Below are 55,623 nucleotides of genomic sequence, written 5' to 3' on the forward strand. Positions count from 1 at the left end.
TCGCAGATGCGCTCGAGCACCGCGGCATCGGCGTACTGCGGGTTCTTGGTGAGGACGGGCGCGAGGGACTCGAACACCTCACGGACGGCCTGGTGGAACTCCGCCTCGCCGGGGTTGCGGCGGAGCACCTGCTCGAATGCAGGGGCGAGCTGGCCTTCCATCGGGGTTCTCCTTCGTCGCGCGAGACCGCGCCCTGCGTTCTGGGACGGTCGTGCCAATTGCACCGGGGCAGCGTACCTCCGTGTGCTGGAGGTACCCGCGACGGTTCTCACGTCGTGAACAGCCCTCAGGAACGGGCAGGAAGCTTGCGGGTCGGACGGACCCGGCGAAACACGGTGAAACGAACGCCCGAATGATGAGCCCACCCTGAACGGTCGGCGCCCACGGGGGGAGGATGACGGCATGCGACACGACGAGACGACCGGGGCGGCCAGCCCCGCAGCGCGCCACAGCGGAGCACCCGTGCTCACCTGTCGCCGCGCCGTCGACCTCGTCCGGACGGCCAGCCTGCTCTGTCGGTAGACCTGTCCCGGTCCCGGGCGCTGCGCGCCTGACCCCGCACCCGTCGGGCGACACCGCTCGACGGGGCCACCCCGTCACGTGCCGGTGCCACGGCACCCGTGCACCGCACAACGCGCCCGTGGCACCGCGCTCACCGGAGCGCCCACCCCGCGACGACCCCCAGACCGGTCGTCCGGGCTCTGCGTCACGCACCACTCTCCGCGGCGACCCTCGGCGTGCTCCGGCGCCCGGTCGTCGCCCGCTCCCTACCCGTGGAGGCACCATGACCAAGCTGAGGTTCGACCATGTCCGCAAGGACTTCCTCGTCCGGGACGACCGGGGACGACGTGGGTCCACGACGCGCTTCACCGCCCTCGACGACTTCACGCTCGACGTCCCCGAGGGGCAGTTCCTCACCGTCGTCGGGCCGTCCGGCTGCGGCAAGTCGACGTTGCTGGACCTCCTCGGAGGGCTGACAGAGCCGTCGTCGGGCCGCATCCTCCTCGACGGGACGCCGATCACCGGACCCGGCCTCGACCGCGGCGTCGTCTTCCAGCAGTACGCGCTGCTGCCCTGGCGGACCGCACGCTCGAACATCGAGTTCGGTCTCGAGGCCAAAGGGCTCGACCGACGACGTCGGACGGAGATCGCCGGGACCTACCTCGACCTCGTCGGGCTCACCGGCTTCGAGAACCGCTACCCGCACGAGCTCTCCGGGGGGATGAAGCAGCGCGTGGCCATCGCGCGCAGCCTCGCGTTCGACCCCGACGTCCTGCTCATGGACGAGCCGTTCGCGGCGCTCGACGCCCAGACCCGGGAGTCGCTCCAGGACGAGCTGCTGCGCATCTGGCGCACGACGGGCAAGACGATCGTGTTCATCACCCACAGCATCGAAGAAGCCATCTACCTCGGGCAGCGGGTGGCGGTCATGACGCCGCGGCCCGGCCGGCTGAAGTCGGTGATCGATGTCGACCTCGACCCGGCCACCTCGGACGACATCCGGTCGGACCCACGCTTCGGCCGCCTGCGGCACCGCATCTGGACGGAGCTGCACGACGCCGAGCGCACCCGCCCCGCACCGGGGGGCACCACTCCTGCCGGCGCACCGTCCAGCCCCTCGCCCGTCCCCGACCCGTCCGACCTGGAGCCCGCCCATGTCTAGCACCCTCACCCCCGCACCGCGCGGAACCGCCCGTTCCGCGACCGTGCCCCCGGCGACGGACACGGTGGCCTTCGCGGACCCGCCCACCCTGGGGCGCAAGCAGGTGCTCCCCGAGCAGGGCAGGGCGGGGCGGCACCGCGTGCGAGCCGCGACAGCGAGGTCGCTGCGCGCATCCGCGGTGATCGCGCTGTTCCTCGTCGTGTGGGAGGTCGCACCACGGCTCGGGCTCGCCGACCCCGTGTTCCTGCCGCCGTTCAGCAGGGTGGTCGTCGCCCTCGGGGACCTCGTGGCGAGCGGCGAGCTCGTCACGCACCTCGACGCGAGCCTCACGCGCGCGGCCGCCGGGTTCGCGATCGCTCTCGTCGTCGCGATCCCGCTGGGGATCGCCATCGGCTGGTACACGAAGGTCTCGGAGCTGCTCAACCCGTTCTTCGAGCTCTTCCGCAACACCGCGTCCCTCGCGCTGCTCCCGGTCTTCATCCTCATCCTCGGCATCGGGGAGACCTCGAAGATCGCGCTCGTCGTCTACGCCTGCACCTTCCCCATCCTCCTCACGACGATCTCGGGGGTCCGGACGGTCGACCCGTTGCTCGTGAAGTCCGCACGGTCCCTCGGCCTGCCGCCGGTGCGCCTCTTCCAGAAGGTCGTGCTGCCGGCCGCGGTGCCGACGATCTTCACCGGCATCCGCATGGCCGGGTCGTCCTCGATCCTCGTGCTCATCGCCGCCGAGATGGTCGGCGCGAAGGCCGGGCTCGGCTACCTCATCACCTACGCCCAGTTCAACTTCCAGATCGAGAAGATGTACGCCGGGATCATCGCGATCGCCGTCGTCGGGGTCGTCATCAACGGCGGGCTCCTCGCGCTCGAGCGCCACTTCTCGCGCTGGCGCGTGTCCTCCACCTGATCCGGCCCGGCACCGCCGGCCCGGCCACCCCACCTCCCCCAACCCGTCACCCGCATCCCTGGAGCTCCCATGCCCGCAGCACCCCGGCACGCGCCGTCCCGACTCCCCAGACTCCTCGCCGCCCTCACCTCCGCGGCTCTCGTCGCCACCCTGTCCGCGTGCTCCGGAGCGGAGGCCGAGGAGGCCGTCGTCAACGAGGACGGGCGCACCGTGCTCCGGTACGACGGCTCCGTCGGCCAGGTGACGTTCCCCGAGCTCGCCGCAGACCTCGGCTACTTCGAGGAGGTCGAGCTCGAGTGGGTCGGTGACTCCACCGGCGGCCCGCAGAGCATCCAGGCCGCCGCGACCGGCGCCACCGACTTCGGTGGCGCGTTCAACGGCGCCATCGTCAAGCTCCGCTCGTCGGGCGCGAAGGTCACCTCCGTCATCTCCTACTACGGCTCCGACGAGCAGTCCTTCGGTGGGTACTACACCGTCGAGGGCAGTCCCATCACGGAGGCGAAGGACCTCATCGGCAAGAAGGTCGGCGTCAACACGCTCGGCGCGCAGTCCGAGTTCGTCATCCGCGAGTGGCTGGCGCGCGAGGGCCTGACGAACGACGAGATCACGCAGGTCGAGCTCACCGTCGTGCCACCCGTCAACGCCGAGCAGGCGCTGCGCGAGGGGCAGGTCGACGTCGCCAACCTCAGCCGGGTGTTCCAGGACAAGGCGCTGGAGCGCGGCGGGATCACCCAGCTGTTCTCCGAGGTGAGCCTCTTCGGCACCTTCAGCTATGGCACGTACATCTTCCGCGACGAGTACATCGCCGCGAACCCCGAGGTCGTCGAGGACTTCGTCCAGGGCACCGCCCGGGCCATCCGCTGGGCGCAGGTCACCCCCGTCGAGGAGGTCCGGGCGCGGTTCGAGGACATCATCACCGAGCGGGGCCGCAACGAGACGCTCGAGCTCGTCCCGTACTGGAAGTCCACCGGTGTCGCCGGGCCGGGCGGCGTCGTCGACGAGCTCGAGATCAGCACCTGGATCGACTGGCTGGAGCGCAACGAGGAGCTCGAGGAGGGCCTGCTGACCCCCGAGGACATCTACACCAACGAGTACAACCCCTACGCCAACGGCACGTACGAGCCGACCGCGGGACCCGACGGCGAGGCCGTCGCCGCCCCGTGACCGCCCCACCCATCCCTCCCTCACAGATCGCGAGACACACCATGACCACCACCCCGCCCCGCCAGCTCGCCCTCAACCTCTTCAGCAACGGCGTCGGCCATCACGAGGCTGCCTGGCGCCACCCCTCCACCGACGTCACCCGCCTGTTCACCGCCGGCTACCACCAGGAGCTCGCCCAGCAGGCTGAGGCGGCAGCGTTCGACGCGATCTTCTTCGCCGACGGCCCCGGGCTGCACGACGGCGTCGAGTTCAACAGCACCGGTCGTCTCGAGCCGTTGCTCACGCTCGCCTCGGTGGCTGCCGTCACCAGCCGCATCGGGCTCATCGCCACGGCGTCCACGACGTTCTACGACCCGTACAACCTCGCCCGTCTCTTCGCGACGCTCGACCACCTGAGCAACGGCCGGGCGGGGTGGAACATCGTCACCACCGCGGCGGGGAACGTCGCCGGGAACTTCGGCCTCGACACCCACCCGCCCGCGGCGGAGCGCTACGCCCGTGCCGCGGAGTTCGTCGAGATCGCGACCCGGCTGTGGGACTCGTGGGCCGACGACGCGGTCCTCGCCGACAAGGCGTCAGGGCGCTACGCGGACCCCACCAAGATCCACCCGGCCGCGTTCGCCGGCGAGCACCTGCGGGTGTCCGGCGCGTTCAACGCCGCCCGCCCACCCCAGGGGCACCCCGTACTCGTGCAGGCGGGATCCTCGAACGACGGCCGTGCGTTCGCGGCCCGCTACGCCGAGGCGATCTTCACCGCGCACCAGCAGCTGAGCGACGCGCAGGCGTTCTACGCAGACATCAAGAGCCGCGCGGTGTCGCTCGGGCGCGATGCGGACTCCGTGAAGATCCTGCCCGGGATCAGCCCCTTCATCGCGGGCACGGAGGCCGAGGCGCAGGCGCTCGAGCAGGAGTTCAACGAGCTCACCGCACCCGCGTACGGCCTGCGCCAGCTCGCGAAGCTGGGGGACGCGACCTTCACCGAGGACCAGCTCGACGAGCCCGTCCCGCTGCACCTGTTCGCCGACGCCGGGGACGTCACGGACAACAACCGCAGCCGCCGCCAGGTGGTCGCCGGGATCGTCCAGCGCGAGCACCCCACCGTGCGCCAGCTGCTGCACCGCCTCGCCGGCGCCCGCGGGCACCGCGTCGTCGCCGGGACCCCCGAGCAGGTGGCGGACACGATCACGGAATGGTTCACGAGCGGCGCGGCGGACGGCTTCAACGTCATGCCCCCGTCGCTGCCCGGCGGGCTCGAGGTGTTCGTCGAGACCGTCGTGCCGATCCTGCGGGCCCGGGGTATCTTCCGTGAGGCGTACACGGGCACGACGCTCCGCGACCACCTCGGCCTCGAGCGGCCCGCCAACCAGTTCGCAACCCTGCGCGAACCGGAGCTGGTGCGCGCGTGACGACTCTCGTGCAGGGCAGAGGAGCGGGTGGCGTGCGGGTGGACGGTCCAACGACGAGCCCGACGTTCCGCGCCCTCCTGCCCACCGTGTTCGTCCCCGCGGGCATCTACGGGCTCGGTCAGGGGGCGGCGGCTCCCGTCGTCGCGCTCCTCGCCCGTGACCTCGGCGCGTCGCTCGGCGTAGCCGGGCTCGTCGTCGCCCTCGGTGGCCTCGGGACGCTCGTCGGGGACCTGCCCGCGGGGCGGATCGTCGCCCGGTACGGCGAGCGCCTCGCGATCGGGCTCGGGAGCCTCGTCGGGGCCATCGGCGTCGCGCTGTGCGTCGTCGCGGACTCCGTCGCGGTGCTCGGCATCGGGGTGGCGCTCACCGGGATCGCCAACGCCGTGTGGGGTCTGGCCCGGCAGAGCTACCTCGCCGAGGCGGTGCCGTTCACGCGGCGGGCACGGGCCATGTCGACGCTCGCCGGGATGATGCGCCTCGGGTTCTTCCTCGGGCCGTTCATCGGCGCCGGGGCGATCGCGCTCGGGGGCACCCGCGGCGCGCTCGTCGTGCAGCTCGTCGCGGTGGTCGTCGCCGGGCTCCTCATGGCGCGGCTGCCTGACATCCCCGGGGAGGGAGCGGCCGCGGGCCGCGCCGCGGCCCGCGCGCCGGGTCGCGCGACGCTCGGGGGCATCTTCCGCGAGCACGCCCGGCTGCTCCGCACCCTCGGCGGCGGGGTGCTCCTCATGGGCCTCGCCCGTGCGTCGCGCCTCGCGATCCTCCCGTTGTGGGCGGACCACCTCGGCATCGACGCCGCGACGACGAGCCTCGTGTTCGGCGTCGGCGCCGCCGTCGACGTCCTGTGCTCCTACCCGGCCGGGCTGCTCATGGACCGGTACGGGCGGCGCTTCGTCACCGTGCCGGCGATGCTCACGCTCGGGCTCGGATACGTCCTCCTGCCGCTGTCCGGTTCGGTCGCGATGCTCACCGTCGTCGCCGTGGTGCTCGGGGTGGGCAACGGCCTGAGCAACGGCGTGATCATGACCCTCGGCGCGGACGTCGCACCCGCTGCCGTGCGGGCCCAGTTCTTCGCCGCGTGGCGCCTCATGCACGACAGCGGGATGTTCGTCGGCCCGCTCGCCGTCGCCGGGATCGCGCTCGTCGCCCCGCTGTCCGTCGCGGCCGTCGGGCTCGGCGCCGCGACCTTCGTCGGCGCCAGCATGATGTGGCGCTTCATCCCCGTCTACGTCACGTGGCCACGGCCGCTCACCGACCCCGACGCCGTGAAGCCCTCCCCCGCGTCGACCTGATCTGCCTCGTCGGCCGGTCCGCCGACCTCGCCCGATCTGCTCGGCCGACCGGACCTGCTCCGTCGGCCTGATCTGCCCGCTTCCCGGGCACCCCTTCTCCCACCCTCGTCACCACGTCCTGGAGACCGCCATGCCTCTTTCACCTGCCCCGCTCAAGGTCGTCGCCGTCAACGGCAGCCCGAGCTTCCCGTCCAAGACCGCCGCGCTCGTCACGGAGATCGTCGGGCGGCTCGGGCGCCGCGTACCGCTCGAGTCGACCGTCCTCAACGTCGGGGAGCTCGTCCCGTTCTTCGGTGACACGTACGGCGACCCGAACTCGCCCATCGCGCACGCCCTCGCCGAGATCGCGGGCGCGGACCTCGTCATCGCCGCGAGCCCCATCTACAAGGGCTCGTACACCGGGCTGTTCAAGCACGTGTTCGACCTCCTCGCGCCGTCCGCGCTGACGAACACCCCGGTGCTGCTCGTCGCCACCGGCGGCAGCGAGCGCCACACCCTCGCCCTCGAGCACCAGTTCCGGCCGCTGTTCGGGTTCTTCCAGGCCGACACCCTGCCCCTGGCGATCTACGGGCACGACTCCGAGTTCACGAGCTACGAGGTCACCGGGGACGGGCTCCATGCGCGCATCGACAAGGCGATCGCCCGGGCCCTGCCGTTCCTGTCGGCGGAGTGGCGCGAGGAGTCGCTGCACCCGGTCATCTGAACCGGTGTCGTCTGAGCCCTGTCATCTGCCACGGCCCCTGCCCATACTCGACACGTGGAACCGTCCCCGATCTCGCCAGTCGCGCCCGGTCTCGACGGGCGCGCGATCATGTCGCAGCGCTGGGAGGACCTCACCTTCCTGCACTGGCGGGTCGACCCGGCACTCGTCGCGCCGTTCCTCCCAGCCGGGACCACACCGGACCTGCACGACGGCGCGACGTACGTGGGCCTCATCCCCTTCCGCCTCGCCGACGCCGGGGTGCTGCGGGCCCGGCCCGTCCCGTGGCTCGGCACCTTCGCCGAGACGAACGTGCGCCTCTACTCGGTCGACGCAGCCGGACGGCGGGGGGTCGTCTTCCGGTCGCTCGACGCGTCGCGGCTCGCGGTCGTCCTCGCCGCGCGCGCCGGGTTCGGGCTGCCGTACATGTGGGCGCGGATGCGGATCGAGCAGACGGGCGGACGGGTGACGTACGCGTCGTCGCGGCGGGCTCCCGGGCCGCGCGGCGCCGGCGGCCGCATCGTCGTCGAGCCCGGGGCGGTGATCGCCCGGCCCGGCGCGCTCGCGCACTTCCTCACCGCCCGCTGGGGCCTGCACACCGCTCACCTCGGCCGCACCTGGTACGTGCCCAACGAGCACGAGCCGTGGCCGCTGCACGACGCGCGACTCGTGGAGCTCGACGACACGCTCGTCGCCGCTGCGGGGCTCGCGGGGACCACCGGGCGCGCCCCGGACTCGGTGCTGTGGTCGCCGGGGGTTCGGACGGCCTTCGGGAGGCCGTTCCGGGTGGCATGACCACGTTCGACGCGGGATATCGTCACGAGATGAACGAAGACGTGACCTTTCGTCCCGCCACCGTCGACGACCTGCCAGCAGTGGTCGACCTCGTCAACGCCGCCTTCCGCGCCGAGGGCGCGGCTGCTGGGTGGACGACGGAGTCCCACCTCCTCGGCGGCCCCCGGGCGACGGTCGAGATGCTGCGGCCCGACGTCGAGTCACCCGCTGGCCGGATCATCCTCGCCGAGCTGGACGTCGCGCTCCTCGGGTGCGCGCACGTCGAGCGGGTCCGGGACGAGCGTGGCTACCTCGGCATGTTCGCCGTCCGTCCCGCCCTGCAGGGCGCGGGCGTCGGCAGCCGGTTGCTCGCCGAGGCCGAGCGCATCGCCCGGGACGAGTGGCAGCTGCCGCTCATGCGCATGACGGTCCTCAACGTGCGCCGGGAACTCCTCGACTACTACGAGCGTCGCGGCTACCGCGCGACCGGCGAGGTCGTCCCGTTCCCGCCACCGGGCGTCGCGCACCTCGTCGTCGTCCGCCAGGAGGGTCTCGAACTCGTCGTCCTCACGAAGGACATTACTCAGACGCACGCCCGACACTCGCGCTGAACGTGAAGCCCGTCGCTGCCACACTAGAGAGCCTATCGAGCGGCCACGAGGGGCATTCCAATCAGTTCCTGTCGTTTTCGCAAACGTTCAACCACCGCCCATCCTTCGGCGGAACTCCCACTAACCGCCACGCGAAACAGGCGGCCCACCTCACCCGGGTCCACTTTCGCACCAGTTCCCTGGCTTAGCACCATCGCAGACAGCTCAACAATGTCATGCCCATTACTGAAACGCCTTGCCCTACAGACGGAACACGCCCCCTTCGAATGAGCGCGGCACGGTTTCGCACTCCCACTATCTGCGGTCGCGACCACAAGGGCCGACTGATCGGCTGACCAACCAAGAGTTTGCGCAAGCGCGGCGCAAAGGGTCAGCGGAGTCGGCACCCGGCACGCTGCCGACCACACTGGGGCGTCGTCGAGGTCCGCGGCTCTCACGCGCCGCTTCTTCTTCGTGATTGGGTCTGTGACGCGAATCACGTAGCGGAGGCTCCTAGCCGCGTCCAGGAGAACGCCAAGCGCAGCCGTGAAATCCAGCACGAAAGTGCGGACCCTCGCGACACGGTCGGCGATCATCCGGCCGTCATCACACTCCGGCGCCAAATAATCACGAGCGACCCTATCGAAGGCGCCCAGTTCCATCATGAGATCCGCTTCGAGGTCTCGATTTGTTGACACAATAACGGCTCCGGATTGGAACCAGTCCGGTGACACTAGTCCGTCACAATCGATTAGCAGCGTACACCTAGAGAGTTCTTCCGGCTTCATGTGTTTTCGCAATTCGAGCAATCTATCCTTGCCCCTCGCGGGCAGGACCTTCACCCCTGGATCGAGAAATGAGTCGAAGGCCTGACGATCGGCCACCCCCTCCACGATGAGGAAAGGGACCGACCGATTCGTTCCCTGCAGTCGGAGGCGGACCGATTGCGCGAAGGCGGCGGGGGAAGTGTACGTGAGCGTCACCGAAGCTCCGAACTCATTAGCGCGCGCTCAAGATCCGGATGCCCCGCAAGAATCATAGGCGAGTGCGTCGCCATCAGAAATTGAACACCTGACGCATCCCCCATGCGGTGCAGGTCCTCAATCAGCGTGTCTTGCCAGAGGACGTGCAACGAGATTTCCGGCTCATCGACGATCACCAGGGTCCCCGGTTCGGTCTTGAACAAGATTTCATAAGCCAGGACCGTTATTTGCTGCTCGCCCGAACTCAGCTGTCGGGGACGAATGATGGATTCGTCTCGCAGACCGAATCGCATCCCCTCATTCCGACTCAGTTGCAGGACTTTCGGTTCGAAACGATCGTCCAAGAACCGCTTGAAGGTGCTAAGTCTCTTCTCGAGCATTCCCAGCGATTGGAACTTAGCCAAGGTGGTCTTAAGGACTACATGCATCACGCGGCGGACATTCTCATCGTCGATCCCCCCCGCAGCGAGGTCCGGCTCGAAGAATTGATTCTCGTCGAGCAAGCCGACAGCCCTCAGCGCTTCGCGCCGCAGGTTCGTGTCGCTCACGAGAGCCGCGAGCTCCTCGGGCGAAACGTCGAGACGCGCATCCATCATTGCGTCGAGAATCGCTTTGGGCAGTTCGCGGTCTCGCTGCTGCGACGACCGCGCGTAGTCCGAATCGGCTCGACTCAATTGCTCGGCGATATCCGAGGATGCCGATTCAACGGCGAGCCGGGTCTTTCGAGCTCCTCCAGCGCCTCTCGCATGCGGTTTGGACTGAGGCTCGAGGACAAGTCGCTGGTCTGTTACGAAAAGGACCGGGAATGCCTTCGCAAACTCTGGAAGCCAATCTGGCGCAAGGAGAGTGGTACGCCGATTTTCCGCGGCGATGGCTTCACGGACTGCACGATACTCGAGGAAGGGAGCACCCGCAGATTGAGCGGCATCCGCTAGATCATCCGCGGCACCTTCGGTATCGAATCCACGTTCACTCAAGGCTTGAAAAGCCCAAGTAGGGAGATCTCGCATGCTCGCACCTAGTTCGAGTTCACCGGTGTGCGCACCCCACCGGAGAATCGCAGGGGACACGTCGGAGTCTCGCGATATCTCGAAGTCTGGAATGTCATCAAAGGACATCCTAAAGCGGCGAACCGGCGCAGACGCAAGGGTCGCGAGATCACCATTTGATGCAGCACTGACCATCCGTAGAAGCGTCGACTTCCCGGTGCCGTTCGCGCCAGTGAGGACCGTTGGTCGCTCTGAATCCAGACATATCTGGTCATCATGGGACCCAAAAAGTCCATCGAATTCGAGGGAACGCAACCTGGCCGTCGGTAGTGACATGTCGCGATCGTAACGTCTTGCCGCCGTCAACTTCGATATAGATGGGGTGATTTTGGTCGAGGTTTGAGTCGGCCACGACTTAGAGCGTGAGGCCGCAAACCTGAGTCGGTGGGACGAGCCACTTCTCGAAGGCCAGGGGGCCGTCGGCGTCCGTGTGGGTGAGCGGGTCGTACAGCTGGGTGTAGCCCGTCGCGACGTAGAGGTTCGCGGCCTCGGGCTGCCGGGAGCCCGTCGTGAGGAAGAGACGCTCGTAGCCGGCTGCCGCGGCGCGCGCCTCGAGCTCCGCGAGGACGATGCGGGCGAGCCCCCGACGGCGGTGGTCGCTGTGCGTCCAGATCCGCTTGAGCTCCGCGGTGGGGACGGCCGGAGCGCCGGTGCGGTCCCTGCCCGCGTGGGGGTGGGGGCTGCGGCTGATGTCCCCCTCCTCCGGTTCCGTCCGGCGGCGGAACGCACCGCCAGCGACGGCGACGCCGGCCTCCATGAGGAGGAGGAAGTCCCCGTCGGGCGGGAGGAACTCGTCGGCCTCGTAGTGGCTCATCTCCGCGCCGAGCAGCTCCTCACCGAGCAGCGCGGCGTACAGGCGGACGTACGTGCTGTGGAGGTCGTCGAGGAGGGGACGCACGAGAGGGTCGCTCAGGTGCACGGACCGGAGCTCGAAGCCGTTCGGGCTGGAGGTCCGGGTGGGGGTCGCGCAGGTCATCCCTCCATTCTGCGGCCGCCCCCGGCGCGCTCAGGGCCGTCCCGGGTGTGTGCCTGAGCACGTCCGTGTCGAGCGGACCGCCGCCTCCCTAGGCGCCGCGGCCCGCGAACCGCGCCAGCCGGAACCGCTCCGCCGACGCACCGACCGGGCCGTCGACCGGCTCCGTCGCCAGGTCCCGCAGCACCCGCCCGAGTGCCGGCGCGAACTTGAAGCCGTGGCCCGAGAACCCGGCTGCGACCGTCACGCGCCCGACCCGGTCGAGGACGAAGTCGTGGTCCGGCGTCGTCGTGTACGTGCAGGAGATGGGGACGGCGGTGGACGGGTCGATGCCCGGCACCCACTGCTCCACGTAGTCGAGCAGCTGTGCGAGCTGGGTGGACTCCGGCTGGAAGGTGCGGTGGTCGGGGTCCGTCCGCGGCCCGACCCCGTGGAAGCCGACCTTGATGCCCTCCCCCGGCGTCGCGAGGCCGTACGTGCCGCTCGGCCACCGGGCGCCCGGTCCGGCGAGCGCCGGGCCGAGGTCCTGGGTAAAGCTCGGCCACTGGGCCTCGGCGGGCGCACCTTCGCGCAGCGCGAAGTGCGCGGGCTGCTCCTGCGTGACGACGAGCGGCAGCGCCCTGCCGTCAGCCGCGGCACCGCGACCGAGCAGCGGCCCGACCAGACCGGCGCTCCACGCCCCGACCGCGACCACGACCCGCTCCGCAAGAAGCTCTCCGCCGTCGGTCACGACACGGACAGCACCAGCCTCGTCCTCGAGCCCGAGGACCTGCACCCCGTGCCGCACCTGCGCGCCACGTGCCCGCGCGACGGCCTGGAACGCCTCGACGGCACGGTCCGCATGCAGCCGTCCCGCCGTCTCGGACTCGTGCAGGACAGGCCCGTCGAAGCGCAGCCCCGGCCACCGCTCGGCCGCCTCGTCCGCGGAGAACCACGCGTGCGCGATCCCCCGGGCCGCGAACGCCTCGGCGATCGCGGGCCGCGCCGTGTCTCCGGTCCCGCCGCTCAGCCCGCCCGTGAGGGTGAGCAGCTCAAGACCGGAGTCCGCCTCCAGCCCGCGCCACAGTCCGAGTGCCTCCTGGGCGAGGTCGAGGTACTCCGGCTCCGGGTACGTCGTGCGGTAGATCCGCGACGCCCCGTGCGACGCGCCCCGCACGTGCCCGGGCTCGAAGCGCTCGAGGAGCACCACCTCCCGGCCCGCACCCGCGAGCGCCCACGCTGCCGCCGACCCCATGACCCCGCCGCCGACGACGACCGTTCCGACCCGCTCCACCTGCACGACCACCGTTCGTCCCGCCGCCCGGACCGTCCCGGGCGTCCCGCCGACGGTATCCCTCGAGCCACGCCGCGGAGGCCGCCGCCCGCATCCTGACGCATTCTGTCGATCCGTCGAACTATCCTCATGGGACTCAACGACGAGGAGAGAAACATGAAGACCCTGGAAGCGATCGTCCTGCGCCACGACGACGTCGAGGACACCACCATCACGCAGGTCGACACCGACGAGCCGTCGGGCAGCGAGCGTCTCCTGCGGAACGTCTCCGTCCCGACCCTCACCCCCTACCTGCCCGATCCCGACAAGGCGACCGGCACGGCCGTCATCGTCGTCCCGGGCGGTGCTTTGCACTTCCTCGCGATCACGAATGAGGGTGAGCGCATGGCGCAGCGCCTCAACGAGCAGGGCATCGCGGCGTTCGTCCTGCGCTACCGGCTCGCGCCCACCCCGGTGGAGCCCTCCGAGGTCGGCCCGTACATGGAGAAGCTCTTCGCGGACCGCGCCAACATGGGTGAGATCTCCCAGTCACGTCGGGCGCCCGCCCTCGAGGACGGCGTCGCGGCGCTGCGCACCGTCCGGGAGAACGCCGAGGAGTGGGGCATCGACCCGCAGAAGGTCGGCATGGTCGGCTTCTCCGCCGGTGGCTTCGTCACCCTCACGACACTGTTCGACAGTGCGCCCGAGGACCGGCCCGCGTTCGTCGCGCCGATCTACCCGGCGTGGTGGGACGACGTCGTCGTCCCCGAGCCCGCGCCGCCGATGTTCCTCGCCTGGGCGACGAACGACCAGCTCAACGAGTCGATCGTCCCGTCCTGCCTGCGCCTGTACACGGCGTGGCAGAAGGCCGGCGCGAAGGTCGAGGCCCACGGGTACGTCGACGGTGGGCACGGCTTCGGTGCGCGCATCCAGGGCGACGCCACGGACGCGTGGTTCGACGTGTTCGCCTCCTGGATCCGTCGCGTCGGGTTCTGACCCGGACCACCTGGTCCAGCGACCGCTGACGCTATCGGCCGCGGTTCGCCGCGACGAGCCACACCGGCCACCCCACGCTGGTCGCCACCGTCCTGACGGTGCGCTTCAGGCCCTTCTCCCGGGCTACGGGAGAAGGGCGGGCTGCTCACTCGTCGTCGCTGACCGACCTGGAGGTCCCCCACTCTCATTCCAGGCCACGGGTCTCCGACGACGACCCGTGGTCGTAGCCGCCCAGCACCGGACCGTCGCGGGGCCCGGCACTTGCTCACGCAACCTGCGAGCGACCAACAGGCTCACGTTCCCGTCCACCGAGGTTCAGGATGACGTCCGGAGCAACCGTGCTGGGTAGCTGGTGCGCAATGAGAACCACTGCCTTGGTGGTCCGCCAGCCCTCGATCTCGTCCCAGAGGACCTCGCACGCACCAGCGTCGAGCCCGTTCATCGGTTCGTCGAGCAAGACGAGGTCGAAGTCGCCCAGCGTGCACATGAGGAGCCACAGCTTCCGAGCGTTTCCCGTCGACAGCTCCTTCGCCTCGTGGTGCAGCCACGGCGAGAGCCCGTACCGCTCCGCCCGGACGCGCGACTCCTCAACGGATCGCCCTATGCAGCCTGAGGCGAATTCCAGGTGCTCGGCAACAGTCATGTTCGGATAGAGCGCCAGTTGCGTGCGACACACCCGCCGTTTCGCGCGAGCTGAGCTGGTGTGCGCGGCGTGGCCGTCCACGAGCACGCTGCCGGACCAGGGCCGCAGATAGCCGCTCCCTACCTCCAGCAGGGTTGTCTTTCCGGTCCCATTGTCGCCACCTATACGGGTGAGGGCTCCGCGGGAGAATGCGAAGCTGACGCCTTCGAGGACAGGACCGCGGTCGCTCCGGTACCCGGCTGTGACACCGCTGAACTCAAGGGCAGGCGTTGGATACGAAGGCTCAGACATTGGATACCTACTCCTAGAAGGATCGTGGCATAAGCGCATTGGGCCAGGCTCCACCACGGGCCGTTTCCCATACCCAGCGCGGGAGCCGTGAGCAACAAGATGACGAAGGGCGCGAGGGGACCCGGGGTTGACGTTCCATCAACTCGGATCCGCGGAGGGACGACCGTCTCGCCGATGGTCGCGGCACCAACCAGGGCCCACGCCATCGCCAAGGGCTTCAGAGAGACCGTCCCCGACATGACAGTCTGGGCGAGTGCCACCATGATCGCTGGTGGTGTCACGAGGACGAGGTGGAACACCAAAGCGTTCCCCGCGATGTGAATGCCGGTGAGCCCGGAGTTCTCCCACTCGAAACGGTACCGGTTGATCATGGAACTGGGGCCCACGATGCTGAATGTCAGGCCCACCATGATCAACAAGGTGATGAAGAGGTAACCCGTGGTCGCAGGGAAGACCCACTGACGGACGACGGTTGGATCAAGTCGCGCCCCGCCCACCACGAGACCGAGCAGGAACACCATCGCGGCGACTATCGTGCGTGCACTCTTGCCTAGAGTCGCCGCGGACCTGTGCGTCCCGAACTCACGCGCAGCACGATGGTATGCCGTCGTGACAACCCCATACCGGGAAAGTCGCTTGGGGTGGTGCTTCTTCGCAGGAGATCGCTGGCCCAGAAAGAATGAGTGGTGAGAAAGCACCCTCAACCGCCACAGCAGAACCCCTCCCACCAGGGGCACGAGAGCCGAGCCTGCAGTGAGCACCCATCCGGGAGGATCGTCGAGCCATGACCCACCGAGCACCTCGAGGCCGCCGACGCTGACCGTTGCGACGACGCGACCGATGCCTACGCCCGCACAGGCGACCAGTCCCAGGACAAGCACAGTCTCGCGGGGATCTACCAGCCGCGACGGGCGTGACCGAACCGCCAACGTGGCCGTGGTGCACAGCGTCACGAGCAGTCCCAGGACAGGCACCAGCAGCACCCACGAGTGGGCCGCGAAGCCTCCGCGCGTGGACTCGAGCAGCCAGAGCGCGACCACGTTCGAGGTCACGATGGCAAGGTAAATGATCAGGGTAGGCACAGCGGAGTAGGCGGCGAAGACGGCCAGCGGCGGCATGTCCAGTGCTCTGAACAGGGCCCCGTTGGGTGGATCCACGACCTGCTGGAGCTGCTGCCCAGTAGCTTGCTTCACCCAGACAGCAGCAATGAGGTAGCCGTCGGCGACCAGGACCACGAAGACTCCCAGCTCAAGCGAGTGGGGGTTGTCTTCGAATAGTCGAGGGACAGCCACCCCCAGCACCGCACCGGCCAGCACTCCGGCAACCACCAGCAAGCAACGCAATGAGAACAGGACTGCGATGAACCCACGCCACCCTATGAGTGGGCGGAACGGCGCGTACTTCTCGAGGGCCACGAACAACAGAGCACACTTCGTGTACCGCGTCCAGGCCTTGGCTGCTGGGACTGACGCAGTCATCGCATTCCCTTCGAGATGACAGCGCGATCCGCAGTCGGACGAATCAGCTGTTTGCCACGCTTCGGAGCACAGCTCCGACGACGCAGACCAGCCCCACGAGCCAAACAGCTGCGAGTATCCAGGACCCAGCGCCGCCGGCGCGAGCAACGGCATCGTAGATAAGTGCAGCAATCATCACGAGACTGACGGCGACAAAGACGCCGAGGATCGGCTTTATCATGTTCATGCTGCCTGTCTCTCTCTTGATGATCCGGTGCGATTGCTTCTTGAATGCTCAATCTTGATCTCTTCACCCCGTGCGGACGTCTTCCCGCCGGAATGCGACAAGCGCCAGGACCAACACTCCCGTCGCGAAGGCCGCGAGGACTGCCAATGCTGTGGTGAAGTCTGAGTGGACGGCCATGATGAGCGGCTCCTCGATCGACAAGCCGGCTTGAACTAGGTCGTTCGCACGGAGCGAAGGCGCCGCTATTCGTAGCGGACCATTCTCTTCATGCCATCACCTCCCTTGCGGGACCAGAAGCGGAACACCGACGACTGCTGCACGGCTATGCCCCGCCGAGACGGACAGGTATGCCTGTCAGACGCTGGCTGACTCCGCATACAACTCGTAGAGCGTGACGTCGCACTCTCGCGCGAGCACCCCACGCTCTCGAGCGACAGTCCATGAACCCGTAACCGTACCCCGTCAAACACGGGCATATCTGCACGTTCGCCCAAGAAATCGCCTCAACGGCGCATGTTGTCCGCTCGAACGAGGACATGACGTCCTCCGTGGGCGTCGAGAAAACCTGCGAGCGAGTCATGGGCGAGGAGTCCCCCACCGCCGATCACGACGACCTCGTCGACGAACTCCTGGAGTTCCGAGAGGATATGGGACGACAGCAACAGAGTGTTGCCCTGGTCGGTGTACTCGCGCAGGAATCGTTTGAGCCACGCCATTCCTTGAGGGTCCAGCCCGTTGGCCGGCTCGTCGGATCCGTCGCGTCGGGTTCTAGCCTCGGACGGTGGCGGGCCGGGCCGCGGTGCTCACGGCGCGGGTGACTCGCGAGCGACGAGCTCCACGGCCAGCTCCATGCACCGCAGGCGGGCCGAGGAGAAGTCGTAGGGCATCTTTCCGATGGCGTCGAAGACGCTCGCGGCCCCCCGCCCCGCGCCCGGACCTCGGCGGACCTCGTCCTCGCCCTCGTACGCGGTCGCGGGGTGCTCATCGTCGTCCCAGGAGTCGATGAGCGCCTCGTCGGCCTGCGCCAGGCCGGACTCCTCGATGACGGCGTCCAGCGCCCGCTCGAAGGCGGCCCGGGCGGCGGCGACCTGCGCCACGCGCGGGTCGTCGACCGCCACCGTGTCGTCGAGCGCCTCCTCGGCAGCGTCGACGCGGTCGGACTCCTCCCGCAGCTCCGGGTGTGCCGCCAGGGCGACGTACCGGGTGGTGTTGACGGCCGCGACGAGCGGGCCGAGCGTCCGCTCGATGACGAGCAGGTTGTCGAGGTCGGGCTGGCGCAGGGCACCCTCAGGCACGGTCTCGAGGCGGCGGGCCACGGCGTCGGAGAGCAGGCCCACCCGACTGCCCCGGGCGCGCATGCGCTGCACGGCGGCCCGCTGCCGCCGCAGCTCCGCATCCTGAGCCGCGAGGCTGCGCTCCAACCGTTCCAAGGCACGTGCGACGTCGCTGGCGCCCGCAGGAGCCGCGTCAGCAGGAGCCGCGTCAGCGAAGGCGTCACGGATCTCGCCGAGGGCGATTCCGGCGTCCGCCATCCTGCGGATCCACAACAGCCGGATCATCTCCTCGTAGCCGTAGCGGCGACGGCCGTCGCTGCCCCGCTCGGGCTCAGGGAGCAGGCCGATCGCGTGGTAGTGGCGGATCGCCCGTGGCGTGGTCCCGACGAACGATGCTGCGTCACCGATCATGACCTGGCGTGGCGGGATGACGGACGAACTCATGAGCGGGCCTTCCTCGGGGGCGGGACGTGGGTCCACCGGACCACATGACGCTACGGAAGGTGCAACTCCACGAGTTCCGCAGCTGAGACGACGCGGGGCGCCACCGGTCTCCGGTGGCGCCCCGTGTGTGGCGCTCGATCAGGCGGATCGTCGGCGAGATCAGCCGAAGATGGCCGGCAGCGTCCGGGTGTGCGCCTCGCGGGCCTCGTCGAGCGGCAGCGTGAACAGGCCCTCGATCTCGAGCGCCTCGACACCGTCGACGTCGTGGCCTGCCTCGCCGATCTTCAGGTACGGCACGCCGCGGGCGACGCACGCGTCGACGAAACGGACCTCCTCGCCGCGCGGCACGGCGACGAGCGCCCGGGCTGCGGACTCGGAGAACAGCGCCTCGAACGGGGTCACGCCGTCGCGCGAGACGACACCGTCGATGGAGACGCGTGCCCCGACGCCGAACCGCAGGCTCGCCTCGATGAGTCCCTGGATGAGCCCGCCCTCGGAGAGGTCGTGCGCGGCGTCGACGAGCTCGTCGCGCGTCGCGTTGATGAGCACCTCCGCGAGCGCCCGCTCGGCGGCGAGGTCGAGCCGCGGCGGGAGGCCACCGAGGTGGTGGTGCACGACGTCGGCCCAGGCGGACCCGTCGAGCTCCGCGCGCGTGGTGCCGAGGAGGAAGATCGCCTCGCCCGCGGTGCGCCAGCCGGACCCGGTGGCACGGGAGACGTCGTCGAGCACACCGAGCACACCGACGACCGGCGTCGGGTGGATCGAGGAGTCGATCTGCCCGGGCTCGCCGGTGCCGTTGTAGAGGGACACGTTGCCGCCGGTGACGGGGACGCCGAGCGTCTGGCACCCGTCGGCAAGGCCCTCGATGGCCTCGACGAGCTGCCACATGGAGTCGGGGTCCTCGGGCGAACCGAAGTTCAGGCAGTCCGTGATGGCCAGCGGGCGGGCGCCGGTCGCGGCGACGTTGCGGTACGCCTCGGCGAGCGCGAGCTGCGCGCCGGTGCGGGGATCGAGCTTGGAGTAGCGCCCGTTGGCGTCCGTCGCGAGCGCGACGCCGAGACCGGTCGACTCGTCGACGCGGATGACGCCGCCGTCGTCGGGCTGGGCGAGCGCGGTGTTGCCCTGGACGAAGCGGTCGTACTGGTCGGTGACCCACGCCTTGGAGGCGAGGTTCGGCGAGGACAGCAGACGTAGCGCCGTGGCGCGGAGCTCCTCCGCGGTCTCCGGGCGGGCGAGGCCGGCGGCGACGACGGTGTCGGCGTTGAGGCCGTCCTGCCAGGCCGGGCGCGCGTAGGGGCGGTGGTAGACCGGTCCCTCGTGGGCGACGGTCTTGGGGTCGACGTCGACGATCCGCTCGCCGTGGTGGTCGATCGTCAGGCGGCCCGAGCCGTTGACCTCACCGATGATGGCGGTCTCGACGTCCCACTTGCCGGTGATCGCGAGGAACGCGTCGAGCTTCTCGGGCGTGACGACAGCCATCATGCGTTCCTGCGACTCGGACATGAGGATCTCGCCGGCGTTGAGCGACGGGTCGCGCAGCAGCACGTCGTCGAGCCACACGTGCATGCCGCCGTCACCGTTGGACGCGAGCTCCGAGGTGGCGCAGGAGATGCCCGCGGCGCCGAGGTCCTGGATGCCCTCGACGACCTTCGCGGCGTAGAGCTCGAGGCAGCACTCGATGAGCACCTTCTCCATGAACGGGTCGCCCACCTGGACGCTGGGGCGCTTCGCGGGGACGCCGTCCTCGAACGTCTCCGACGCGAGGATCGAGGCGCCACCGATGCCGTCGCCCCCGGTGCGCGCACCGAAGAGGATGACCTTGTTGCCCGTGCCGGACGCGTTGGCGAGGTGGATGTCCTCGTGGCGCAGCACGCCGAGGCACAGGGCGTTGACGAGCGGGTTGCCCTGGTAGGAGGAGTCGAAGACGAGCTCCCCACCGATGTTCGGCAGGCCGAGAGAGTTGCCGTAGCCGCCGACGCCCGCGACGACACCGTGCACGACGCGCGCGGTGTCCGGGTGGTCGACGGCGCCGAAGCGCAGCTGGTCCATGACGGCCACCGGGCGCGCGCCCATGGAGATGATGTCGCGGACGATGCCGCCGACACCGGTCGCGGCGCCCTGGTACGGCTCGACGAAGGACGGGTGGTTGTGGGACTCGACCTTGAACGTCACGGCCCAGCCGTCACCGATGTCGACGACGCCCGCGTTCTCCCCGATGCCGACGAGGAGGTGCTTCTTCATCTCGTCCGTCGTCTTGGCGCCGAACGTGCTCAGGTGCACCTTGGACGACTTGTACGAGCAGTGCTCGGACCACATGACCGAGTACATCGCGAGCTCGGCCGCGGTGGGGCGCCGCCCGAGGATGTCGCGGATCCGCTGGTACTCCTCGGGCTTGAGCCCGAGGGCCGCGTACGGCTGCTCCTCGTCCGGTGTGGCTGCTGCGTGCTCGACGGTGTCCAGGGTGGGCTTGCTGGGGGCGGTCATCAGTTCCCTCATCGATGGTGTGCCCGACGACGGAGCACGGCTGGCCGAGACGCGGTCAGTTTAGCCGTGGGGCGCCCGCGGGCGGACGCCGTCTCACCCGCGCCCGGCGCCACCCTCGGCGGGCACCGGAGGCGCTCCGCGGAGCAGGAGGACGCGCCCGACCGCGAGCGCCATGACGAGCCCGGTCACCACGACGAGCACGAGGGCGCCCTCCGCAGCGCTGGCGTGCGCGACGAGCACCGGCGACGCGCACCCCGTGCCCGCGGGATCCGGGATGCACCCCTGGACGAGCATGCTCTCCCCGTCGGTGACCACGCCCCGGCCCCCGTGCGCGACGGCCGCCACGAAGAAGCCGAGCAGCCGGACCGCCCCGGGCAGCTGCGCCAGGTACACCTCGAACAGGACGTACCCACCCGCGATCGCGACCGTCACGGGCAGCCGCCGGACGAGGGTCTGCAGAGCCACACCCAGGACCGTGAGGATCACGAGGAGGACCAGCCCCCGGCCGATGCCCGCGAGGGTGGCGAGCCACGCCTCGCTCGCGGACGGTACGAGCTCGTCGTGGAACGCGTAGCGCGGGTCACGGTCGCGGACCGCGTGGACGACGCCGGTCGCGGCGAGCGTGACCCCGAAGGCGGCGGTCCCTGCGACGAGGACCCACCGCACGGCGCCCGCGAGGACCGTCACCAGCTCCCCGGGCGATCCCGGCAGGCTGCTCCCGGACGCCCGCAGCACGCCCCACGCGAGCGCGAGCAGCGCCAGGTGGACCGCAGCGCCGGGGACGGCCTCCGGCGCGGCACCCAGGAACGTCGACGCCGGCGTCCACGACCGGATTCCTGCGACCGCCCCGACGAGGAGCATGCCGATGAGCGCCGTCGCCCTCGTCGCGGCACCGTCAGTGCTCGTCATGCCCGCGACCCTAGGGGGCGACGCACGCAGACACAACGGTCACCGCCCGTGCGCGACACCGCCCCCCTAGGATCGGGCGATGAGATACATCATCGTCGGCGCTGGCGCCGTGGGCGGGACCATCGGTGCCCGACTCTTCGAGTCCGGTCATGACGTCGTGCTCGTCGCACGTGGGAAGCACCTCGACGCCATCGCGTCGAACGGTCTCGTCCTCGAGACCCCGCAGGGCTCCACCACACTCCCCGTGCCTGTCGTCTCCGGCCCTGACGAGCTCCGGCTCGACGACGGCGACGTGCTCGTCTCCGCCGTGAAGTCGCAGGACACCGCCCGCGTCCTGGCGGACTGGGCGGACGTACCCGTCGGTGCGCAGGGCACGCCCGCTGCGCACCGGCTCCCTCTCGTCACCGCGCAGAACGGGGTCGCGAACGAGATCGCCGCGTTGCGGGTGTTCCGTCGCGTCTACCCGGTGTGCCTGTGGCTCCCCGCGTCCTACCTCACCCCCGGGGTCGTCCAGGCCGAGGGTTCTCCCTGCTCGGGGATGCTGACGATCGGCCGGATGCCTGGTCAGCTCGACGAGGTGACGGCACAGATGGCGCTCGACCTCGGGAAGAGCCACTTCGCCGCCATCGAGGACGCCCAGGTGATGCGGTGGAAGTACGGCAAGCTCCTGAGCAACCTCCGCAACGGGCTCGAGGCTCTCGTCGGCGGCGACGCGGACGCCCGAGACCTCTCGGAGGAGCTGCGCCGCGAGGGGGAAGCAGCGCTCACCGCCGCTGGCATCGACTTCTCCACACCGGATCAGGAGGCGGCTCGTCGAGGAGACTCGGTCCAGGTGCTCCCCGTCGGCGACGGCGAACGGGGCGGCAGCTCCACCTGGCAGAGCCTCGCCCGAGGAGCCACAGGTATCGAGGTCGACTACCTCAACGGTGAGATCTCGCTCCTCGGGCGGCTGCACGGCGTGGCGACCCCGGTCAACGACGCGGTGCAGCTCGCTGCCCGCGGAGCCCTGCGTGAGCGACGTGGGGCGGCACCGTACGACGTCGCGACGATGCGACAGCTCGTCCTCGCCGCGCGCTGACCCGTCTCAGACGAGGACGACGACCGCGGCCTCGTACCCGGGGCCGACGTCGATGTCGGACATCCACGTCGCGGGGACCGGGCGGCCCTGCCAGCGCAGGAGCTGAGGGGCCTCGTCGGGCGCGCTCATCTCGAGGTCGGGCGGCGGGAGGGTCATGCCGTCGCCGGTCGCCTTGAGCACCGCCTCCTTGCGGACCCACCAGCGCGTGAGCGCCGCGCTGCGGTGCGGGAACTCGAGGAGCACCTCACGTTCCGCCGGAGTGAGGAGCACGTCGTCGATGCCACCGGACGCGTCAGCCTCGTCGATGACGTCGTGGGACTCCACGTCCACGCCCACCGGCCCGGAGTCGGTGACGGCGCACACGACGCGGTCCCCGGCGGTCGCGATGTTGGAGAACATCCGCAACGGGGGGTACACGAGCTCGGGCTTGCCGTACTGGCCGAGGCTCTCGAAGACGAGCTCGCGAGGATCCCAGCCCAGGCGCTGGGCGACCATGATCCGTCGCATCGCGTGGGCCGAGATGAACCGGCGCTGGGTAAGGTCGTTATGGATGGCGGACGCGCGGTGGCGCTCGCGGTCGTCGAGCAGGCGGGCTGCGGCATAGAGCTCCGCGCCCGCGAGGGCGACGCCCCACGAGACACTCACGTCGGCATCGGTGAGCACGCTCATACTGTCCTTTTCTGAACCGTGCAACAGGTGGAGAACGACGATGAGAGCCCGCGGCCAGCAGTTCTTCCCATCTGTCCGGGGAGAATCCGCGCGATCTCGGCTCTATTGTTCGAGCGTCTGGATCATCGCCTCGTTGGGGCTGTGTGCATGTTCACCCGGTATTTCACCCCCGGAGTCTCCCACGAGCACGGCATCTCCGACATTCACGTCGCCAACGGACAACCCGTCCGAGCCTCCATCCACAGGCCCCGGCGTGACGCTCGTCCCGGTCGATGCCTCAGGGCCGGTCCCGGTGTTCTCTGGCGACGCCTCGACGGCCGTCGCGCCCGACGCCGACACGGGCGCCGTCCTCACGACGATCGTCGGCGCCCCGCCGGGCGCGGACACCGCGGGCACGCCGGAGGACCCGCCCCGGGTCCGCTACGTCGTCACCGTCCCCGACGGCACGACCCTCGAGGTCCAGCTCGACCAGACCGCCGCGCTCGTCAGCCCGCAGGGACCCCTCGTCGCGGGGTTCGCGGCGCCGGTCGTCACCGATGCCTCCGGCCTCCCGGTCCGGGTGTCGTGGGAGACACCCCCCGCAACCGACGGGGGCACGCTCGCGCTCGACCTCCCACTGCCCGACGACGCCGCGTTCCCCGTGACGGTCACCGTCCATGTCGGGGCCTCGGTGGTCGCCGGGACGGCGTGGGGCGACAACGAGGGCGGGACGTCACTGGCCGTCACACCGTCCCAGTGGGGTCGGGTATCCGGCATGGCTGGGCAGACGTACGGCTGGGCGGACCTCGTCGAGGCGGACGCGTCGGTGGACAGCACCGTCATGGAGCACCAGTTCCGGTGCCACCAGATCGGGGCACCGGACAAGGCGACGTGGAACCTCGAGCCCTGGCGGCCGGACGTCTCGTTCCTCTCGTACGTCGCGGCTCGCTGCAACCCGGTGTGACGCGGCGGGGCCCCGGCCGGGGCCCCGCCGCGTGGATCAGCGCTGGCGCGCCTTGAGCGCCTTCTCCGAGATGGGCTCGTCGCCGCTGGCGCGCCGCAGGCGGTAGTACTCGCGGGCCTCGTCCTGCCGGATCTTCTCCGCGCCCGACGCGATGGCGGCGCGCAGGTGCTCGGGGCCGTAGCCCCAGGCGTCGACGAGGTCCTGGGCATGAGGGCGCAGCCGCGCGATGAGGCGGTCGATGTACGACGTCACGGTGCGCGCCCGCTGCCCGGAGAGCCGGCCGTTGATGAGGTACCAGGCGAGGTTCTTCTCGATGACCGTGAGGCCGTAGAGGTCGCGCACCCACGTGAGGACCTGACGGGTGCCCTCGTCCGAGATCGAGCTCAGCCCCTGCGTGAACGCCTCCCACTGGACGAGGTCGGCGTGGGCGCGTGCGGCCTCGATGAGCTGGTGCTGGTGGGTGTTGAACAGCTGCGCGGCGGCGACACGGGACAGCTTGCTCGCCGGGCGCAGCGCGGTGCCGAGCTCCGCGACCATGGCCTCGACGCGGTCCGTGAGGAGCTCTCGCTGCGTCGCCTCCTCGCGCAGGTGACCGGCGGACCGGCGGACCGAGCCGGAGTCGACGATCCCCTGGGCGATCCGGCTCAGGGGTGTCTTGTAGAGCACCGTGTCCGCTGCGCGCTCGACGACGAACCGCGCCATACCGATGCCGTCGATCCCCTTGAGGTCCTTCGAGAAGTCCGTGAGGAGCCGCTTGCCCACGAGCTGCAGCAGGACGGTGTTGTCGCCCTCGAACGTCACGTAGACGTCGAGGTCCGCGCGCAGCGAGACGAGCCGGTTCTCGGTGAGGAACCCCGCGCCGCCGCACGCCTCGCGGGCGGTCTGCAGCACGTCGAGCGCCCGCCACGTCGAGGTCGGCTTGAGGGTCGCAGCCATCGTCTCGAGGTCCTCGCGTGCCTCCGCGGTGTCCATCTCCCCGGAGAACACGGCGTGGAAGAGGTCGAGCAACCGGTCGTGCGCGAAGTGCCCCGCGTAGGTCTCGGCGATGAGCGGGAGCAGGCGGCGCTGGTGCTCGCCGTAGTCGAGGAGCACCTCCTCGTCCGTGTCGGACGCGGCGGTGAACTGGCGGCGCTCGTTGCCGTAGCGCACGGCGATCGCCAGGGCGATCTTGCTCGCGGCGCCCGCAGCGCCGTCCAGGGACACGCGACCCTGGACGAGCGAGCCGAGCATCGTGAAGAACCGGCGTCCGGGGCTGTCGATCGACGACGTGTAGGTGCCGTCAGGTGCGACCTGGCCGTAGCGCGCGAGGAGGTCCTGGAGCGGGACGCGGACGTGGTCGAAGTGCAGTCGGCCGTTGTCGATGCCGTTGAGCCCGCCCTTGAGGCCGTCGTCCTCGCCACCGATGCCGGGCAGGAACGCACCGGCCGTGCCGTCGGGCAGCGTCTCGCGGATCGGGACGTAGAAGGCGTGCACGCCGTGGTTGACGGGCCGGCCTCCCGGCGGCGCCGTGACGAGCTGCGCGAAGACGACGGCTGCGGTGCCGTGCTCGCCGGCGTTGCCGAGGTAGTCCTTCCACGCCGCACGGAACGGGGTGTGGATGACGAACTCCTGCGTCGCCGGGTCGTACGTGGCGGTCGTCCCGATGCTCGCGACGTCGGACCCGTGGCCCGTCTCGGTCATCGCGAACGCGCCGGGCACGTCGACGCTCATGGCGCCGGGCAGGAGCCGGTCGTGCTGCTCGGGCGTCCCGAGGTGGAGGATCGCGGCACCGAAGAGCCCGAACTGGACCCCCGCCTTGATCTGCAGCGACGGGTCGGCCGCGAGGAGCTCCTCGAAACCGGCGAGGTTTCCGCCGGCATCGTCCTTGCCGCCGAGACGCTCGGGGAACGCCCGCAGGACACCTTCCTGCTGCACGAGGAGCCGGAGCTGGTCGAGGACGCGCGCGCGGTGCTCGCCGACCGACAGGCCTTCCTGCTTGTGGAAGCGGGGGTCGCCGGCGATCACGCGCGCCGCGGCGCGCAGCTCCGCCCAGCGCCCCAGGAGGTCCTGGCCGAGGGAGGCGACGTCGATGCCCGGGTCGGCGGGCGGGACCCTCGTGTCGGCGGTGGACCGCCCGGACGCGGGACGGTCGGAGAGGGTGGTCATGGCGGTTCCTCCATCGGCGCAGGATCTGCTGGCGTGCGGGTCGGTGCTCAGTGTCGGTGTCCGGGTTCCGGACGGGCTCAGGTGCGGGTGCGGGTGCGGTCAGGTGCGGGTGCGGTCACGGGCGAGGACCCCGACGGGCCCACCCCACAGCCATGCGGTGACGCGGTCGGTGAGCTCCTCGCGGGTGGGTGCACCCGCCTCGGAGCGGTTCTCCAGCCACCACTCCCCGGAGCCGCGCACGAACCCGACGGCACCGGCGCCCCAGGCTGCGGCGTCGGACGGGTCGGCACGCATCTCCTGCGCGAAGGGCTGGGCGACGAGCTCGATCATCGAGTCGAGGAACGGCAGGCCGGGAGCGGTCCGGGTGACGAAGTAGTAGACGTTCGGTGAGTGCTCGATCATCTCGAGGTACACCGCGACCATGGAGCGCAGGGAGTCGCGGGGGGTCGTCGCCGTGCGTGCTGCGTCGGCGAGCGCGTCACGCATCTGCGCGACGACGGCCTCACCGACCGCGAGCTGGAGGCCCGGCTTGTCGGTGAAGTAGCGGTAGACGATGGACTTCGAGGTCTTCGCGTACGCGGCGATCTCGTCCATGGAGATCTCGGGGCCGGCCTTGTGGACGGCTCGTCGTGCGGCGTGCACGAGAGCGATCCGCCGGGCCGCTCGGTGGTCGTCCCAGCGCGTGCTGCGTCCGTCGGCACCAGTCTGGGTGCCGGGAGGCGTCGTCATCTCTGTGGCAGGACTCACAGAACCGACAGTATCAGGTACTGTGGGTGCTGGACATCGGTACGACCTATCCAGCAACGACGCGAGGAGCTCTCTAGTGTCTGGTACCCCGCCCACCCCGACCCCTCCGACCACCCGAGACGCCGTCATCGTCGGAGGGAACCGCACCCCCTTCGCACGCGCGGGCGGGAAGTACTCCACGGCGAGCAACCAGGACCTGTTCACCGCAGCCCTCGAGGGCCTCGTCGCCAGGTTCGGCCTCCAGGGTGAGCGCATCGGCGAGGTGGTCGGCGGCTCGGTGCTCAAGCACTCCAGGGACTTCAACCTCGTCCGCGAGTGCGTCCTCGGCTCCTCGTTGTCCCCCCAGACCCCCGCGTACGACCTCCAGCAGGCCTGCGCGACCGGCCTCGAGGCCGTCATCGGCGTGAGCAACAAGATCCGCCTCGGGCAGATCGAGTCCGCGATCGCCGGTGGGACCGACACGATCTCCGACGCACCCATCGCCGTCTCCGAGGGCCTGCGCCACGTGCTGCTCAAGGCCTCGCACGCCAAGACGCTCGCCGCCCGCGTCAAGGCGTTCTCCGCGCTGCGCCCCCGCGACATCGCGCCGAGCACCCCGCAGACCGACGAGCCCCGCACCGGGCTGTCGATGGGCGAGCACCAGGCGATCACCACCGCCCGGTGGGGCATCACCCGCGAGGCCCAGGACCAGGTGGCCTACGACAGCCACCACCACCTCGCCGCCGCCTACGACGCGGGGTTCTTCGACGACCTCGTCACCCCGTTCAAGGGCCTGACCCGCGACCAGAACCTGCGCGCGGACACGTCCCTCGAGAAGCTCGCCTCCCTCAAGCCCGTCTTCGGCACGACGCTCGACGTCCCGGCGACGATGACCGCGGGGAACTCCACCCCGCTCACCGACGGCGCGAGCGTCGTCCTGCTGGGCTCGCGCGAGTGGGCGGCGGAGCACGACCTGCCCGTCCTCGCCCGCGTCGTCGACGGCGAGGCCGCGGCGGTCGACTACGTGCACGGCCACGAGGGCCTGCTCATGGCGCCCGTCCACGCCGTCCCCCGCCTCCTGGCCCGCAACGGGCTCACGCTCGACGACATCGACTTCTTCGAGATCCACGAGGCGTTCGCCTCCACCGTCCTCACCACGCTCGCCGCGTGGGAGGACGAGGACTACTGCCGCACCGAGCTCGGCCTCGACGGTGCGCTCGGGACGGTCGACCGCACCCGCCTCAACGTCAACGGCTCGTCGCTCGCTGCCGGGCACCCGTTCGCCGCGACCGGCGGCCGGATCGTCGCGACCGCCGCCAAGCTCGTCGCAGCCCGCGCCGCGGAGACCGGCCGCCCTGCCCGCGCGCTCATCTCCGTCTGCGCCGCCGGCGGCCTCGGCGTCGCGGCCCTCATCGAGTCGGCGGACGCCGGGAACGAGGCAGCACAGTGACCGACACCTACACCTCGCTCGTCAACGGGGGACTCACCGGGACCCTCGCCAAGAAGCTCGGGCTGCCCCGCCCCGCGATCCTGCGCCGGTACAGCCCGGGCGCACCGCCCGTCCCCGGGCCGGTGCTCGTGCTCGGCGGGACCGTGGGGACCGGCAACGACGCGGACGTCGTGGCACAGCTGCTGCTCAACGACACGGTCGGCGGTGGCACCGAGATCGACGTCCGCCGTCACCCCGCCGGCGCCAACGGACCCCGGTGGGGCGCCATCGTCGTCGTGCTCACCGAGGCGGCCCACCCGGACGACCTCTCCGCGCCGATGCTCGAGCTCGCGGGCGCCCTGCGCTCCCTCGAGCGCGGCGGCCGCGTCGTGACGATCTCCCGGGCCGCCACACCTGACGACGCACCCGCCGTCGCCGCCGCCCGGCAAGGCGTGGATGGGGTGCTGCGGTCGCTCGCGAAGGAGCTGCGGGCAGGCGCGACCGGCAACGGGATCGTCCTCACGGGCGACGTCCCGCTCGCCGCACCGTCCGTCGGCGGGGCGCTCGCGTTCCTGCTGTCGACGAAGTCGTCGTTCGTCGACGGCCAGTTCCTCACCGTGTCCAGCAGCGGTGGCGCGCCGGCCGACGACCCCTCGCGTCCGCTCGCCGGGCGGGTCGCCGTCGTCACCGGGGCCGCGCGCGGCATCGGTGCGTCGATCGCGCGCACCCTCGCTCGGGACGGTGCGACCGTCGTCGCCGTCGACGTCCCCGCAGCCGGTGAGCAGCTCGCCGCCGTCGCCAACGAGATCCACGGCACGGCGCTGCAGCTCGACATCACGACGCCCGACGCCGGGCAGCGCATCATCGAGCACGCCAGCGCGCGCCACGGTGGCCTGGACATCGTCGTGCACAACGCAGGGATCACGCGGGACAAGCTGCTCGCCAACATGAAGCCCGAGACGTGGGACTCCGTGCTGGCCGTGAACATCGCCGCTCAGCTGCGCATCAACGAGGCCCTGCTCGCGTCCAGCGTGTTCCGCGACGCGCCGCGCATCGTGTCGCTCGCCTCGACGAGCGGGATCGCGGGCAACCGCGGCCAGACGAACTACGCGGCGTCCAAGGGCGGGGTCATCGGGATGGTGCGGGCCACCGGCCCGCTGCTCGCCGACGTCGGGGGCACGGCGAACGCCGTCGCCCCCGGGTTCATCGAGACCGAGATGACGGCCCGGATCCCGTTCGCGACCCGAGAGGTCGCACGACGCCTCAACTCGCTGCAGCAGGGCGGGCAGCCGGTCGACGTCGCCGAGGCCGTCGCGTTCCTCGCCTCACCGGCTGCTGGCGGGATCAGCGGGACGGTGCTGCGGGTGTGCGGCCAGAACCTCGTAGGGGCGTGAGCGACGTGACGGCGAACGGTCGGACCGCGGGCACGGACCGCCCGACGACGGTGCGGACGCTGCCCGACGTCCCAGGGCTCGGCGGGCTGTACGCGCGGGCAGTCGCACCACGACCCGGCCGGGTGCTCGCACACCTGCCGGGCCTCGGCCGGCAGGACGACGCCGGCGCGCCGTCCCTGCCCGACGTGACGTACCGGGTGGCCGGCGTCGTCGCGGACCCGGAGCGCCTGCTCGCCTACCAGCGGCTCCTCGGCGAGCCGGCGGACGACCGGCTCCCCGCGGGGTTCGTGCACGTCCTCGCGTTCCCCGTCGCCATGGCCCTCATGGTCCGTCCCGACTTCCCGCTGCCCGTCGCGGGCATGGTGCACCTCGCCAACCACGTGACCGTCCACCGGCAGATCACGGCCGACGAAGAGCTCGAGGTGCACGCGTGGGCGGACAACCTCCGCCCCCACCGACGTGGCACGCAGGTGGACCTCGTCACGGAGGTCGCCGCCCGGTACGGCGAGGGGGACGCGACGCGCGTCGTGTGGCGCGGCGTCTCGACGTACCTCGCCACCTCCTCCTCACCCGCCGCCGCGACACCCCCCGACCTGTCCGACGCCCAGCGACGCGCCCAGAGCCCGGCGTCGGACAACTCCGGGAGCGCGCTCGAGCTGTCCGACGCCTACGGGTCGTCGCCTCGTCACGACGCGGACACCCGGGCGGTGCGGTTCCCGACCGGTCGGTGGACGCTCGACGCTGCCACCGGCCGCCGGTACGCCGCCGTCTCCGGGGACCGGAACCCCATCCACCTCAGCGGCCTCACCGCGAAGGCGTTCGGGTTCCCGCGGGCGATCGCCCACGGGATGTACACGGCGTCGCGCGCGCTCGCCGAGGTGGGCCTCGCTCGCGGCGACGCGTACGAGTGGACCGTGGAGTTCGCCAAGCCCGTCCTGCTGCCCGGTCGGGTCGCGGTAGCGATCACCCCCGACGGTGCGGCCGGGTTCGGGCAGGGCCCTCGCGCCTACCGGTACGTCGGCTGGAACGCGAAGAGCGGTAAGGAGCACTTCACCGGGGCAGTCACGCCTCGCTGATCCGCACCACGTGCGCGCCGGGCACGGCGGGGCTGTGGCGGGGCAGGACCGGACCGCTGCACCTCGCCCCGCGACCTGAGCGCGGCTCGCGCGGCACTCGGGCTACGCTCGGCGCCGTGTCCGACGTCGTCCACTACCGCGAGTACCCGCTGGGCCGTGCCGGGCGGGTGCTCGATGCCGTGTGGGCCGTCGTGTGGCCCGCCGTGGTGGGGGGCGCGCTCGGAGCAGCGGTGCTCGTCCTCGGGCTCGCCGTCATGGAGCAGGACGCGACGCTCGCCGTCGACCTCGAGGCGAGCGCGCGCCGTGCGCTCGGTGTCGCCGTCCTCGTACTCCTCGTGCTGTGGCTCGCCGCGTGCCTCGTGAGCGCGGCGCGGTCGCTGCTCTACGCGCGCCGGCTCACCCGCTACCGGGGCGAGCCGGCATGCCAGGCCACTCCCCCGACTCCCGCCCAGCGCGCGGTCGCCAGGGCCGGTCACGGCACGAGCGACATGAAGCCCTTCTCGACGTTGCGCATCCTCGGGTTCCTCCTCGCAGGGACCGGCACGTTCCTCGTCGTGCTCGCGCTGACGACGCTCGACAGCGACGGCGCAGCGGAGGCGCTCCTCGGCAGCGCGATCGCGGTGGCGGTGGGCGTCGGGCTCGTCCGTCTCGTGACCGTGCTGCGTCGCCGACTCGCGGCGACGCCCGTGTCCTGGCGGCACAGCCCGACGGACCCCGGCAACGCCGAACAGCCCGTCCGGGCCGTGCCGCTACCGGGCCGCTACCGCGTCGCTGTGTGGGCGGACCGGGTCGCGCGGGTGCTCGCGCTCGGGGCGGCCGCCCTTCTCTCCGTCACCGCTTCCGTCGCCCTCGGACCCGCAGCCGGCACGCCCGCCCTGGTCCCGTGGGTCGTGGAGAACGGTCCGGAACCCGGAGCAGGGCTCCTCGCCGCGCTCTTCGCGTCCGCGGTGGCGACGGTCGCGCTCCTCGTCGTGGCGCTCGTCGTCGAGGCGGTGCGGCACAGCCTCCTGCTGGGAGTGCTCGACGGGATCGCGGCGGGATCGGACCGCACCGCGGACGGGATCCCGGCGACCCGCCCCGACCCGCGGCTCACCGCGGAGGTACTCGGCGACCGCGGGCCGGTGCGGCGGGCGGCCCAGCTGCTCGCCGGCAGCGCGTCGCTGCTCCTCGTGGTGGTGGGCCCGACGACCGCCGCCGTCGAGGCGCGGACCGGCGCGACGTGGGACGGCGGTCCGGTGCTCGTGGTGGGCGCCGTCGTGGCGATCGTCGTGGCCCTCGGCAGCGAGCTCGTCACCGCGGGCCGGGACCGAGAGCGCCGCAACCGGCTGCTGCGGACGTGGCCGCGGTCGATCTGATCCGCACCCGAGGGCACCGGCCGGATGCCGCCTACGAGGCGAGGCGCTCCGCGGACGCCCGGCCCGTGCCGGCCGGCTGAGCGTCGGTGATCTCCGCCCAGACGGCGTCGAGCGACAGGGCGAGGACGCCTGCGATCGCGGCGATCGTCGGGAACGCCGGGGTGGCGACGCGCCCCGTCTCGATCTTGCGGAGGGTCTCGGGTGAGATGCCCGCGTCGAGGGCGGTCTGGAGGATGGACCGCTCACCCCGGGCGGCGCGCAGGAGGGCACCGAGGCGTCGTCCGCGTTCGACGTCGGCAGAGGTGTGCGGCAGTCGGACCATGCCGATGACTATACCGGGATAGTATTACCGGGACAGTGTTGGACCGACGGACGAGGCCCCCGTGATCGAGATCTTCAGCCCCCGCGAGCTCCCCCGTGCACGAGCGACCGGGGCGCTCGTCGCCCACATCCTCCACACGCTGCGCGACCGCGCGACGGTCGGGACGAACCTCCTCGACATCGACCGGTGGGCCAGGGCGATGATCCTCGAGGCGGGCGCCGTGTCCTGCTATGTCGACTACGCACCGTCGTTCGGCCGCGGGCCCTTCGGCCACTACATCTGCACCTCCGTCAACGACGCGGTGCTGCACGGCCTCCCCCACGACTACCGGCTGGCGGACGGTGACCTCCTCACCCTCGACCTCGCCGTCTCGCTCGACGGCATCGTCGCGGACTCCGCGATCAGCTTCGTCGTCGGCGAGGCCGCGCCCGCGGACCTCGCGCTCATCGACGCCACCGAGCGTGCTCTCGCGGCAGGGATCGCCGCCGCCGCGCCCGGCGCCCGCATCGGCGACCTCTCCCACGCCATCGGCACCGTCCTCACCGACGCCGGATACACCGTGAACACCGAGTTCGGGGGGCACGGCGTCGGCTCGACGATGCACCAGGACCCGCACGTGGTGAACAACGGCCGGCCCGGGCGCGGGTACGCCCTGCGCCCCGGCCTGCTCCTCGCGATCGAGCCGTGGGTGATGGCCGACACCGCGACCCTCACGACCGACCCGGACGGCTGGACGCTGCGCAGCGCCACCGGCTGCCGGACCGCGCACAGCGAGCACACCGTCGCCATCACCGACGACGGGGCGGAGATCCTCACCCTGGCGCCGCAAGCCTGAGCCGCAGCCTGTCCCGGACCCGCAGGGACCTGTCCCGATCCACTTAGTATGAGCGGCATGTCCCAGCCCTTCGGTCCGCCGCCGCCCCCACCGCCGCCCCCCGGGCACCTCCCGGACGGGCACGGTGCGTCGCACCAGGGCCCGCCGCACCAGGGCCCGCCGCACCAGGGCCCGCCGGCCCACCCGCAGAGCGTGGGGGCACGCCCGCCACGTCCCCGGGGCGTCGTGATCACCTGGGTCCTGGCCCTGGTCCTCGTCGTCGGCGCGGCCGCAACGGGGGCGCTCGCACTGACCGGGGTCCTCGGTCCGTCCGAGGACACGCAGGCCACGGAGGATGCCGAGGCCGCGGAGGACACTGAGGAGACGGAACGAGCTGACGACGACGCGTCCGACGACGAGGCCGACCAACCGCCGCCGAACGGCTCGGTCGCTCCTGACGGCACCTGGGCACCCGACGAGTGGACCGTGACTGCCGCGGACGTCGCAGCCTCGGGACTGGCGCCCGACGCCGGTGCGCTCGTCTTCTTCCCGCGGGAGAGCGGCGTGCCGGTCCTCGACGGGGTCGCGCTCATCCAGCTCTGGGCGAGCGAGACATCGGTCGGGCTCATCGGGGTCGATGCTGCGACGGGCGAGCACCTGTGGGTGCTCGACCTGGCGACGGACGGCGGCTACGCCCAGTGCTCCGTGCACACCTTCGACGAGTTCGTCTGCGTGGGCACGACCCCGGCCGACGAAGGCATCCTGTTCACGGTCGATCCGGACACCGGTGCGCGGACCGACCTCTGGTCCGGCGCGAAGGTCCTGCCGCTGATCTCGCCGGAGGGGTTCGTCACCCTCGACGGCGCTCGCGTCGAGATGTACGACACCCACGGCGACCCCCTGTGGACACATGACGTCAAGAACGCCTCGAACGTGCGCGTCACGGCCCTGACGGACGATCGACTGGTGGTCCTCACCTCCACGTCAGTCTCGCTCCACGACACGGAGGACGGCGCCGAGCTCTGGAGCAACCCCGTGAGCGGTTCGACCAGCGCGAAGATCCTCGACGACGGTTCGGTGTTCGTGTGGAGCGCAGCGGGGGTGCAGCTCTTCTCAGGAGACGGAGAGGAGCTTGTCGACGCGGAGGGCCAGTTCACGAACATCGACTGGTTCAGCACGACCGCGCCCGACGTCCTCGTCCTCCTGGACGACGAGGACGTCCGGGCCTTCTCGACGGCCGACGGCGACGAGGTCTGGTCGGTGGACAACCCGTCGATGCACTGGTCGATGACGTTCGACGACGTCGTGGTGCTCACCCGCACGGGCACCGACACGGTGACCGCTCTCAGCCTGGAGGACGGCGCGGAGCTGTGGAGCCTGCCCGTGGTGCCGTCCGCGATCACGACGAGTGACGGGGAGAACCTCCTCGTCCAGGATCTCACCGCGGTCACGGCCTACTCGTCGACCGACGGCACGGTCGCGTGGTCCGTGGACGCCGCCGACGTCGGGATCGATGCACTCGCGGCCGTCACGTCACACCACGGCCGGGTCGTCCTCTCGGGCGCCGACGCCGCCGGAGCGCTCGTCACGCACGTCTTCACGCCCTGACGGCGTGACCGGCGTCGGGATGCACGCCGCCGCTCGAGCGGGGGCGACCCCGCGCAGCCTGTGACGCCGCCACCGCAGCGGCCCGCCCGGTCCGTGTCGCCCCGATGGTCGACGCCCCGGCACCGTAGCCCGCGAGAAGGACGCGCGGGTCGCGGGCCACGCGTGCGCCGTCCGTCGTGATGCCACCGCCGGACTCCCGCAGGCGCAAGGGAGCGAGGTGCCTGACGACCGGTCGGAACCCCGTGGCCCAGAGGATCACGTCGGCCGGCACGACCTCCCCGTCGGGGAACACCACCCCGTCCTCGACGATCTCCGTGAACATGCCGTGGGACACGAGGATGCCGTCCTCGATCCCCCGCTGGTACTCCGGGATGAGCGGCAGGCCCGTCGCGGCGACGACGGACAGGGTCGGCAGCCCGGCGTCGGTGCGAGCGGCCACGCTGCGCTCGACGTCACGCCCCCACTCGGCATCGAACTCCCGCTCCCCGAACACCGGCGGCCGACGGGTCGCCCACGTCGTCGACGCACCGGCCGCAGCGAGCTGCAGCAGGAACTGCACCGCGGACGTCCCGCCGCCGACGACGACGACGCGCTGCCCGCGGAACTCCTCCGCGGACCAGAAGTCCCTCGTGTGCAGCTGCCGCCCGCGGAAGCGGTCGCGCCCCGGGTAGTACGGCCAGTGCGGCCTGTCCCACGTGCCGGTGGCGTTGATGACCGTCGCGGTCTCCCACGTCCCGGTGTCGGTGACGACGGTGAGCGGGCCAGTGGGTCCGTCGTCGGACCGCACCTCCCGGACCGTGACGGGCCGGTGCACCGGCAGGCCGAGGTCGTGCTCGTAGTCGCCGTAGTACCGGGCGACGACGGCGGACGCCGGCTCGGTCGGGTCCGGGGTGCCGAGCGGCGCACCGGGCAGGTCGTGGATCCCGTGCGCGGCGCCGAGGGTGAGCGACGGCCAGCGGTGCCGCCACGCACCACCCGGACCGTCGTTGGCATCGAGGACGACGAACGACGTCCCCGGCTCGTGGCCCCGCCGGAGCAGGTGGTACGCGGCCGAGAGGCCGGCCTGGCCGGCGCCGATCACCACCACGTCGAGCACGTTGCCTCCTCCGGTCGTCTGCCAGGGGAACCCCGCGGCGCGTGGGGCTATTCCGTCGCCGCGTCGGCGCCGCCGCCGAGCCGCGCGAGCAGCCCCTCCCGCACGCCCGGCCACTCCTGCGCGTGCGTCCAGTCGTAGAGCGACGTGCTCCCGCGCACGACGTCGTCGTCCCCGAGGACCGTGAAGGCAAGCCGTCCGGGCGTCGCGTGGGCCGCCTCGATGTCGTGCGTCATCGACGCCGTGGTGTCGGGGACCGCGACGGCCATGCCCGCCCAGAGCTCGTCGTCGACCATGTCCGCGAGCGCCGGGGCGTGCTCGACGGCGAGCGGGACGAGGCGGACCCCGTGGCCGGTGAGGATGGTGTCGTGGTGCATGCGGCAACCCTGCCAGAGGTGCCGGGCCTGGCTCAGCCTGTTTTCCGCGCGAGTGCCGTGGGCGTCGGTTGCGCGTGCCAGAGTGGAGCCATGGCCGACGAGACGACCCCCGACGACGCTTTCGACCCGCCCTCGACGACGCTCGAGCCAGAGGCCTACATCGAGGACGGCGTGTACGACGGTGTCGACCTGCGGGACGTCGACGCGTCGGACTCCCGGCTCATGGACTGCACGTTCAGCCGCACGAACCTCTCGGGCCTGCGGCTCGAGTCGGCCCGCCTCATGGACTGCACGTTCGAGACCGTGACCGCCGACTCCCTCGACGCATCGAGCGGCTCGTGGCAGACGGTGTCCGTGCGGTCGAGCCGCCTCGGTGGCGTCCAGGCGTACGGGAGCGAATGGGTGCGCGTGACGATCTCGGGCACGAAGATCGACTACCTCAACCTCCGGGACACCCGGCTGACAGGCGTGACGTTCGAGAACTGCGTCATCGGGGAGATCGACCTCACGGGAGTCCGTGCGAGCGACGTCCGATTCGTCGAGACCCGGGCGGACAGCGTCATCACCAAGAACGCCCAGCTGAAGAAGGTCGACCTCACGGGTCTGCGGATGTCGAAGATCACCGGGCTCGCAGGCCTCAAGGGCGCAACGATCAGCGCCGAGCAGCTCGACGACCTCGCTCCCCTGCTCGCGGGGCACCTGGGCATCGTCGTCGCGGACTAGCGCCGTGGTTGCGGACTAGAGACCGCCACCGGCTTCACGAGACGAGTCACCACGTACCTCGTCCGCCCGGTGTCGAACGCCTCGAACCCGCGCGACCCCTCGACCGCGGCGAAGCGCCGCATGAGCGGGTGCACCACCCGCGGGAGCCAGGACCCGATGAGCTCGCGCTTGCGGGTGTCGTCGCGCCGCAGCGCCGCCACCACTCCGTCCGTGACGTCCTCCTCGTGCTCCAGCACGAGCCCGGAACCCTGCAGCTGACGCATGAGCTCCGGCACGTCGTCGGCGGCCCGGAAGTCGGCGAACAGCAGCCGCCCGCCGGGGCGGAGCACCCGGCGCACCTCCGCGAGGAACGCGGGCACGGACGGGTAGCAGTGCGACGACTCGACGTTGAGCACGACGTCGAAGGATGCGTCCGGGAAGGGCATCGCCTGGGCGTCGCCCCGGACGAACCGCAGCCCGGGCGCCCGCCGGTGGGCGCGGCTCAGCCTCACCGCCGCGGCCGAGAAGTCGAGACCGACGACGGAGCGCGGCTGGTGGTGACGCGCGACGTACGAGCTCCCGCCACCGCGCCCCGACCCCACCTCGAGCACGTCGAGCCCCTCAAGGCTCACGTCGCCGATGGTCTGCTCGTACAGGTTGATGCACAGCCGGTCCGGCTCGTCCTCGGTCGACAGGACGAGGTCCCCGGCGTCGTCCACCGACGGCGCGTAGCCGTAGTTCATGAACGCCCACTCCGGCCGACGCACCCGCAGCGCGAGCACCTCGTACGCCGCACGCCACCCCAGACCTCGTCTGCTCACGCTCGCCCCCAGCTCGCCGTGGACACCGGCGTGCCGCCGGCGGTCCCCACACCCTGGCACACCGGGGTGCGCAGCAGCAGGCTCCGGCAAACAATTGCCTGGGCATCACAGCGCGCGCCCGGCTACGGTCGCAGACCCCGCGCCGCGACATCCGGCGCCCGTCCGAGAGAGCAGCCATGCACACCGAGTTCCCCGTCCCCCTGCCCGGCGCCCAGGCGTCCACCCTCATGTGGGCGCACCCCCACGAGGTCGAGCAGCAGGCGCTGCAGCAGCTGCGCAACATCGCGGCACTGCCGTGGGTCGAGGGCGTGCGTGTCATGCCCGACGTCCACCTCGGCAAGGGCGCGACGGTCGGGTCGGTCATCGCGATGCGCGACGCGGTCTCCCCGAACGCCGTCGGCGTCGACATCGGGTGCGGCATGATCGGCGTCCGCACGTCGCTCACCGCGGCAGACCTGCCCGACGACCTCGGGCCGCTGCGTGCCGCGTTCGAGCGCGCTGTTCCCGTGGGTTTCCATGCGCACTCGTCCCCGGTCGACGTCCGGCGCCTGCGTCCGGTCCACGCCGGGCCGGCCAGCGCCGCGTTCGTCTCCGGCACCGAGGCCCTGTGGCGGCGCTTCGAGACGCTGCACGGTGGTGTCCAGCAGCTCGAGCCCCGGGCGCGCAAGCAGCTCGGCACGCTCGGCGGCGGCAACCACTTCATCGAGCTGTGCGTCGACACCGACGACGTCGTGTGGCTGCAGCTGCACTCCGGGTCGCGGAACATCGGCAAGGAGCTCGCGGAGCGGCACGTGTCGATCGCCAAGGGCCTCGACCACAACCTCACGCTGCCCGACCGCGACCTCGCGGTGTTCCTCGCCGGCACCCCGCAGATGGACGCGTACCTCAACGACCTGCGCTGGGCGCAGGAGTTCGCGGCACGCTCGCGTGCGGTGATGATGGCGCTCGTCGTCGACGAGGTCCGGCGTGCCTTCGCCGGGCTCGACGTCCAGTTCGACGAGGCCGTCAACGTCCACCACAACTACGTCGCGGTGGAGCAGATCGACGGCGCCGAGCTCATCGTCACCCGCAAGGGCGCGATCCGGGCAGGCCGCGGCGAGCTGGGCCTCATCCCGGGGTCCATGGGCACGGGCTCGTACATCGTGCGGGGCCTCGGCAACGACGCGTCCTTCCAGTCCGCGTCGCACGGCGCGGGCCGGCGGATGTCCCGCACCCAGGCGAAGAAGCGCTTCACGACGACCGACCTCGCCGAGCAGACCGCCGGCGTCGAGTGCCGCAAGGACGCCGGGGTGGTCGACGAGATCCCCGGTGCCTACAAGGACCTCGACTCCGTCATCGCCGCTCAGTCCGACCTCGTCGAGGTCGTCGCACGGCTCCGGACGGTGCTGTGCGTCAAGGGGTGAGTGGGGACTCCTCACCGCTCCTGGCGCCGCCCCGGCCGCGACTGCGCCGGTAGGCTCCGGCGCATGAGCGACGCCCTGTTCACGAGCCTGTTCGCCGCCCTCGAGGCGGCCCCCTCGAACACCGAGCTGCGCCTGCAAGTGGCACGGCTCCTGCTCGAGCGGGGCCGCGTCGAGGACGCCGTGACCCACGCGGCGACGGCGCTCACCCACGAGCCGCGGTCGGCGGAGGCGCTCGCGATCCTCAGCGAGGCGACGTCGGCGCTGCGGTCTCCGGCGCCGGCTGATCCCGCCGGTCCGCCCGCGGCGGCACCCGCGGCGCCGACAGACGGTGCAGGCTTCGACTGGGACCGGGCAGAGTCCGACCTCGACGGCGTCGCCGTCCCGCCGCCCTTCGTCGACCCGGCGAACCCGGCGGACCCCGCCGCCGAGGGTGAGCCGCTCCTCGTCGCACCCGGCAGCGGGGAGGTCGCGCCCGTCGTCGACGAGTACACGACCCGCGTGACGCTCGCGGACGTCGGCGGCCTCGAGACCGTCAAGCGCCGCCTCCACGAGTCCTTCCTCGAGCCCATGCGCCACCCCGAGCTGGCGAAGGCGTTCGGCAAGTCCCTGCGCGGCGGGCTCGTCCTCTACGGCCCGCCCGGCTGCGGAAAGACGTTCATGGCGCGCGCCATCGCGGGCGAGCTCGGCGCCCGGTTCCTCACCGCGAACCTCTCCGACATCCTCGGCTCCCACTTCGGGGAGACGGAGAAGAACCTCCACGCGTTGTTCGAGCGGGCGCGCGCACTCACGCCCGCAGTCCTCTTCCTCGACGAGATCGACGCGATCGGCGCCAAGCGCTCGAGCATCGGCACCGGGTGGTCGGGCATGCGCGCCATGGTCGACCAGCTGCTCATGGAGCTCGACTCCATGACGGGGGACAACGACGGGCTCTTCGTGCTCGCCGCGACCAACAGCCCGTGGGAGGTCGACCCCGCGCTCATGCGCCCCGGTCGCTTCGACCGGACGCTGCTCGTCCTGCCGCCCGACGAGCCGGCCCGGGCAGCGATCCTCCACATGCACCTCGACCGGCGCCCCATCGCGGGCATCGACCTCGGCGAGCTCGTCCGCAGCACCGACGGGTTCTCCGGCGCCGACCTCGAGCACCTCGTCTCGTCGGCCGCGGAGCAGGCGATGCTCCGGTCGATTCACGCGGGCCAGGTCCAGCCGATCACGATGACCGAGCTGCGCCACGTCCTGCGCGAGATCAAGCCGTCGACGGGCGCCTGGATCGCGGCGGCCAAGAACGTCGTCGCGTTCGCCAACACCGACGGGCGGTACGACGACCTCGCGGAGTTCATCGCCTCCCGTGAGCGCCGCTGAGCCGTGACCGACACCGTCGACGCCGCGGTCTACCGCGTCGAGTCGTTCCTCGCGGTGGGTCAGGTGACCCGTGCCGACACCCTGGTGCGCGAGACGCTCGCCCAGCATCCCGGGGACGCGCGGCTGCTGCTCACGCTCGCCAGGCTCCTCGAGCACCAGAAGCGCTGGCCCGAGGTCATCGAGGCCGGCACCGCCGCGCTCGCCGCCGACCCCCGCCACGGGTCGGCCCACGCGGTCGTCGCGTGGGCCGCGATCCAGGTGGGCGACGCCGACCTCGTGACCCAGCACGCCTCTGCCCTTCTCGCCGCGGACCCGCAGCACGGTGTCGCGCACATGTGTCTCGCGTTCGTCGCGGCGACGCACCGCGGACCGGACCGGCGGGAGCGGGTCCGCCGCCACTACCGGCTCGCGCTCGAGCACGGCAGCGGGGAACCGTGGTTCTTCACCAACGCCGCGGCCGTCGAGCGTGCCGTCGGCGACACGGGCGAGGCCCGTCGGATCCTCGATGCCGGACTGGCGCAGCACCCCCAGGACAGGGAGCTGCTCGAGGCGCGCGCGAAGATCGGGACGACGGACGAGTCGCTGGAGATCATCACCGGCCTCCTCACCGGCTCACCCACCGACTCCACGCTGCAGACCACCTTCCATGCCGTGGTCTCGCGCCAACGCCGGCGCTTCCTCATGATGCTGTGGCTCGTGCCAGCGCTGCTCGCGACCGGGACGGCCCTCGTCGACGGACGCGGTCGCGTCGTGTGGGTCGCGCTCGTCCTCGTCGTGGCGGTGCTCGTCGGGTGCATCCGGTTCTCGTCGGCCGAGAAGCTGCCCATGTCGGTCCGCCGCGAGCTCGCGGCACGGACCCCGTGGCGCAGGGTGGTGCGCGGGTGCAGCACCGTCGCGATCCTCACCGGCACGGTGGGAGGTGTGGTGCTCGCGGGCGGCGGGATCCCCGGAGCGTGGCTGCTCCTGCTCGCGACCGCTGCGTGGGTCGGCGCGCGCGCCGCGAGCTTCTCGTACGAGGTGCGACGCGCGCGGAGCATCGACGAGGTCGCCGCGGCGAGCGTGGAGGCTGAGGGGACGGCGCCCGACGCGCGGTGGGCAGCCCCGGCCATGACGACGCTCGTGACCGACCGGACCGGTCGAGCTCTGTGGACGCCGGTCGTGCTCGTCCCGTTCGTGCTCGTGGCACTGTCCGATGCCGGCCCACCTGCGGACCTCGCTGCCCGGTCCGCCCTCGGTGTCATCGTCGCCGTCGTCGCGCTCACCGCGATCGCCGAAGCTGTCGTCCTTCAGCGCTGGAACCAGGCCGGGTGGTGGCGCCGTGTCCAGGCCGCTGTGCTCGCCCTGACCGCCACCGTGCTGCTCGTCCTTCTGCTCGTGACGTCGTTCGGTCGCCTCCAGGAGGCCACCCGGGCCTGGGGGGACGAGGAGCGCGACACCTCGGGCGAGACGGTGACGGTCCCACCCGGTTTCCACGAGCCCTCGACGACAGTGCCGCCGATCGAGCTCCCGAGGATCCCACCGATCACGGTCCCGGACTTCTAGGACCGCGCAGCGTCACCGGGCTGCGTCACCGGGGAGCGTCACCGGGTCGCGGGGTTCAGGCGTTCGCGAGCTCTGCGACGATCGCCTGGACCGGCGCCGGACCGCACGCCGACCCGCCCGCGCCGAGCGTCGCGGCCGCCGTCCCGACCAGCCCGGTGAGACCGGTCACCTGCGGCAGCGGACGAGGGTCGTCCACGACGGCCCAGCAGCCGTCGACGACCTCGTACTGCACGGTCGGACCGGCGGCGAGGTAGGACGCGAGCGCCCCGACCAACCGGTCGACCTCCTCGAGCACCGTCCCGACGCCGACGCTCGCGCGGATGGCTCCGGCGTCGTACCCGAGGCGGGACAGGAGCGGGTGTGCGCAGAAGCGACCGTCGCGCACGCCGATGCCGTGCTCGGCGGACAGGTACGCCGCGACGAGGCCGGGGTCGTGTCCCACGACGGAGAAGGTGACGACACCCACCGGGTCGACGGCGTCGGCCCAGGCACGCACGACCTCGACGCCCGGGATCGCTCCGAGCCCGGTGACGAGGCGGTCGCGCAGGATCGCCTCGTGCGCCTCGAGCTCCGCTGCGGGGACCGACGCGAGGGCGTCGCAGGCCGCCGCGAGCGCGACGGCGCCGACGACGTTGGGCGAGCCGGCCTCGTGCCGGGCGGGCGCCTTCGTCCACTCGACGTCGACGAGGCCCACCTGCCGCACGGCGCCACCCCCGGCGAGGTACGGCTCACCGGCGTCGAGCCAGTCGCGGCGTCCGACGAGCGCGCCGGACCCGAAGGGCGCGTACGTCTTGTGCCCGGAGAAGGAGACGTAGTCGACGCCGGTCTCCGCGAGCGAGAAGCGGCGGTGCGGGACGAGCTGGGCGCCGTCGAGGGCGACGCGCGCTCCGGCGTCGTGGGCGATCCGGACGAGGTCGGTGAGCGGCAGCGACTCACCGGTGACGTTCGAGGCACCGGTGACGGCGACGAGCGCATAGTGCGTGGAAGCGAGCTCGGCGCGCAACGCCTCGAGCGTCGCGGCGACGGACGACTCGCCCGTGAGGACGGTCGCGCCCCCGGCGCTGCGCTGCCACGGCAGGAGGTTGGCGTGGTGCTCGACGTCGAGGACGAGGACGCGCCCGGGCGTCCCGGACTCGTCCGTCGGGACACAACCGGCGAGCAGGTTGAGGGAGTCGGTCGTGTTGCGGGTGATGATCGTGACGTCGTCCTCGCGGGCGCCGACGAACTCGCCGATGGTCCGGCGGGCCGACTCATAGAGGGCGGTGGAGACCTGGGAGAGGTACCCGGCACCGCGGTGCACGCTCGCGTACAGCGGGAGCACCTCGGCGACCCGGTCGGAGACGGCGCGCAGCGCCGGCGCGCTGGCGGCGCAGTCGAGGTTCGCGTACGCGACGGTCCGGCCGTCGACGAGCGGCACGCGCGTCTCGGACCCGACGACGGGCAGACATCCTGTGGTGGCGATCGACATGGTGGTCCTCCGGAAAACTCCTGGGGGACCAGCGATGACGACGACCAGACCCCGCGCTTGCCGACGTCGGGCGACGTCGGCCAGGTCTTCACCCGGGGCACCCCACCGCGGAAGGAGGGTTGCCGGCCAGCAAGCCGGGGCTGTCTGCTGGCACTCGTGACCTGTCTCAAGGATCCGGAACGCCTCAGGACGTGTCAACGCGCGAGCCCCATTTGTCTTACATCCTGGACGGGCTGTCTCACGGCGGGGGTCGCGGGTGATCCTCGACCATGACCTACGCCGGAGACCTCACACCCCACGATGCCTGGGCGCTCCTCGCGGAGAACCCCGCCGCCGTCCTCGTCGACGTCCGCACCGAGGGTGAGTGGCGCCAGATCGGCGTGCCCGACGTGAGCGAGCTCCCCGGTGACCGAGAGGTCGCGTTCGTCCAGTGGGTGACCCCGGCCGGACCCAACGAGGACTTCCTCGCCGAGCTCGCGGCCGTCGGTGTGGAGCCGGGCGACGGGCGCCCGGTGGTCTTCCTGTGCCGCTCCGGCCACCGCTCCGTCGCTGCCGCGACCCGGGCCACCGAGGCGGGGTTCGGACCGTCGTACAACGTCCTCGAGGGATTCGAGGGTGACACCGACGCCTACGGTCAGCGGACCGTCAACGGCTGGGTGCGCCGCGGTCTGCCCGCGACGACGTACACCGGGGAACCGTCATGACCGACCGTGACCTCCGTCCCGCGACGCTCGCCGTGCGCGGCGGGCAGGTCCGGAGCAACTTCGAGGAGACGTCCGAGCCGCTCTTCCTCACCCAGGGATTCGTCTACGCCAGCGGCGCCGAGGCCGAGGCGGCCTTCGCGGGCGACGTCGACCACTTCATCTACTCCCGCTACGGCAACCCCACGGTCCACATGTTCGAGGAGCGCCTGCGCCTGCTCGACGGCGCCGAGGCCTGCTACGCGACGGCGACGGGCATGTCCGCGGTGTTCACGTCCCTCGCGGCGCTCGTGACCTCGGGATCGCGGATCGTGTCCGCCCGCGCCCTCTTCGGGTCCACCGTCGTGATCTTCGACGAGATCTTCGCCGGCTGGGGCATCACGGTCGACTACGTCGACGCCCACGAGCTCGACCAGTGGCAGGCGGCGCTGTCCACCCCGGCGGACGTCGTCTTCTTCGAGACGCCGTCCAACCCCATGCAGGACATCGTCGACGTCGCGGCCGTGTGCGAGCTGGCCCACGCCGCGGGAGCCGTCGTCGTGCTCGACAACGTGTTCGCGACGCCCGTGCTGCAGCGGCCGTTCGAGCTCGGCGCCGATGTCGTCGTCTACTCCGCCACGAAGCACATCGACGGCCAGGGCCGCGTCCTCGGCGGCGCGATCCTCGGCTCGAAGGAGTACATCGACGGGCCGGTGCAGAAGTTCATCCGCAACACCGGGCCGTCCCTCAGCCCATTCAACGCATGGGTGCTGCTCAAAGGACTCGAGACCCTGAGCCTGCGGGTCCATGCCCAGACCGCCGCGGCGCTGCGCATCGCCGAGCACCTCGAGACCCTGCCCGGGATCAGCCGGGTGCGCTACCCGTTCCTGCCGTCGCACCCGCAGTACGAGCTCGCCCGGAAGCAGCAGACCGGTGGCGGCACGGTCGTGACGTTCGACCTCGAGGTGCCCGAGGGCACCGATGCGGACACCGCCAAGAAGCGCGCGTTCGCGTTCCTCGACGCGCTCGAGATCGTCGACATCTCCAACAACCTCGGCGACGCGAAGTCCCTCATCACGCACCCTGCGACGACGACGCACCGGCGGCTCGGCCCCGAGGGGCGCGCCGCCGTCGGCATCGCGGAGACGACCGTGCGCCTGAGCGTCGGCCTCGAGGACCCGCTCGACCTCATCGAGGACATCGAGCGCGCACTCGGGCGGGAAGCTCGACGAGCGACCTGATGACGGGATAGCGCCGGTGCGCAGCCAGCCCTGAACGGTGCCGGTCGAGCCACACCGCGTCCCACCCTGCCGCGAGCGCGCCCTCGACGTCGGTGGCGGCACTGTCACCGACCATCACGCAGTCCGCCGGCGCGACCCCGAGCGCCTCCGCGACGGCGTCGAAGCACGCCCGGTCGGGCTTGGCCGCCGGGAGCTCCGACGATGCGAAGAGCCCGTCGACGAGCGGCGCGACGCCGATGCGCGCGAGCTTGTCCTGCTGCTGGGCGTGGTCCCCGTTCGTCAGGACGACCACGCTCAGGCCCGCTGCGCGCAGTGCGGCGAGGGCCGGCCCGACGTCGTCGAACGCGGCCCAGGCTGCCCGGTAGTGCGCCAGGTACCCGTCGAAGGTGGCGTCGAGCCGGCGGTCGTCCCATCCGGCCGCGCCCGGCACGAATGCCCTGATGCGCGCGCGGCGCTGCTCCTGGAACGTGCAGCGGCCCGCCCGGTACTCCTCGAACGCCTCGGCCTCGAGCGCCCGCCACCGGTCGAGGTGGTGCGCCGCCTGATCGTCGGGCAGCCCGAGCTCGACGCCGAACGCGCGGCACCCGGCAGCCGCCGAGCCGCTGTGGTCGAACAGGGTGTCGTCGAGATCGAGCACCACCGCCCGGTGCCCGGCACCGGGCTCCTGCGTCACCACGACGGGGACGGCCCCGAGACCATGGACGGCTCTGACGAGTCCGCAGTCGGCTCCGGCCAGCGCGGCCTGCCCGCGGCGGCCGAGCGCAGCAGGCGCACGCCCAGGTACCCGCACGTCGAGCCGAACGTCAGCAGGACGAACCCCCCGATCACGGCCGGGACGACGGTCGTCTCACCGCCGCCTGTGCGCACGGCGTTGACGACGACCGCGACGAGCGCCGCGCCGAGTGCGAGCGCGACGAGCAGGAGCAGCACCCCCACCACTCGCCCCAACCCGATCTCCAGCCGACCGACCTCACGGAGCGCCGGCCCGGAAGCGGGCGGTTGGGCGGGCGGCGCCGTCGGATCGCCGGGCGCCAGGCGCCGGTCTGCGTCCCTCGCGGGAGCACCACGCCCGAACGTCTCCTCGAACGGCTCGAGCCGGGCCTGGCGCCGCCGGCGCCGGCTCACGGACTGGTGGACGCTGAGGACGGCGACGGACGCGGTGCCCAGCACGAACGCTTCTGTCAGCACAGGACGAGGGTAGCGCCACGGTCGAGGCGCGCGACGTCGAGGAGACGCGCGGATCTCACCCCGAGCGCGACGGTCTCCCACCCGAGCGCGACGGTCTCCCACCCGAGTCCGCGATCGAGGCCGGTCCGGCGGGGACCGACGTGGGATGCCGTCGTCGGGCGCACCACCGGAGCAGCCGGATACCGACCACGGCGAGCGTCAGACCGACGATGGCAGGCACGGCCCAGACCAGGAGGATCATGACGACGCTGAGCACGGCCCTCCCCGCACTGTCCTCGACGGGGTCGGTGATGAAGGCGGCCACGACGGGCCCGGCCCCCACCCCGATCACCACCAGCAGGAGCAGCACGCCGAGAACGAGACCGAGAGCCGTCTCGAGGCGTCCGTACGGGCGCCGATGTCGGCTCCGGGACCGGGTCACCGCTCGAGCGTGACGCTCCGGCGCCACGGCCCCGTCAGAGGTGGACGGTCTCGTTCTCGCCACCGTCGTAGCGCTCACCCTTCCTCTTCGCCTTGAGCAGGCTGAGCACCGTCGCGACACGGCCCGGCCCCTTCCAGTACTCGGCCGTCTCCCCGTGCACGACGACGAGAGCGACACCCGGTGACAACGGCCCGTCAGGGAACCATGCCTGAGCGGACCGGCTCCAGTGCGCCTCGATCTGGAGCGGGTCCGTGACGACCTCCGCCGGCCCGGACACGGAGAGCCACGCGGTGCTCGTCGCGAAGGAGACGTTGGCCCCGGAGCCGGCGCGGATCTGCTGCACCTTGGTGCTGTCGAGGTCCGTGAAGAACCACAGGTCGCCGTCGAAGTCGATGTCCTGCACACCCATCGGGCGGGACACGAGGCGGCCGTCCGACGCGACGGTCGTGAGCATCGCGATGTGCGCGTCCTTGACGATCTCCGTGACCAGGCGCATCGTCTCGTCGTGGGTGGTCGTCCCGTCGGTCTGATCGGTCATGGTGCCTCCTCGGCAAGGGCTCACCGCCCGCTGCGGCGCGCCCGTGCCGTCCACGGTAGGCAGGGATCCGCCGGCCCGCAGGGCGAACCGTCGCGGGCGGCAGACGCCGTGGGCGCGGCCGGCTCCCGGCTCAGACGTCGGTGAGGAGGTGCACCTCGTAGCAGACCGAGGACTCGTGCTCCACGTACGGTCCGTAGCGGGCGATCGGCGTGTACCCGTGGGCGCGGTAGAGCGCGGCCGCCTCGACGAGCAGGTCACCGGTCTCGAGGACGAGGTGCGTCAGCCCGTCGGCACGGGCACGCGCGTGCAGCTCCCGCAGCAGGACGTGACCGAGCCCGCGGCCACGAGCCTCCGGAGCCACGTAGATCCGCTTGATCTCTCCGACCCGTCCCGTCCCGACCTCCGGGTACCAGCCGGTGACTTCCTGCACGGCGCCGCAGCCGACAGCGCGACCGTCCAGGCGCACGACGACGTTCGCGAGAACGTGCTCGCCCCTCGGCACCGGCCCGGGTTCCTCCTCGTCGCCGTAGCGCCCGGCGATCTCGGCGCGCTGCGCGTCACGCAACGTCCCGGCCTCGACGTCGTCCCACGGCACGACGTCGAGGGAGACGAGCCCAGCGGCCGTCAGGGTTGGCGGAACGCCAGCGCGAGGACCAGCGGTGCGAGCACCGCTGCCGGTCGAGGCGTCAGTCGCCGCCACCGCCACCGCCGCCGTCTCCCCCGCCGCCGTCCCCACCCGAGGAGTCACCGCTGTCGCTGCTCCACCAGCCCCCACCATCGGAGCCGCTGTCGCTCGAGTCGCCGCTCCGGCGGGGACGGCCGGCACTGGACGCCCTCCCACCCCACACGGAGATCGCCACGAGGCCGACAATGACGATCCCGACGATGCTGACCCCGATGATCTCCTGCATGTCCATCCGTTCCCGTCGTCGAGCGAGGCGCGTCAGGCCCGAACGAGCGTGCTGAGCACCGAGGTGAAGAACTTCAGCCCGTCGGTCCCGGCGCGCGGTCCGGCGTCACCGGCGGTGCCGAAGCCGACCTCGACCGCGTGCTCGGGGTGCGGCATGAGCCCGACGACGTTCCCGGCCTCGTTCGAGATTCCGGCGATCCCGCGGCGCGAGCCGTTGGGGTTCCAGCCGGAGTAGCGGAACACCACGCGGCCCTCGCCCTCGAGCTCGTCGAGGGTGTGCTCGTCGGCGACGAACTGGCCGTCCTGGTTCTTCAGCGGGACGGTGATCTCCTCACCGACCGTGAAGTCGCGGGTCCACGCCGTGCTCGCATTCTCGACCGTGAGGGTCTGCTCGCGGCAGATGAAGGCGAGGTGGTCGTTCTTCACCATCGAGCCGGGCAGCAGGTGCGTCTCGGTGAGGATCTGGAACCCGTTGCAGATGCCCAGGACGGGCAGGCCGCCCTTGGCCGCGTCGACGAGGGTCTCCATGATCGGCGCGAAGCTCGAGATCGCACCGGCGCGCAGATAGTCCCCGTAGGAGAAGCCGCCGGGCAGCACGACGGCGTCGACCTCCTTGAGGTCGGAGTCCGCGTGCCACAGCGGGACCGCCGTGCCACCGGCTAGCCGGACGGCGCGTGCTGCGTCGCGGTCGTCGAGCGTCCCGGGGAACGTGATGACGCCGACGCGGGCGTCGGTGAGCGCCCCGGTCACAGGCCCTTGACCTCCACGGCAGCGTCGACGACGTTGACGACGTCCTCGATGACGGGGTTGGACAGGACCCGCTCGGCGGCGGCGCGCGCCGCCGCGAGGACCTCAGGGGTGACGTCGCCGTCGACCTCGAGCTCGAACCGCTTGCCCTGGCGGACGCTCGTGAACCCGGTGAACCCCAGCCGTGGCAGCGCCCCGGCGACGGCCTTCCCCTGCGGGTCGAGGATCTCGGGCTTGGGCATGACGTCGACGACTACGCGTCCCACGGGGACTCCTCGTGCTCGGTACGGGCGCAGTGCTTGGTGCAGTGCGGGCTCAGCGGTGATCTTATCGCCCTCCTCACCCGAGGATCAGGGCCGTCCCCCGGGCTGAGACGCACGCGTTCCCGGGCGTCAGTTCTCGGCGCGACCGCGTCGCCAGTACCCCATGAAGGCGACGGAGCGACGGTCGATCCCGAGGTCCCGGACGAGGTGCCGGCGGAGCTCACGAACGACCGCGGCCTCGCCGGCTATCCACGCGTAGCAGTCGCCGAGCGGCCCGGTCTCGTCGGAGTGGTAGAACGGCGTGTCCCACAGGATGGTGGCGTCGATGTCGACGTCCTCCGGCTCGCTCCCGGCGAGCGCATCAGCAGCGGCGAGGATCTGCGCGGCAGCCGCCCGCTCCTCCTGCCGGGCCTGCAGGCACGCACGGACCGCGGCGTCGAGCCGTTCTCCGTGGGGGTGCACCGTGCCGTCGGCCGTGTGCCTCGGCAACCACGTGACCGACACACCGTCGGGCACGGTGACCGGCAGGACGTCGTCGTCGCCAGGGACCTCGATGTAGGCGTGCGCGCGGCTGCCCGCGGGCAGGGACTCGACGATCGCGCTGATCGCCGGCGCGGCCGTCTCGTCGCCGGCGAGGATGAGCGTCGTGGCCGTCGCGGGCGGCGCCCACTCGATCCCGCCCGCAGGACCGTCGTGGAGGAGGTTCGGTCCGTTGAGGACGCACGCGTCGCCCGGGCGGACGGTGGCGACCCAGCGGGCCGCAGGGCCGGGCATGCCGCCGTCGTCGGGGTGCAGGACGAAGTCGACGTCGACCTCGCCGAGCCCCGAGGCGTTGAGCACCGCCGGCCGGGTCGCGCGCACGGTGTACGTGCGGAACGGGTTGCGACGGTCCTCCGGGAGCGCACGCCACTCCTGGTACCAGGACGCTGACTGGAAGTCCTCGGCGCGGGGCACCGAGCCGTCGGGAGCGGGGAGGACCAGCTTGATGCGCTGGTCGAGGCCGTCGCGGCCGAACTCGTCGAGGTCGTGACCGGTGAAGGTCACGCGCAGGAAGGACGAGGTCAGACGGTTGACGCGGCTCACCCTGACGTCGAACGCCCGGTAGGCCGGCTGGGTGCGCTCGACGGTCGCGAGAGTGGTCATGCACCCGAGTATGGCATGCCTAACCTCGCATGGGTATGCCTCTCCTAACTTGAGCTTCGGGGCCTCCCTCAGAGGACATCCGACGCGTCCACGGCCAGGCACGGCCGGGCGCGCAGCTCCGGGTCACGCGAGGTCGGAGCCCGTGATCCGTCGGTAGGCATCGAGGTAGCGCAGCCGGGTCGCCTCGACGACCTCCGCGGAGAGCTCCGGCGGCGGCGCGTCGCCCGCGCGGTCCCACCCGGACGCGGGCGAGACGAGCCAGTCCCGGATCGGCTGCTTGTCGAAGCTCGGCTGGGCGCGCCCCGGCTCCCACTCGTCGACCGGCCAGAACCTCGAGGAGTCCGGGGTGAGCACCTCGTCGCCGAGGACGACCGCGCCCGTCACCGGGTCGACCCCGAACTCGAGCTTCGTGTCCGCGAGGATGACGCCGCGCTCCCGCGCGATCGCCTCCGCGCGCGCGTACACAGCGAGCGTGAGGTCCCGCAGGCGCACCGCCTGCTCGTCCCCGATCCGCTCGGCGACGACCTCGAGGCTGACGTTCTCGTCGTGCTCCCCCACCTCGGCCTTCGTGGCGGGGGTGAAGATCGGCTCCGGCAACCGCGAGCCGTCCACGAGCCCGGCGGGCAGCGCGACCCCGCACACCGACCCGCTCTCGCGGTACTCGACGAGGCCCGACCCCGTGAGATAGCCGCGAGCCACGCACTCGACGGGGAACATCTCCAACCGACGGCAGATCATCGCGCGGCCCGCGACGACGTCGGGGACGAGGCCGTCGCCCGGCATCGCTGACGCTGCGGTGGTCACCACGTGGTTGTCCACGAGGTCGGCGAGCTGCTCGAACCACCACAGGCTCAGCTGGGTGAGCACGGTGCCCTTGTCCGGGATGGGGGGCGACAGCACGTGGTCGTACGCGCTCACCCGGTCGGACGCCACGACGAGCAGGACGTCCCCCAGCGGGTGCACGCCCGAGTAGTGGGTGAGGTCGGGTTCGTAGAGGTCACGGACCTTGCCGGAGTAGACGTGCAGCCAACCCGGGAGCTCCGGGGCGTCCGCGGCGAACCCCGCGCTCATCGGACGCCGCCGACAGCAGCACCCGCCGCGGCCGCCGCCGCGATGTCGGTGCGGTGGTGGGACCCGGGCAGCACGACCGCGTCCACGCCGCGGTAGGCGAGGCGGCGCGCCTCGGCGAGGTCGTCCCCCACGCCCACCACAGACAGCACGCGCCCGCCGGCGCTCACGAGCCCGCCCTCGCCGTCGTCCGCGGTGCCGGCGTGCAGCACGTGCACTCCCGGCACGGCTGCGGCCTGGTCGACGCCCGTGACCGGTCGGCCGTGGACCGGGGCCGCCGGGTATCCGTCGGCCGCGACGACGACCGTCACGGCCGCGCGGTCGCTCCACCGCAGCCGCGGCAGCTCCGCGAGACCACCCGTCGCCGCCGCGAGGAGCAGCGCCGAGAGCGGCGTCTCGAGCCGGGACAGCACCACCTGCGTCTCCGGGTCCCCGAACCGCGCGTTGAACTCCACGACGCGCGTCCCGCGGCTCGTCAGCGCGAGCCCCACGTAGAGGACCCCGACGAACGGCACGCCGCGCGCGCGCATCTCGTCGATGGTCGGCTGCGCGATCCGGGTGACGACCTCCTCGGTCAGCCCCTCCGGCGCCCACGGCAACGGGCTGTACGCGCCCATGCCACCCGTGTTCGGGCCGCGGTCACCGTCGAAGGCACGCTTGAAGTCCTGGGCGGGCGCGAGCGGCACGACGTGCTCACCGTCGCTGATGCAGAAGAGCGAAACCTCCGGGCCGTCGAGGAACTCCTCGACGACGACGCGGGGGTCGCCGCCACGGTCGGGGTTCGCGAAGCACTCCTGGGCGTGACGGATCGCGTCGAGCCGGACGTCCGTGACGACGACGCCCTTGCCCGCGGCCAGCCCGTCGTCCTTGACGACGTACGGCGGACCGAAGGCGTCGAGCGCGTCACCCACCTGGTCGACGGTCGAGCACACGTACGCCTGGGCGGTCGGGACCTCGGCCGCCGCCATGACGTCCTTGGCGAACGCCTTGGATCCTTCGAGCCGCGCGGCGTCGGCGGACGGTCCGAACACCGGGATCCCGGCCGCGACCACGGCGTCGGCGACACCCGCGACGAGCGGCGCCTCCGGGCCCACGACGACGAGCTCGGCCCCGATCTGCCGGGCGAGCGCAGCGACCGCAGCACCGTCGAGCGCGTCGACGGCGTGGAGCCGGGCGAGTCGAGCGATCCCGGGGTTCCCGGGAGCCGCGTGGAGCTCGTGCGCGGGAATCTCCTGCGCGAGCGAGTGGAGGATGGCGTGCTCGCGAGCACCGGAGCCGACGACGAGGATCTTCACAGGCGGGAGTTTAGCCGTGGATGTCTCCGCACGATCGGCGCCGCTCACCCGACGGGATGAGCCGCTACGCGGTATTCTCGGGGCGGTTGGCCGCCCGCTCCACCGGCGGTCGATGCGTCAGAAGGGGGCGCTGGCCACAGGAGCGACCCGAGGAGCGAGATGAGTCAAGCAACGGCTCAGACTGAAGACGTGACCGAGCCTGCTGAGCAGGCGCGCTATACGCACGAGGTGTTCGTGTGGCGCGGCGAGGAAGCATTCCTCGACCGGACCGTCCCGTTCGTCACGGAGGCCGTCGCCGCGGGCGAGCCCATCATGGTGGCAGTGTGCCGTGCCAACGAGCAGAACCTCCGGCAGGCGCTCGGCGCCGCCGCCGACGACGTGACGTTCGTCGAGATCGAGAGCCTCGGACGCAACCCCGCCCGGATCATCCCCGCGTGGCTCGCGTTCATCGAGCAGCACCGGGCGTCAGGAGCCGCGCTGCGCGGCATCGTCCAGCCGGTGTGGGCCGGGCGCCGCGAGGAAGAGCTCGACGAGTGCCTCATCCACGAGGCCATGCTCGACCTCGTCGTGCCGCGAGACGCGCGGATGTCGCTGCTCTGCCCGTACGACGCCGGCGTCCTCGACCCGACGGTCCTCGACGAAGCTCGACGCATCCACCCCGCCCCCGGGAGCACTGCCGGGGCGAGCCACCCGGAGCCCGACGTCCACGTCCGAGCGCTGTACAGCCGGCCCCTGCCCGAGCCGCGCGGCGCCGTGGAGGAGGTCGAGGTGGCGCACGGCCGCCTGGCCACCGTCCGCAGGATCGTCGCCCGGCACGCCAAGGCTGCCGGTCTGGAGAAGAACGAGATCGACGACCTGCGGCTCGCCGTCACGGAGGTCGCCGCCAACAGCGTCGACCACGGTGGTGGTGGCGGACGCTTGCGCGCGTGGCAGGAGCGCGGCGCGCTCATCTTCGAGGTGCGGGACTCCGGGACCCTCGACGACGTGCTCGTCGGCCGGGTCGCCCCGACGCTCGAGCAGCCCCGCGGCCGGGGGCTGTGGATCGTCAACCAGCTCTGCGACCTCATGCAGATCCGGACGACCCCCGAGGGTGTCGTCGTCCGTGTCATCACCTGGCTGACCTGACGCTCCCGCGCACCGCACGGGACCTCGGCGGCAACGACGACGGGCGGCGACCAGGAGGTCGCCGCCCGTCGTCTGCTCGCGCTCGTCAGTCGATGAGGTCGAACCGCTGGATCGTCGCCACGCGGTCCGGGCCCACGCCGATCGACGAGATCCGGGTGCCGGACATCTCCTCGAGGGCGAGCACGTAGCGCTGCGCGTTGATGGGCAGGTCCTCGAACGTCCGGGCGCCCGTGATGTCCTCGGTCCAGCCGTCGAGCTCCTCGTAGATCGGCTTCGCGTGGTGGAACGCGCTCTGGTCGCTCGGCATCTCGTCGTGGCGCACACCGTCGACGTCGTACGCGACGCACACCGGGATCTTCTCGACGCCGGTGAGCACGTCGAGCTTCGTGAGGACGAGGTCGGTGAGCCCGTTGACACGGCTCGCATAGCGGGCGATGACGGCGTCGTACCACCCGCAGCGGCGGGGACGGCCGGTGGTCACACCGAACTCGTGGCCCGTGGCACGCAGGAACTCGCCCGACTCGTCGAACAGCTCCGTGGGGAACGGACCCTCACCGACGCGCGTCGTGTACGCCTTGATGACGCCCACCACGCGGTCGATGCGCGTCGGGCCGATGCCCGACCCCGTGCACACCCCGCCCGCGGTCGCGTTGGAGGACGTGACGAACGGGTAGGTGCCGTGGTCGACGTCGAGCATCGTCGCCTGGCCACCCTCGAAGAGGACGGTCTTGCCCGCGTCCAGGGCGGTGTTGAGCACGAGGGACGTGTCGGCGACCATCGGCCGCAGCCGCTCGGCGTACTGGAGCAGCTCGTCGACCGTCTCGTCGACCGTGATGGCACGTCGGTTGTAGACCTTGACCAGGAGGTGGTTCTTCTGGTCGAGCGCACCCTCGATCTTGGCGCGCAGGATCTTCTCGTCGAAGAGGTCGTGGACGCGCACGCCGACGCGGTTGATCTTGTCCGCGTACGTCGGGCCGATGCCCCGGCCGGTGGTACCGATGCGCCGCTTGCCGAGGAACCGCTCCGTCACCTTGTCGAGCGTCCGGTTGTACGACGCGATGACGTGCGCGCTGCCGGAGACGAGCAGCCGTGAGACGTCCACGCCGCGAGCGATGAGCGCGTCCAGCTCCTGGTAGAGCACCTCGATGTCGACGACGACGCCGTTACCGATGACGGGCGTGACCCCCG

General features: G+C 71.5%; 55 protein-coding genes and 1 riboswitch (2 of these 56 running past the window's edge). Of the genes, 24 read left to right on the forward strand and 31 right to left on the reverse strand.

Features of this window, described 5'->3' with window-relative positions; all coding sequences use genetic code 11:
• Positions 1-161, reverse strand: partial view of an NADP-specific glutamate dehydrogenase gene (gene gdhA / locus AC2AXK_RS01055; RefSeq protein ID WP_484343477.1) — the 5' end (the start) only. The gene continues 1,177 nt to the left of window position 1, outside the view; 161 of the gene's 1,338 nt are visible here — the first part of the coding sequence; the start codon lies at positions 159-161; its stop codon lies beyond the left edge, outside the window.
• A gap of 623 nt (positions 162-784) precedes the next feature.
• On the opposite strand from gdhA, the gene AC2AXK_RS01060 reads away from it, so the two are divergent.
• The 8 genes from AC2AXK_RS01060 to AC2AXK_RS01095 all read left to right on the forward strand — a co-directional run bounded on the left by AC2AXK_RS01060 (position 785) and on the right by AC2AXK_RS01095 (position 8,511).
• Positions 785-1,663 (forward strand): ABC transporter ATP-binding protein, encoded by an 879-nt coding sequence (locus AC2AXK_RS01060; protein ID WP_484343478.1) that lies wholly within the window; start codon positions 785-787, stop codon positions 1,661-1,663.
• On the forward strand, positions 1,656-2,567 hold the full coding sequence (locus AC2AXK_RS01065) for an ABC transporter permease (protein ID WP_484343479.1): 912 nt from the start codon (positions 1,656-1,658) through the stop codon (positions 2,565-2,567). The genes AC2AXK_RS01060 and AC2AXK_RS01065 overlap by 8 nt, the downstream gene beginning before the upstream one ends.
• Positions 2,568-2,636: 69 nt before the next feature.
• Positions 2,637-3,731: an ABC transporter substrate-binding protein gene (locus AC2AXK_RS01070; RefSeq protein ID WP_484343480.1), complete on the forward strand. Its 1,095-nt coding sequence runs from the start codon at positions 2,637-2,639 to the stop codon at positions 3,729-3,731.
• Between the two features lie 41 nt (positions 3,732-3,772).
• Positions 3,773-5,137: an LLM class flavin-dependent oxidoreductase gene (locus tag AC2AXK_RS01075; protein WP_484343481.1), complete on the forward strand. Its 1,365-nt coding sequence runs from the start codon at positions 3,773-3,775 to the stop codon at positions 5,135-5,137.
• Entirely contained in the window at positions 5,134-6,426 is a 1,293-nt protein-coding gene (locus tag AC2AXK_RS01080) for an MFS transporter (RefSeq protein ID WP_484343482.1), read from the forward strand. Before AC2AXK_RS01075 ends, AC2AXK_RS01080 begins: the two co-directional genes overlap by 4 nt.
• A 130-nt stretch (positions 6,427-6,556) precedes the next feature.
• Positions 6,557-7,129 carry an NAD(P)H-dependent oxidoreductase gene (locus tag AC2AXK_RS01085; protein ID WP_484343483.1) on the forward strand — a complete coding sequence of 191 codons (573 nt, stop codon included), beginning with the start codon at positions 6,557-6,559 and terminating at the stop codon, positions 7,127-7,129.
• A 108-nt stretch (positions 7,130-7,237) separates the two neighbouring features.
• Positions 7,238-7,921, forward strand: coding sequence for a YqjF family protein (locus AC2AXK_RS01090; protein ID WP_484344231.1), 684 nt, complete (start codon positions 7,238-7,240; stop codon positions 7,919-7,921).
• Between the two features lie 29 nt (positions 7,922-7,950).
• Complete coding sequence (locus AC2AXK_RS01095) at positions 7,951-8,511, forward strand: GNAT family N-acetyltransferase (protein WP_484343484.1); 561 nt, start codon at positions 7,951-7,953, stop codon at positions 8,509-8,511.
• A 958-nt stretch (positions 8,512-9,469) separates the two neighbouring features.
• Here the strand turns inward: AC2AXK_RS01095 and AC2AXK_RS01100 are convergent.
• The 3 genes from AC2AXK_RS01100 to AC2AXK_RS01110 form a co-directional block, all read right to left on the reverse strand.
• Positions 9,470-10,483 (reverse strand): AAA family ATPase, encoded by a 1,014-nt coding sequence (locus AC2AXK_RS01100; RefSeq protein WP_484343485.1) that lies wholly within the window; start codon positions 10,481-10,483, stop codon positions 9,470-9,472.
• A gap of 394 nt (positions 10,484-10,877) precedes the next feature.
• Positions 10,878-11,498 carry a GNAT family N-acetyltransferase gene (locus tag AC2AXK_RS01105; protein WP_484343486.1) on the reverse strand — a complete coding sequence of 207 codons (621 nt, stop codon included), beginning with the start codon at positions 11,496-11,498 and terminating at the stop codon, positions 10,878-10,880.
• 88 nt (positions 11,499-11,586) lie between these two features.
• Complete coding sequence (locus AC2AXK_RS01110) at positions 11,587-12,780, reverse strand: FAD-dependent oxidoreductase (RefSeq protein ID WP_484343487.1); 1,194 nt, start codon at positions 12,778-12,780, stop codon at positions 11,587-11,589.
• A gap of 144 nt (positions 12,781-12,924) precedes the next feature.
• Here AC2AXK_RS01110 and AC2AXK_RS01115 point away from each other — a divergent pair, with 144 nt between their 5' ends.
• Positions 12,925-13,743: an alpha/beta hydrolase gene (locus AC2AXK_RS01115; protein ID WP_484343488.1), complete on the forward strand. Its 819-nt coding sequence runs from the start codon at positions 12,925-12,927 to the stop codon at positions 13,741-13,743.
• A gap of 265 nt (positions 13,744-14,008) precedes the next feature.
• On the opposite strand, the gene AC2AXK_RS01120 is transcribed toward AC2AXK_RS01115, so the two are convergent.
• From AC2AXK_RS01120 to AC2AXK_RS01150, 7 genes are all read right to left on the reverse strand, one after another.
• Positions 14,009-14,551: an ATP-binding cassette domain-containing protein gene (locus AC2AXK_RS01120; protein ID WP_484344232.1), complete on the reverse strand. Its 543-nt coding sequence runs from the start codon at positions 14,549-14,551 to the stop codon at positions 14,009-14,011.
• Positions 14,548-16,092: a hypothetical protein gene (locus AC2AXK_RS01125; protein WP_484343489.1), complete on the reverse strand. Its 1,545-nt coding sequence runs from the start codon at positions 16,090-16,092 to the stop codon at positions 14,548-14,550. Before AC2AXK_RS01125 ends, AC2AXK_RS01120 begins: the two co-directional genes overlap by 4 nt.
• 106 nt (positions 16,093-16,198) lie before the next feature.
• Entirely contained in the window at positions 16,199-16,381 is a 183-nt protein-coding gene (locus tag AC2AXK_RS01130; RefSeq protein WP_484343490.1) for a hypothetical protein, read from the reverse strand.
• A 503-nt stretch (positions 16,382-16,884) separates the two neighbouring features.
• Positions 16,885-17,097, reverse strand: coding sequence for a hypothetical protein (locus tag AC2AXK_RS01135; protein WP_484343491.1), 213 nt, complete (start codon positions 17,095-17,097; stop codon positions 16,885-16,887).
• Positions 17,098-17,184: 87 nt separating this feature from the next.
• Positions 17,185-18,099, reverse strand: coding sequence for a MerR family transcriptional regulator (locus tag AC2AXK_RS01140; protein WP_484343492.1), 915 nt, complete (start codon positions 18,097-18,099; stop codon positions 17,185-17,187).
• Positions 18,100-18,258: 159 nt separating this feature from the next.
• The gene (gene purL, locus AC2AXK_RS01145; protein ID WP_484343493.1) at positions 18,259-20,583 is read right to left on the reverse strand and encodes a phosphoribosylformylglycinamidine synthase subunit PurL; all 2,325 of its coding nucleotides are present in this window, start codon (positions 20,581-20,583) and stop codon (positions 18,259-18,261) included.
• Positions 20,584-20,676: 93 nt separating this feature from the next.
• Positions 20,677-21,492 carry a hypothetical protein gene (locus AC2AXK_RS01150; RefSeq protein ID WP_484343494.1) on the reverse strand — a complete coding sequence of 272 codons (816 nt, stop codon included), beginning with the start codon at positions 21,490-21,492 and terminating at the stop codon, positions 20,677-20,679.
• A gap of 79 nt (positions 21,493-21,571) precedes the next feature.
• Between AC2AXK_RS01150 and AC2AXK_RS01155 the strand changes: the two genes are divergently transcribed.
• Positions 21,572-22,570 (forward strand): ketopantoate reductase family protein, encoded by a 999-nt coding sequence (locus AC2AXK_RS01155; protein WP_484343495.1) that lies wholly within the window; start codon positions 21,572-21,574, stop codon positions 22,568-22,570.
• A gap of 6 nt (positions 22,571-22,576) precedes the next feature.
• Here AC2AXK_RS01155 and AC2AXK_RS01160 read toward each other — a convergent pair whose 3' ends face one another.
• The gene (locus tag AC2AXK_RS01160; RefSeq protein ID WP_484343496.1) at positions 22,577-23,233 is read right to left on the reverse strand and encodes a 4'-phosphopantetheinyl transferase family protein; all 657 of its coding nucleotides are present in this window, start codon (positions 23,231-23,233) and stop codon (positions 22,577-22,579) included.
• Positions 23,234-23,492: 259 nt separating this feature from the next.
• Here AC2AXK_RS01160 and AC2AXK_RS01165 point away from each other — a divergent pair, with 259 nt between their 5' ends.
• Positions 23,493-24,182 (forward strand): DUF2599 domain-containing protein, encoded by a 690-nt coding sequence (locus AC2AXK_RS01165; protein WP_484343497.1) that lies wholly within the window; start codon positions 23,493-23,495, stop codon positions 24,180-24,182.
• Between the two features lie 36 nt (positions 24,183-24,218).
• On the opposite strand, the gene AC2AXK_RS01170 is transcribed toward AC2AXK_RS01165, so the two are convergent.
• Positions 24,219-26,327, reverse strand: coding sequence for an acyl-CoA dehydrogenase family protein (locus tag AC2AXK_RS01170; protein ID WP_484343498.1), 2,109 nt, complete (start codon positions 26,325-26,327; stop codon positions 24,219-24,221).
• A gap of 99 nt (positions 26,328-26,426) precedes the next feature.
• Positions 26,427-27,074, reverse strand: coding sequence for a TetR/AcrR family transcriptional regulator (locus tag AC2AXK_RS01175; RefSeq protein ID WP_484343499.1), 648 nt, complete (start codon positions 27,072-27,074; stop codon positions 26,427-26,429).
• Positions 27,075-27,150: 76 nt separating this feature from the next.
• On the opposite strand from AC2AXK_RS01175, the gene AC2AXK_RS01180 reads away from it, so the two are divergent.
• The 4 genes from AC2AXK_RS01180 (at position 27,151) to AC2AXK_RS01195 (ending at position 32,307) form a co-directional block, all read left to right on the forward strand.
• The gene (locus tag AC2AXK_RS01180) at positions 27,151-28,503 is read left to right on the forward strand and encodes an acetyl-CoA C-acetyltransferase (protein WP_484343500.1); all 1,353 of its coding nucleotides are present in this window, start codon (positions 27,151-27,153) and stop codon (positions 28,501-28,503) included.
• Entirely contained in the window at positions 28,500-29,876 is a 1,377-nt protein-coding gene (locus AC2AXK_RS01185; RefSeq protein ID WP_484343501.1) for a 3-oxoacyl-ACP reductase, read from the forward strand. The genes AC2AXK_RS01180 and AC2AXK_RS01185 overlap by 4 nt, the downstream gene beginning before the upstream one ends.
• A complete protein-coding gene (locus AC2AXK_RS01190; protein WP_484343502.1) occupies positions 29,873-30,952 on the forward strand; it encodes a MaoC family dehydratase in 1,080 nt (359 codons plus the stop codon). The genes AC2AXK_RS01185 and AC2AXK_RS01190 overlap by 4 nt, the downstream gene beginning before the upstream one ends.
• 116 nt (positions 30,953-31,068) lie before the next feature.
• The gene (locus AC2AXK_RS01195) at positions 31,069-32,307 is read left to right on the forward strand and encodes a hypothetical protein (RefSeq protein ID WP_484343503.1); all 1,239 of its coding nucleotides are present in this window, start codon (positions 31,069-31,071) and stop codon (positions 32,305-32,307) included.
• 31 nt (positions 32,308-32,338) lie between these two features.
• Here AC2AXK_RS01195 and AC2AXK_RS01200 read toward each other — a convergent pair whose 3' ends face one another.
• Positions 32,339-32,629 carry a helix-turn-helix transcriptional regulator gene (locus tag AC2AXK_RS01200; protein WP_484343504.1) on the reverse strand — a complete coding sequence of 97 codons (291 nt, stop codon included), beginning with the start codon at positions 32,627-32,629 and terminating at the stop codon, positions 32,339-32,341.
• Positions 32,630-32,690: 61 nt separating this feature from the next.
• Between AC2AXK_RS01200 and map the strand changes: the two genes are divergently transcribed.
• Both map and AC2AXK_RS01210 read left to right on the forward strand, forming a co-directional pair.
• Positions 32,691-33,464 carry a type I methionyl aminopeptidase gene (gene map / locus AC2AXK_RS01205; RefSeq protein WP_484343505.1) on the forward strand — a complete coding sequence of 258 codons (774 nt, stop codon included), beginning with the start codon at positions 32,691-32,693 and terminating at the stop codon, positions 33,462-33,464.
• A 57-nt stretch (positions 33,465-33,521) separates the two neighbouring features.
• Positions 33,522-35,051, forward strand: a complete 1,530-nt coding sequence (locus AC2AXK_RS01210) for an outer membrane protein assembly factor BamB family protein (protein WP_484343506.1) — start codon at positions 33,522-33,524, stop codon at positions 35,049-35,051.
• Here the strand turns inward: AC2AXK_RS01210 and AC2AXK_RS01215 are convergent.
• Positions 35,041-36,147: an FAD-dependent oxidoreductase gene (locus AC2AXK_RS01215; RefSeq protein WP_484343507.1), complete on the reverse strand. Its 1,107-nt coding sequence runs from the start codon at positions 36,145-36,147 to the stop codon at positions 35,041-35,043. The genes AC2AXK_RS01210 and AC2AXK_RS01215 overlap by 11 nt on opposite strands.
• Positions 36,148-36,194: 47 nt before the next feature.
• On the reverse strand, positions 36,195-36,521 hold the full coding sequence (locus tag AC2AXK_RS01220) for a GNAT family N-acetyltransferase (protein WP_484343508.1): 327 nt from the start codon (positions 36,519-36,521) through the stop codon (positions 36,195-36,197).
• Positions 36,522-36,611: 90 nt separating this feature from the next.
• Here AC2AXK_RS01220 and AC2AXK_RS01225 point away from each other — a divergent pair, with 90 nt between their 5' ends.
• The gene (locus tag AC2AXK_RS01225) at positions 36,612-37,244 is read left to right on the forward strand and encodes a pentapeptide repeat-containing protein (protein WP_484343509.1); all 633 of its coding nucleotides are present in this window, start codon (positions 36,612-36,614) and stop codon (positions 37,242-37,244) included.
• On the opposite strand, the gene AC2AXK_RS01230 is transcribed toward AC2AXK_RS01225, so the two are convergent.
• Positions 37,241-38,044: a class I SAM-dependent methyltransferase gene (locus AC2AXK_RS01230; RefSeq protein ID WP_484343510.1), complete on the reverse strand. Its 804-nt coding sequence runs from the start codon at positions 38,042-38,044 to the stop codon at positions 37,241-37,243. The genes AC2AXK_RS01225 and AC2AXK_RS01230 overlap by 4 nt on opposite strands.
• A 176-nt stretch (positions 38,045-38,220) precedes the next feature.
• Between AC2AXK_RS01230 and AC2AXK_RS01235 the strand changes: the two genes are divergently transcribed.
• The 3 genes from AC2AXK_RS01235 to AC2AXK_RS01245 all read left to right on the forward strand — a co-directional run bounded on the left by AC2AXK_RS01235 (position 38,221) and on the right by AC2AXK_RS01245 (position 42,348).
• Positions 38,221-39,447 (forward strand): RtcB family protein, encoded by a 1,227-nt coding sequence (locus AC2AXK_RS01235; RefSeq protein ID WP_484343511.1) that lies wholly within the window; start codon positions 38,221-38,223, stop codon positions 39,445-39,447.
• Positions 39,448-39,510: 63 nt separating this feature from the next.
• A complete protein-coding gene (locus AC2AXK_RS01240) occupies positions 39,511-40,806 on the forward strand; it encodes an AAA family ATPase (protein WP_484343512.1) in 1,296 nt (431 codons plus the stop codon).
• Between the two features lie 3 nt (positions 40,807-40,809).
• Complete coding sequence (locus AC2AXK_RS01245; protein WP_484343513.1) at positions 40,810-42,348, forward strand: tetratricopeptide repeat protein; 1,539 nt, start codon at positions 40,810-40,812, stop codon at positions 42,346-42,348.
• A 55-nt stretch (positions 42,349-42,403) separates the two neighbouring features.
• Here the strand turns inward: AC2AXK_RS01245 and AC2AXK_RS01250 are convergent, their stop codons facing one another.
• Positions 42,404-43,816: an aminotransferase class V-fold PLP-dependent enzyme gene (locus AC2AXK_RS01250; protein WP_484343514.1), complete on the reverse strand. Its 1,413-nt coding sequence runs from the start codon at positions 43,814-43,816 to the stop codon at positions 42,404-42,406.
• A 48-nt stretch (positions 43,817-43,864) separates the two neighbouring features.
• Positions 43,865-43,978, reverse strand: a riboswitch (SAM riboswitch).
• Between the two features lie 107 nt (positions 43,979-44,085).
• Here AC2AXK_RS01250 and AC2AXK_RS01255 point away from each other — a divergent pair.
• Both AC2AXK_RS01255 and AC2AXK_RS01260 read left to right on the forward strand, forming a co-directional pair.
• On the forward strand, positions 44,086-44,520 hold the full coding sequence (locus AC2AXK_RS01255; RefSeq protein WP_484343515.1) for a rhodanese-like domain-containing protein: 435 nt from the start codon (positions 44,086-44,088) through the stop codon (positions 44,518-44,520).
• On the forward strand, positions 44,517-45,737 hold the full coding sequence (locus AC2AXK_RS01260; protein ID WP_484343516.1) for an O-succinylhomoserine sulfhydrylase: 1,221 nt from the start codon (positions 44,517-44,519) through the stop codon (positions 45,735-45,737). Before AC2AXK_RS01255 ends, AC2AXK_RS01260 begins: the two co-directional genes overlap by 4 nt.
• Here the strand turns inward: AC2AXK_RS01260 and AC2AXK_RS01265 are convergent.
• The 11 genes from AC2AXK_RS01265 to purD all read right to left on the reverse strand — a co-directional run bounded on the left by AC2AXK_RS01265 (position 45,685) and on the right by purD (position 53,310).
• A complete protein-coding gene (locus AC2AXK_RS01265) occupies positions 45,685-46,413 on the reverse strand; it encodes an HAD family hydrolase (RefSeq protein ID WP_484343517.1) in 729 nt (242 codons plus the stop codon). The two genes, AC2AXK_RS01260 and AC2AXK_RS01265, sit on opposite strands and share 53 nt — an antisense overlap.
• Entirely contained in the window at positions 46,407-46,925 is a 519-nt protein-coding gene (locus AC2AXK_RS01270; protein ID WP_484343518.1) for a hypothetical protein, read from the reverse strand. The genes AC2AXK_RS01265 and AC2AXK_RS01270 overlap by 7 nt, the downstream gene beginning before the upstream one ends.
• Positions 46,926-46,980: 55 nt before the next feature.
• Positions 46,981-47,346 (reverse strand): hypothetical protein, encoded by a 366-nt coding sequence (locus tag AC2AXK_RS01275; RefSeq protein WP_484343519.1) that lies wholly within the window; start codon positions 47,344-47,346, stop codon positions 46,981-46,983.
• A 34-nt stretch (positions 47,347-47,380) separates the two neighbouring features.
• Positions 47,381-47,884, reverse strand: coding sequence for a pyridoxamine 5'-phosphate oxidase family protein (locus AC2AXK_RS01280; RefSeq protein WP_484343520.1), 504 nt, complete (start codon positions 47,882-47,884; stop codon positions 47,381-47,383).
• Positions 47,885-48,014: 130 nt separating this feature from the next.
• Positions 48,015-48,479, reverse strand: coding sequence for a GNAT family N-acetyltransferase (locus AC2AXK_RS01285; protein WP_484343521.1), 465 nt, complete (start codon positions 48,477-48,479; stop codon positions 48,015-48,017).
• A gap of 91 nt (positions 48,480-48,570) precedes the next feature.
• On the reverse strand, positions 48,571-48,801 hold the full coding sequence (locus AC2AXK_RS01290) for a hypothetical protein (RefSeq protein WP_484343522.1): 231 nt from the start codon (positions 48,799-48,801) through the stop codon (positions 48,571-48,573).
• Positions 48,802-48,827: 26 nt separating this feature from the next.
• Complete coding sequence (gene purQ, locus AC2AXK_RS01295) at positions 48,828-49,544, reverse strand: phosphoribosylformylglycinamidine synthase subunit PurQ (RefSeq protein WP_484343523.1); 717 nt, start codon at positions 49,542-49,544, stop codon at positions 48,828-48,830.
• Entirely contained in the window at positions 49,541-49,807 is a 267-nt protein-coding gene (gene purS / locus AC2AXK_RS01300; protein WP_484343524.1) for a phosphoribosylformylglycinamidine synthase subunit PurS, read from the reverse strand. The genes purQ and purS overlap by 4 nt, the downstream gene beginning before the upstream one ends.
• Positions 49,808-49,933: 126 nt before the next feature.
• Positions 49,934-50,947, reverse strand: coding sequence for a siderophore-interacting protein (locus tag AC2AXK_RS01305; RefSeq protein ID WP_484343525.1), 1,014 nt, complete (start codon positions 50,945-50,947; stop codon positions 49,934-49,936).
• 123 nt (positions 50,948-51,070) lie between these two features.
• The gene (locus tag AC2AXK_RS01310) at positions 51,071-52,018 is read right to left on the reverse strand and encodes a phosphoribosylaminoimidazolesuccinocarboxamide synthase (RefSeq protein WP_484343526.1); all 948 of its coding nucleotides are present in this window, start codon (positions 52,016-52,018) and stop codon (positions 51,071-51,073) included.
• Positions 52,015-53,310: a phosphoribosylamine--glycine ligase gene (gene purD / locus AC2AXK_RS01315; RefSeq protein WP_484343527.1), complete on the reverse strand. Its 1,296-nt coding sequence runs from the start codon at positions 53,308-53,310 to the stop codon at positions 52,015-52,017. Before purD ends, AC2AXK_RS01310 begins: the two co-directional genes overlap by 4 nt.
• 189 nt (positions 53,311-53,499) lie before the next feature.
• Between purD and AC2AXK_RS01320 the strand changes: the two genes are divergently transcribed.
• The gene (locus AC2AXK_RS01320; protein WP_484343528.1) at positions 53,500-54,435 is read left to right on the forward strand and encodes an anti-sigma factor RsbA family regulatory protein; all 936 of its coding nucleotides are present in this window, start codon (positions 53,500-53,502) and stop codon (positions 54,433-54,435) included.
• 85 nt (positions 54,436-54,520) lie between these two features.
• Here the strand turns inward: AC2AXK_RS01320 and AC2AXK_RS01325 are convergent, their stop codons facing one another.
• Positions 54,521-55,623, reverse strand: the 3' portion of a protein-coding gene (locus AC2AXK_RS01325) for an adenylosuccinate synthase (RefSeq protein WP_484343529.1). Its footprint extends 184 nt past the window's final position; only the last 1,103 of its 1,287 coding nucleotides appear in the window; the start codon falls outside the window, past its right edge — the gene reads right to left on this strand; the stop codon is at positions 54,521-54,523.

The sequence above is a fragment of the Sanguibacter sp. Z6_81 genome, assembly GCF_057180625.1.

Excerpts from the sequence above, each read along its gene's own strand:
- AC2AXK_RS01060 (WP_484343478.1), top strand. The coding sequence starts at position 785 with ATGACCAAGCTGAGGTTCGACCATGTCCGCAAGGACTTCCTCGTCCGG.
- AC2AXK_RS01105 (WP_484343486.1), bottom strand. The coding sequence starts at position 11,498 with ATGACCTGCGCGACCCCCACCCGGACCTCCAGCCCGAACGGCTTCGAG.
- AC2AXK_RS01155 (WP_484343495.1), top strand. The coding sequence starts at position 21,572 with ATGAGATACATCATCGTCGGCGCTGGCGCCGTGGGCGGGACCATCGGT.
- AC2AXK_RS01305 (WP_484343525.1), bottom strand. The coding sequence starts at position 50,947 with ATGACCACTCTCGCGACCGTCGAGCGCACCCAGCCGGCCTACCGGGCG.
- AC2AXK_RS01310 (WP_484343526.1), bottom strand. The coding sequence starts at position 52,018 with ATGAGCGCGGGGTTCGCCGCGGACGCCCCGGAGCTCCCGGGTTGGCTG.
- AC2AXK_RS01210 (WP_484343506.1), top strand. The coding sequence starts at position 33,522 with ATGTCCCAGCCCTTCGGTCCGCCGCCGCCCCCACCGCCGCCCCCCGGG.
- AC2AXK_RS01290 (WP_484343522.1), bottom strand. The coding sequence starts at position 48,801 with ATGGACATGCAGGAGATCATCGGGGTCAGCATCGTCGGGATCGTCATT.
- AC2AXK_RS01095 (WP_484343484.1), top strand. The coding sequence starts at position 7,951 with ATGAACGAAGACGTGACCTTTCGTCCCGCCACCGTCGACGACCTGCCA.
- AC2AXK_RS01090 (WP_484344231.1), top strand. The coding sequence starts at position 7,238 with ATGTCGCAGCGCTGGGAGGACCTCACCTTCCTGCACTGGCGGGTCGAC.
- AC2AXK_RS01130 (WP_484343490.1), bottom strand. The coding sequence starts at position 16,381 with ATGAACATGATAAAGCCGATCCTCGGCGTCTTTGTCGCCGTCAGTCTC.
- AC2AXK_RS01235 (WP_484343511.1), top strand. The coding sequence starts at position 38,221 with ATGCACACCGAGTTCCCCGTCCCCCTGCCCGGCGCCCAGGCGTCCACC.
- purL (WP_484343493.1), bottom strand. The coding sequence starts at position 20,583 with ATGACCGCCCCCAGCAAGCCCACCCTGGACACCGTCGAGCACGCAGCA.
- AC2AXK_RS01240 (WP_484343512.1), top strand. The coding sequence starts at position 39,511 with ATGAGCGACGCCCTGTTCACGAGCCTGTTCGCCGCCCTCGAGGCGGCC.
- AC2AXK_RS01260 (WP_484343516.1), top strand. The coding sequence starts at position 44,517 with ATGACCGACCGTGACCTCCGTCCCGCGACGCTCGCCGTGCGCGGCGGG.
- AC2AXK_RS01100 (WP_484343485.1), bottom strand. The coding sequence starts at position 10,483 with ATGCGAGATCTCCCTACTTGGGCTTTTCAAGCCTTGAGTGAACGTGGA.
- AC2AXK_RS01255 (WP_484343515.1), top strand. The coding sequence starts at position 44,086 with ATGACCTACGCCGGAGACCTCACACCCCACGATGCCTGGGCGCTCCTC.
- AC2AXK_RS01220 (WP_484343508.1), bottom strand. The coding sequence starts at position 36,521 with ATGCACCACGACACCATCCTCACCGGCCACGGGGTCCGCCTCGTCCCG.
- AC2AXK_RS01085 (WP_484343483.1), top strand. The coding sequence starts at position 6,557 with ATGCCTCTTTCACCTGCCCCGCTCAAGGTCGTCGCCGTCAACGGCAGC.
- AC2AXK_RS01140 (WP_484343492.1), bottom strand. The coding sequence starts at position 18,099 with ATGAGTTCGTCCGTCATCCCGCCACGCCAGGTCATGATCGGTGACGCA.
- AC2AXK_RS01280 (WP_484343520.1), bottom strand. The coding sequence starts at position 47,884 with ATGACCGATCAGACCGACGGGACGACCACCCACGACGAGACGATGCGC.
- AC2AXK_RS01070 (WP_484343480.1), top strand. The coding sequence starts at position 2,637 with ATGCCCGCAGCACCCCGGCACGCGCCGTCCCGACTCCCCAGACTCCTC.
- AC2AXK_RS01225 (WP_484343509.1), top strand. The coding sequence starts at position 36,612 with ATGGCCGACGAGACGACCCCCGACGACGCTTTCGACCCGCCCTCGACG.
- AC2AXK_RS01115 (WP_484343488.1), top strand. The coding sequence starts at position 12,925 with ATGAAGACCCTGGAAGCGATCGTCCTGCGCCACGACGACGTCGAGGAC.
- AC2AXK_RS01200 (WP_484343504.1), bottom strand. The coding sequence starts at position 32,629 with ATGGTCCGACTGCCGCACACCTCTGCCGACGTCGAACGCGGACGACGC.
- AC2AXK_RS01065 (WP_484343479.1), top strand. The coding sequence starts at position 1,656 with ATGTCTAGCACCCTCACCCCCGCACCGCGCGGAACCGCCCGTTCCGCG.
- AC2AXK_RS01075 (WP_484343481.1), top strand. The coding sequence starts at position 3,773 with ATGACCACCACCCCGCCCCGCCAGCTCGCCCTCAACCTCTTCAGCAAC.
- AC2AXK_RS01170 (WP_484343498.1), bottom strand. The coding sequence starts at position 26,327 with ATGACCACCCTCTCCGACCGTCCCGCGTCCGGGCGGTCCACCGCCGAC.
- AC2AXK_RS01250 (WP_484343514.1), bottom strand. The coding sequence starts at position 43,816 with ATGTCGATCGCCACCACAGGATGTCTGCCCGTCGTCGGGTCCGAGACG.
- AC2AXK_RS01150 (WP_484343494.1), bottom strand. The coding sequence starts at position 21,492 with ATGACGAGCACTGACGGTGCCGCGACGAGGGCGACGGCGCTCATCGGC.
- AC2AXK_RS01135 (WP_484343491.1), bottom strand. The coding sequence starts at position 17,097 with ATGGCGTGGCTCAAACGATTCCTGCGCGAGTACACCGACCAGGGCAAC.